The organism is Bacillus sp. TSO22, from assembly GCF_020223595.1.
In the GTDB taxonomy this organism is placed as follows: Bacteria; Bacillota; Bacilli; order Bacillales; family Bacillaceae; genus Bacillus; species Bacillus inaquosorum.
Map to the genome: position 1 here is coordinate 285,931 of NZ_JAHAWO010000012.1, position 43,357 is coordinate 329,287.

43 protein-coding genes, 17 tRNA genes, 2 rRNA genes, 3 pseudogenes and 1 riboswitch (1 of these 66 cut by a window edge) are annotated in these 43,357 nt (G+C 43.1%); of the genes and pseudogenes, 11 read left to right on the forward strand and 54 right to left on the reverse strand.

Translation table 11 applies throughout. The annotated features are described in order from the left end of the window. Positions 1–2,252: the 5' portion of a sortase-dependent nonspecific endonuclease YhcR gene (gene yhcR, locus KHQ79_RS15435; protein WP_483862207.1), read on the reverse strand. 1,333 nt of this gene lie to the left of the window's left edge; 2,252 of the gene's 3,585 nt are visible here — the first part of the coding sequence; its start codon is at positions 2,250–2,252; its stop codon lies off the left edge, out of view. 150 nt (positions 2,253–2,402) lie between these two features. Here yhcR and KHQ79_RS15440 point away from each other — a divergent pair, with 150 nt between their 5' ends. Then, positions 2,403–3,053 carry a spore coat protein gene (locus tag KHQ79_RS15440; RefSeq protein WP_019257883.1) on the forward strand — a complete coding sequence of 217 codons (651 nt, stop codon included), beginning with the start codon at positions 2,403–2,405 and terminating at the stop codon, positions 3,051–3,053. Here KHQ79_RS15440 and KHQ79_RS15445 read toward each other — a convergent pair. Then, the gene (locus tag KHQ79_RS15445; RefSeq protein ID WP_225515921.1) at positions 2,985–3,953 is read right to left on the reverse strand and encodes a gluzincin family metallopeptidase; all 969 of its coding nucleotides are present in this window, start codon (positions 3,951–3,953) and stop codon (positions 2,985–2,987) included. The genes KHQ79_RS15440 and KHQ79_RS15445 overlap by 69 nt on opposite strands. A 119-nt stretch (positions 3,954–4,072) precedes the next feature. Next, a complete protein-coding gene (locus KHQ79_RS15450; RefSeq protein ID WP_003239599.1) occupies positions 4,073–4,657 on the reverse strand; it encodes a YhcN/YlaJ family sporulation lipoprotein in 585 nt (194 codons plus the stop codon). 149 nt (positions 4,658–4,806) lie between these two features. Here KHQ79_RS15450 and KHQ79_RS15455 point away from each other — a divergent pair, with 149 nt between their 5' ends. Further along, positions 4,807–5,247 (forward strand): hypothetical protein, encoded by a 441-nt coding sequence (locus KHQ79_RS15455; protein WP_003239600.1) that lies wholly within the window; start codon positions 4,807–4,809, stop codon positions 5,245–5,247. A 506-nt stretch (positions 5,248–5,753) separates the two neighbouring features. Here the strand turns inward: KHQ79_RS15455 and KHQ79_RS15460 are convergent. Next, complete coding sequence (locus tag KHQ79_RS15460; RefSeq protein WP_225515923.1) at positions 5,754–6,542, reverse strand: helix-turn-helix domain-containing protein; 789 nt, start codon at positions 6,540–6,542, stop codon at positions 5,754–5,756. A gap of 250 nt (positions 6,543–6,792) precedes the next feature. On the opposite strand from KHQ79_RS15460, the pseudogene KHQ79_RS22420 reads away from it, so the two are divergent. Further along, positions 6,793–6,927, forward strand: a pseudogene (locus KHQ79_RS22420) (endopeptidase); the annotation flags it as partial. Positions 6,928–7,113: 186 nt separating this feature from the next. Here the strand turns inward: KHQ79_RS22420 and satA are convergent. Continuing rightward, a complete protein-coding gene (gene satA / locus KHQ79_RS15465; RefSeq protein WP_225515925.1) occupies positions 7,114–7,635 on the reverse strand; it encodes a streptothricin N-acetyltransferase SatA in 522 nt (173 codons plus the stop codon). A gap of 267 nt (positions 7,636–7,902) precedes the next feature. Further along, positions 7,903–9,294 (reverse strand): L-cystine transporter TcyP, encoded by a 1,392-nt coding sequence (tcyP, locus tag KHQ79_RS15470; protein ID WP_148982716.1) that lies wholly within the window; start codon positions 9,292–9,294, stop codon positions 7,903–7,905. Between the two features lie 172 nt (positions 9,295–9,466). Here tcyP and dgcK point away from each other — a divergent pair, with 172 nt between their 5' ends. Beyond that, a complete protein-coding gene (dgcK, locus tag KHQ79_RS15475) occupies positions 9,467–10,546 on the forward strand; it encodes a diguanylate cyclase DgcK (RefSeq protein WP_225515927.1) in 1,080 nt (359 codons plus the stop codon). Between the two features lie 2 nt (positions 10,547–10,548). On the opposite strand, the gene KHQ79_RS15480 is transcribed toward dgcK, so the two are convergent. Further along, on the reverse strand, positions 10,549–11,379 hold the full coding sequence (locus KHQ79_RS15480) for a MetQ/NlpA family ABC transporter substrate-binding protein (RefSeq protein ID WP_225515929.1): 831 nt from the start codon (positions 11,377–11,379) through the stop codon (positions 10,549–10,551). Between the two features lie 437 nt (positions 11,380–11,816). Here KHQ79_RS15480 and cspB point away from each other — a divergent pair, with 437 nt between their 5' ends. Then, the gene (cspB, locus tag KHQ79_RS15485) at positions 11,817–12,020 is read left to right on the forward strand and encodes a cold shock-like protein CspB (protein ID WP_003224086.1); all 204 of its coding nucleotides are present in this window, start codon (positions 11,817–11,819) and stop codon (positions 12,018–12,020) included. A 91-nt stretch (positions 12,021–12,111) separates the two neighbouring features. On the opposite strand, the gene KHQ79_RS15490 is transcribed toward cspB, so the two are convergent. The 18 genes from KHQ79_RS15490 to queG all read right to left on the reverse strand — a co-directional run bounded on the left by KHQ79_RS15490 (position 12,112) and on the right by queG (position 28,353). Continuing rightward, complete coding sequence (locus KHQ79_RS15490; RefSeq protein ID WP_225515931.1) at positions 12,112–13,053, reverse strand: ABC transporter permease; 942 nt, start codon at positions 13,051–13,053, stop codon at positions 12,112–12,114. Beyond that, positions 13,046–13,963, reverse strand: coding sequence for an ABC transporter ATP-binding protein (locus tag KHQ79_RS15495; RefSeq protein WP_119913592.1), 918 nt, complete (start codon positions 13,961–13,963; stop codon positions 13,046–13,048). The genes KHQ79_RS15490 and KHQ79_RS15495 overlap by 8 nt, the downstream gene beginning before the upstream one ends. 12 nt (positions 13,964–13,975) lie before the next feature. Next, positions 13,976–14,674, reverse strand: coding sequence for an ABC transporter ATP-binding protein (locus tag KHQ79_RS15500; RefSeq protein WP_225515933.1), 699 nt, complete (start codon positions 14,672–14,674; stop codon positions 13,976–13,978). Between the two features lies 1 nt (position 14,675). Continuing rightward, positions 14,676–15,041, reverse strand: a complete 366-nt coding sequence (locus KHQ79_RS15505) for a GntR family transcriptional regulator (protein ID WP_225515935.1) — start codon at positions 15,039–15,041, stop codon at positions 14,676–14,678. A gap of 2 nt (positions 15,042–15,043) precedes the next feature. After that, positions 15,044–15,805: a hypothetical protein gene (locus KHQ79_RS15510; RefSeq protein WP_225515937.1), complete on the reverse strand. Its 762-nt coding sequence runs from the start codon at positions 15,803–15,805 to the stop codon at positions 15,044–15,046. A 167-nt stretch (positions 15,806–15,972) separates the two neighbouring features. Continuing rightward, positions 15,973–16,344, reverse strand: coding sequence for a hypothetical protein (locus KHQ79_RS15515; protein WP_225515939.1), 372 nt, complete (start codon positions 16,342–16,344; stop codon positions 15,973–15,975). Positions 16,345–16,356: 12 nt separating this feature from the next. After that, positions 16,357–16,887 (reverse strand): NAD(P)H-dependent oxidoreductase, encoded by a 531-nt coding sequence (locus KHQ79_RS15520; RefSeq protein WP_003239619.1) that lies wholly within the window; start codon positions 16,885–16,887, stop codon positions 16,357–16,359. Positions 16,888–16,909: 22 nt separating this feature from the next. Further along, on the reverse strand, positions 16,910–18,514 hold the full coding sequence (locus KHQ79_RS15525; protein WP_003239620.1) for an MFS transporter: 1,605 nt from the start codon (positions 18,512–18,514) through the stop codon (positions 16,910–16,912). Positions 18,515–18,554: 40 nt separating this feature from the next. Beyond that, positions 18,555–19,220, reverse strand: coding sequence for a biotin/lipoyl-containing protein (locus KHQ79_RS15530; RefSeq protein WP_003239622.1), 666 nt, complete (start codon positions 19,218–19,220; stop codon positions 18,555–18,557). Between the two features lie 35 nt (positions 19,221–19,255). Then, a complete protein-coding gene (locus KHQ79_RS15535) occupies positions 19,256–19,720 on the reverse strand; it encodes a MarR family transcriptional regulator (RefSeq protein ID WP_003239623.1) in 465 nt (154 codons plus the stop codon). A 158-nt stretch (positions 19,721–19,878) separates the two neighbouring features. Further along, positions 19,879–21,057, reverse strand: a complete 1,179-nt coding sequence (yhbH, locus tag KHQ79_RS15540) for a sporulation protein YhbH (RefSeq protein WP_003239625.1) — start codon at positions 21,055–21,057, stop codon at positions 19,879–19,881. Between the two features lie 179 nt (positions 21,058–21,236). Next, on the reverse strand, positions 21,237–23,132 hold the full coding sequence (gene prkA, locus KHQ79_RS15545; RefSeq protein ID WP_003239626.1) for a serine/threonine protein kinase PrkA: 1,896 nt from the start codon (positions 23,130–23,132) through the stop codon (positions 21,237–21,239). 350 nt (positions 23,133–23,482) lie between these two features. After that, positions 23,483–24,190: a polymer-forming cytoskeletal protein gene (locus KHQ79_RS15550; RefSeq protein ID WP_003239628.1), complete on the reverse strand. Its 708-nt coding sequence runs from the start codon at positions 24,188–24,190 to the stop codon at positions 23,483–23,485. Between the two features lie 11 nt (positions 24,191–24,201). Next, positions 24,202–24,915: a bactofilin family protein gene (locus tag KHQ79_RS15555; protein ID WP_003239629.1), complete on the reverse strand. Its 714-nt coding sequence runs from the start codon at positions 24,913–24,915 to the stop codon at positions 24,202–24,204. Then, a complete protein-coding gene (locus KHQ79_RS15560; RefSeq protein WP_225515941.1) occupies positions 24,906–25,547 on the reverse strand; it encodes a YhbD family protein in 642 nt (213 codons plus the stop codon). The genes KHQ79_RS15555 and KHQ79_RS15560 overlap by 10 nt, the downstream gene beginning before the upstream one ends. A gap of 127 nt (positions 25,548–25,674) precedes the next feature. Continuing rightward, a complete protein-coding gene (gene trmL, locus KHQ79_RS15565) occupies positions 25,675–26,157 on the reverse strand; it encodes a tRNA (uridine(34)/cytosine(34)/5-carboxymethylaminomethyluridine(34)-2'-O)-methyltransferase TrmL (RefSeq protein ID WP_072183318.1) in 483 nt (160 codons plus the stop codon). Positions 26,158–26,194: 37 nt separating this feature from the next. Further along, the gene (locus KHQ79_RS15570) at positions 26,195–27,124 is read right to left on the reverse strand and encodes an amidase domain-containing protein (protein ID WP_225515943.1); all 930 of its coding nucleotides are present in this window, start codon (positions 27,122–27,124) and stop codon (positions 26,195–26,197) included. 68 nt (positions 27,125–27,192) lie between these two features. Next, the gene (gene queG / locus KHQ79_RS15575) at positions 27,193–28,353 is read right to left on the reverse strand and encodes a tRNA epoxyqueuosine(34) reductase QueG (protein WP_003239634.1); all 1,161 of its coding nucleotides are present in this window, start codon (positions 28,351–28,353) and stop codon (positions 27,193–27,195) included. A gap of 82 nt (positions 28,354–28,435) precedes the next feature. Here queG and KHQ79_RS15580 point away from each other — a divergent pair, with 82 nt between their 5' ends. Then, positions 28,436–29,059, forward strand: coding sequence for a B3/B4 domain-containing protein (locus KHQ79_RS15580; protein WP_225515945.1), 624 nt, complete (start codon positions 28,436–28,438; stop codon positions 29,057–29,059). Between the two features lie 90 nt (positions 29,060–29,149). On the opposite strand, the gene KHQ79_RS15585 is transcribed toward KHQ79_RS15580, so the two are convergent. Continuing rightward, positions 29,150–29,223: transfer RNA gene (locus tag KHQ79_RS15585), tRNA-Gly, on the reverse strand. Positions 29,224–29,416: 193 nt separating this feature from the next. On the opposite strand from KHQ79_RS15585, the gene KHQ79_RS15590 reads away from it, so the two are divergent. Together KHQ79_RS15590 and KHQ79_RS15595 are read left to right on the forward strand one after the other, a co-directional pair. Further along, complete coding sequence (locus tag KHQ79_RS15590) at positions 29,417–29,617, forward strand: helix-turn-helix transcriptional regulator (protein WP_009966860.1); 201 nt, start codon at positions 29,417–29,419, stop codon at positions 29,615–29,617. Position 29,618: 1 nt separating this feature from the next. Then, complete coding sequence (locus KHQ79_RS15595; protein WP_060398232.1) at positions 29,619–30,092, forward strand: hypothetical protein; 474 nt, start codon at positions 29,619–29,621, stop codon at positions 30,090–30,092. A 17-nt stretch (positions 30,093–30,109) separates the two neighbouring features. Here KHQ79_RS15595 and rpsN read toward each other — a convergent pair whose 3' ends face one another. The 6 genes and pseudogenes from rpsN to KHQ79_RS15625 all read right to left on the reverse strand — a co-directional run bounded on the left by rpsN (position 30,110) and on the right by KHQ79_RS15625 (position 34,637). Beyond that, positions 30,110–30,379 carry a 30S ribosomal protein S14 gene (gene rpsN, locus KHQ79_RS15600; protein ID WP_003239638.1) on the reverse strand — a complete coding sequence of 90 codons (270 nt, stop codon included), beginning with the start codon at positions 30,377–30,379 and terminating at the stop codon, positions 30,110–30,112. A gap of 152 nt (positions 30,380–30,531) precedes the next feature. Beyond that, positions 30,532–30,748, reverse strand: a pseudogene (locus KHQ79_RS15605) (hypothetical protein); the annotation flags it as partial. Positions 30,749–30,867: 119 nt separating this feature from the next. Continuing rightward, positions 30,868–32,004 (reverse strand): FMNH2-dependent alkanesulfonate monooxygenase, encoded by a 1,137-nt coding sequence (gene ssuD / locus KHQ79_RS15610; RefSeq protein ID WP_060398231.1) that lies wholly within the window; start codon positions 32,002–32,004, stop codon positions 30,868–30,870. A gap of 22 nt (positions 32,005–32,026) precedes the next feature. Next, complete coding sequence (locus tag KHQ79_RS15615; RefSeq protein WP_225515947.1) at positions 32,027–32,857, reverse strand: ABC transporter permease; 831 nt, start codon at positions 32,855–32,857, stop codon at positions 32,027–32,029. After that, positions 32,854–33,852 carry an aliphatic sulfonate ABC transporter substrate-binding protein gene (locus KHQ79_RS15620; RefSeq protein ID WP_225515949.1) on the reverse strand — a complete coding sequence of 333 codons (999 nt, stop codon included), beginning with the start codon at positions 33,850–33,852 and terminating at the stop codon, positions 32,854–32,856. The genes KHQ79_RS15615 and KHQ79_RS15620 overlap by 4 nt, the downstream gene beginning before the upstream one ends. A 17-nt stretch (positions 33,853–33,869) precedes the next feature. Continuing rightward, complete coding sequence (locus KHQ79_RS15625; protein ID WP_225515951.1) at positions 33,870–34,637, reverse strand: ABC transporter ATP-binding protein; 768 nt, start codon at positions 34,635–34,637, stop codon at positions 33,870–33,872. A 410-nt stretch (positions 34,638–35,047) separates the two neighbouring features. Between KHQ79_RS15625 and katA the strand changes: the two genes are divergently transcribed. Then, positions 35,048–36,499, forward strand: coding sequence for a catalase KatA (katA, locus tag KHQ79_RS15630; RefSeq protein WP_225515953.1), 1,452 nt, complete (start codon positions 35,048–35,050; stop codon positions 36,497–36,499). Here the strand turns inward: katA and KHQ79_RS15635 are convergent. The 3 genes and pseudogenes from KHQ79_RS15635 to KHQ79_RS15645 form a co-directional block, all read right to left on the reverse strand. Then, positions 36,496–36,721: pseudogene (locus KHQ79_RS15635) on the reverse strand (FbpB family small basic protein). The gene katA and the pseudogene KHQ79_RS15635 sit on opposite strands and share 4 nt — an antisense overlap. Before the next feature lie 132 nt (positions 36,722–36,853). Then, entirely contained in the window at positions 36,854–38,626 is a 1,773-nt protein-coding gene (gene thiC / locus KHQ79_RS15640) for a phosphomethylpyrimidine synthase ThiC (RefSeq protein WP_225515955.1), read from the reverse strand. A 132-nt stretch (positions 38,627–38,758) separates the two neighbouring features. Further along, positions 38,759–38,866, reverse strand: a riboswitch (TPP riboswitch). 68 nt (positions 38,867–38,934) lie between these two features. Further along, on the reverse strand, positions 38,935–39,627 hold the full coding sequence (locus KHQ79_RS15645; protein ID WP_225515957.1) for a Type 1 glutamine amidotransferase-like domain-containing protein: 693 nt from the start codon (positions 39,625–39,627) through the stop codon (positions 38,935–38,937). Between the two features lie 113 nt (positions 39,628–39,740). Between KHQ79_RS15645 and KHQ79_RS15650 the strand changes: the two genes are divergently transcribed. Beyond that, positions 39,741–40,004 (forward strand): spore coat protein, encoded by a 264-nt coding sequence (locus tag KHQ79_RS15650; RefSeq protein WP_003239649.1) that lies wholly within the window; start codon positions 39,741–39,743, stop codon positions 40,002–40,004. A gap of 53 nt (positions 40,005–40,057) precedes the next feature. Here KHQ79_RS15650 and KHQ79_RS15655 read toward each other — a convergent pair whose 3' ends face one another. Continuing rightward, positions 40,058–40,261, reverse strand: coding sequence for a hypothetical protein (locus tag KHQ79_RS15655; RefSeq protein WP_080030861.1), 204 nt, complete (start codon positions 40,259–40,261; stop codon positions 40,058–40,060). A gap of 139 nt (positions 40,262–40,400) precedes the next feature. Here KHQ79_RS15655 and spo0M point away from each other — a divergent pair, with 139 nt between their 5' ends. Next, a complete protein-coding gene (spo0M, locus tag KHQ79_RS15660) occupies positions 40,401–41,177 on the forward strand; it encodes a sporulation control protein Spo0M (RefSeq protein WP_225515959.1) in 777 nt (258 codons plus the stop codon). Positions 41,178–41,267: 90 nt separating this feature from the next. Here spo0M and KHQ79_RS15665 read toward each other — a convergent pair. From KHQ79_RS15665 to KHQ79_RS15750, 18 genes are all read right to left on the reverse strand, one after another. Then, positions 41,268–41,349: transfer RNA gene (locus tag KHQ79_RS15665), tRNA-Leu, on the reverse strand. Between the two features lie 281 nt (positions 41,350–41,630). Further along, a tRNA-Leu gene (locus KHQ79_RS15670) sits at positions 41,631–41,719 on the reverse strand. Between the two features lie 7 nt (positions 41,720–41,726). Further along, positions 41,727–41,797: transfer RNA gene (locus KHQ79_RS15675), tRNA-Cys, on the reverse strand. Positions 41,798–41,802: 5 nt separating this feature from the next. Continuing rightward, positions 41,803–41,877: transfer RNA gene (locus tag KHQ79_RS15680), tRNA-Gly, on the reverse strand. A gap of 47 nt (positions 41,878–41,924) precedes the next feature. Further along, positions 41,925–41,996: transfer RNA gene (locus KHQ79_RS15685), tRNA-Gln, on the reverse strand. 9 nt (positions 41,997–42,005) lie between these two features. Further along, a tRNA-His gene (locus tag KHQ79_RS15690) sits at positions 42,006–42,081 on the reverse strand. A gap of 24 nt (positions 42,082–42,105) precedes the next feature. Continuing rightward, a tRNA-Trp gene (locus KHQ79_RS15695) sits at positions 42,106–42,179 on the reverse strand. Positions 42,180–42,184: 5 nt separating this feature from the next. After that, positions 42,185–42,269: transfer RNA gene (locus KHQ79_RS15700), tRNA-Tyr, on the reverse strand. A gap of 21 nt (positions 42,270–42,290) precedes the next feature. Then, positions 42,291–42,363: transfer RNA gene (locus KHQ79_RS15705), tRNA-Thr, on the reverse strand. A gap of 5 nt (positions 42,364–42,368) precedes the next feature. Beyond that, positions 42,369–42,444 (reverse strand) — tRNA-Phe (locus KHQ79_RS15710). A 12-nt stretch (positions 42,445–42,456) separates the two neighbouring features. Beyond that, positions 42,457–42,533 (reverse strand) — tRNA-Asp (locus KHQ79_RS15715). 14 nt (positions 42,534–42,547) lie between these two features. After that, a tRNA-Met gene (locus KHQ79_RS15720) sits at positions 42,548–42,624 on the reverse strand. 7 nt (positions 42,625–42,631) lie between these two features. Next, positions 42,632–42,707, reverse strand: a tRNA-Val gene (locus tag KHQ79_RS15725). Positions 42,708–42,716: 9 nt separating this feature from the next. Next, a tRNA-Glu gene (locus KHQ79_RS15730) sits at positions 42,717–42,788 on the reverse strand. Positions 42,789–42,822: 34 nt separating this feature from the next. Then, a tRNA-Ser gene (locus tag KHQ79_RS15735) sits at positions 42,823–42,914 on the reverse strand. A 5-nt stretch (positions 42,915–42,919) separates the two neighbouring features. Next, positions 42,920–42,994: transfer RNA gene (locus KHQ79_RS15740), tRNA-Asn, on the reverse strand. A 9-nt stretch (positions 42,995–43,003) separates the two neighbouring features. Beyond that, a 5S ribosomal RNA gene (gene rrf / locus KHQ79_RS15745) occupies positions 43,004–43,119 on the reverse strand. Positions 43,120–43,234: 115 nt separating this feature from the next. Beyond that, positions 43,235–43,357: ribosomal RNA gene (locus KHQ79_RS15750) — 23S ribosomal RNA — on the reverse strand; the annotation flags it as partial.

Below are 43,357 nucleotides of genomic sequence, written 5' to 3' on the forward strand. Positions count from 1 at the left end.
TTTACCGCTGTCACTTCATCTGTAAACTCGATGTTTTTGATTCCGTCAGGCATGACCATGCCCGCTGCCGACTGTGTGACAACCCCGATAAAAGCAACGGGGATGCCCTCCACATTTATGATGTCATATGCCGGCAAAAAGGGCTCTCCGGTAGATTTCATTTTACAATTGGCGCATACAAGGGGAAAGTTCTGTCCATCATATCCGCTTGTGCCTTTCGGGTGATCTCCGCCATTTAAGATCCTCAGCAGTTCATCTGTACCTTCATCGAACTCGTGATTACCGACAGTTCCAACATCAAATCCGATGTCCTCCATCAGTTCTACAGTCGGTTCATCTTGAAGAAGAGATGAAACTGGAGAACTTCCTCCGATCATATCTCCCGCATGCACAATCAGCGTGTTTTTCTTTTCGGCCTTTTTTTCCTTCAAATATGCGGCGGCATAGTCCATGCGTCCAAATGTGCCGTCTGCAGTTCCGTCTCCATCAAGATCAAGCTCATATTGCTGATCGATCTTGCCATGCAAATCATTCATGCTTAGAATTCTTAGCGGCACATTTTCTTTGGGTGCCGTTTGCCTCTTTTGATATCCCGCGTTTTCCGCTTCACTTGCTGAGGCGAAGAAAATTCTGTTTTCCACAGCTATCTGCTTCCAGTCAGCCGGCTGCACATACGTTTTATTTGACGAATCTCCCACATATCTTGTCAGGCCTTTTCCCTGCTCTCTGGCCCTAAACTCAAACGGCATTTCCATGAGGGGATCGGCTTCATTCCAAATGCCTTTTTGCTCTTTTTTCGCAGCGGCTGCAGCAGCCTGAAACTGCTGATAATCCTCTTCATTGTCAACCGGCCAAATAAAATACGTCGGAGCATAGCCATTTTTCACAAGCTCTAAGTTCACGTTTGAACCCGATTCGGTTATGACCTGCCCGAGAAGTCTGCCATAGCTGTCTTTGGCTTCACTTCCGACCTTGACAGTAATCTTATCTCCTGGGGACAGAACCGTTTTTAGATAGTCAGATGCTTTTTTGCCAAATCTTAATTGATTTTCGTCTGCTTCATTTTTTGGTGTGTGATACGTTTCAGGTGTATCTACATTTACGAACCGGATTTTTGTCGTTCCAAGTACCGGAGATTTGAGATGAATGGTATCACCGTCAACAACGCGATCAACAATACCTTCATATTCACCCTCCGAAGACGGAGGTGCGGGCTGTTCTTCAAGCAGCTTCAGGTCAGATGATTTTCGCGGAAGCAGCTGAAAGGATTGGTATCTGCTTAATATACCGGTAAATTCATACCATTTGCCCTCATTAAGTCCGTCTATTATCCCTGTTTCATTCATAACCCGGAGCATCATAGCTTGGTGATCTTCATCAATCACCGTTACATTGTAACCGCCTCCGGCAGGTGAATTTGGAATTGAGGAAACATATGCTTTTAGTGCCACAAGACGGCCTTCAAGCTGATCACCGAGACTGCTGTTAACCAGTTCATTGATTGTTGAATGTTTAGGAACGGGGAGAGATTGATTTGACTGGTTGATTTTGATGCCTGATGAGTTAGGAACAATTTCTGTAAGCCCTTGGTATGTCGTGATTTTCCCTGTCACCTTGATGTCCATGCCTTCTTTTAATTCAGGAAATTGTTCAGGGGCAGACGAATAAATGTTAATGCCTCCGGTTTCATCCTGCATAAAGGTCGACAGCTTCCCGCCTCCGACCGCGCTTTGATCAGCAGTGACGATCCCTTTTATCGTTACTTCTTCATTCAGCCGTCCCCGCGCTTCATTTATCGACACTGGCTGTTCAGCCGGCGGAGTTTTCGTGTCATCAGTTAAGTCCATCGACTGGACGTTCTTAAGCCCTGTTGTGCTAAAGTAATCTTCAAGCTGTCCTTGAACCGTTATCTTTTTTCCAAGAAGAAGCGGATTGGTTTGCAGCCCAAATTGGCTTCTGAAGGTGGAGGGGATTTGCACAGGAAGGATGTGATCGGGCGATGTCTCGTTTTCACTGTCTGCCAGCGCAACATTATAATTATTTGAAAAAGGGCTTACCAGCTTATAATGCTGCGGGGAAACAGCCTGGCCGACAGCGTATCCTTCGACAAGAGCCTGTCCTTCTTTTTGCTGTATCGCTTGATCAACCGATATCGGCTGTTGCTGCTCAGCTGCCTTTACTGCTTCGCAAGTGTACATCACATTCAAGAACACCAATGTCGTGATTAACACAATATGCAGAATACGCCTCATCATTTTTCCTCCCTTAATATACACAATATGACAACGACTTTGTCTGCTTTACATTTCGACAGCCAGCATTTAATTCCTTTCAGGCTTCTGCATAAAACGCGGCAGACTGACACAAAATACAGCTGATCTGAAAAAAAGGAGGAATTGGGTTTGGATCAGTTAAATCAGCAGCAATCCCAAATGAATAAAGGTATCCCTGGCAAGCCGCATAAAAACCACGGCGGACATGAAATGTTTGATATGCACGAGGTGCTTTCCGGAACCCTTACTGTACTTGATCAGTTTATGATGCTGAGACAATTTTGTAAGGATCAGGAATTATTAAACATCCTTGATCGTCAATATCAATTCATTACGTCTCAATATAACTTAACTGCAGAATGCTTTAAAACAGGAAACGAACCTTCACAAAAAACAGCAACTTATATGATGAAGGAAGACAATCAGACTGTTTATGGCATGCAGCCGTCACAGCCTAAAAAACCGGTTCAATCCATGAATGATATCGATGACAGCATCATCAGCCGACAAATGCTTTGCGCGATTAAAGCACAGGCTTCTATGCTGACAATGGCTTCACTGGAAATGACAAACCCAGCCGTAAGACGCGTACTGTCAGCGCAAATTCAGGAGTATGTTGAAATGGCTTTTGAAATTTTCCTATACCAAAACAAACACGGCTATTACCAAGTTCCTCAGCTTGATGCGCAGGATATGGAACAAATGAGAAATTCATTTGCTCCTGCACAAGGACAAATGCCTCCAACGCAAGGCGGAATGGGCCAGCAAGGACTTCATTAATAACAAAGGCATTGGATAGCTACTATCCAATGCCTCACTGTTTTCTTCAAATGTTTTCTTAAATTCTTTTTCAAATTGATTAAGACTTTCCTTTGTTGCCGATTTAAATCCTTTCTTAAAGTCCCCTTTTTTCGCCGTTTCCTTTATCATTTCTGAAATAATGTCTTTGCCGTATTTGTCCGTCAGCTCATTGATCATATAAAAGCTTTGCAAATAGACATCAGTGTCATATTCGGCTCTGGCTTCCTGCCAATCTTGATCTGTCTGCAAACGGTCAAAGGGCACAACAGAAAACGAGATCGGATCTATGAGCAACTCATAGTTCGCGATCCACTCGCTTAACCCTTCATGAAACCATAACGGAAACTTATCGGGGTCAGCCTCAAGCTCCTTCAATTTCTGGTGAAACGCATGGTGCGTGTATTCATGAATCAACAATCTCTGGTACAAATAAACCGCTACCTCGTCACCTTCTAAAAGCTTCTTTTTCTCTTCAGGCAACAATCCGATCAGCTGCTCCTGCTCAGAATAAAAACCGACTACATCCATTAAACCGGAGTAAGCCTCCATCTGTTTTTCATTATGAAAAAAAATAATATCAATAGGCTTTTGATTCGAATATCCAATCATAATCTGATTAATACTGACCGCATATTCAAGCGTTTCTTTCGTCAATGGCAGTAAGGACTTTTCCTTAGATGTGTAATAAATATCGGCCTGTTTGAATGACTCTTTCTTCATGTGCTTCGTCACTTGTTCTTTTGTTATACCAGATGCCTGCCCTGGCAAAGACAGTATATACATCGTGCTTGATACGATGGCTGAACTTACAGCCAGCATCACAAGGACTCCGCACAGGAATAGAGCGGATGCCGCACGCTTTCCTATGCCATCCCGCAAACGTCTCCCTCCCTGAGCCGGTCCGTCTTGTACCTTTTATTTTTACTCTATGCAGCCTGAGTTCGCGGTGTGTCATTAACGCAAAGAAAAAGCCGCACAAATTATGCGGCTTTTTTCATTTATTCAGCTTGCGGGAATATACGCTGTACAGTTTCACTGAATTCATCAAAGAATCCTGCAATTGGATCGCCATTTTGTATCCGCTCGCCATAGCCCTGCATTCGGTCTACAAAGTCCGGATTTGCAGAAACATAAACATTATCCATGTTTTTATCAGTATCTCTCACTTTATCTGAAATCTTCTTTTTGAGGTCTTTTCCAACTTCTTTATTTCCATTTGTTAATACAACTGCAACATATGCTTGATTTCCGGCAACAATTACATTTGCATGTTTTACTTCTTTCATATCAGTGATTTTATCGGCAGCGTCGTCAGCAACATCTAATTTACGGTTGTTATTACCGTTATTATTGTTGTTATCGTTATTGTTGACATTGTCAGTTACATTATTATCGACATTGTCACGATTATTATTGACATCGTTAATATTTCTTGTGCCATTATCGTTCACCGGATTGCGATAGTTAACATTTTCAGGTTCTAAATTATCACGTCTGCCCTCACCCTGGTTGGCCATTCCGCAGCCAGTCATAAGCAAAGGGATAAGAAGCATAGACGCAAGGACTTGTTTTTTTCCAAGCATGTGAATTCCTCCTTTATCACTTTACTTATAGGTTTTTCTAATTGGCTTTAAATATGCATGTAAATCTGAAGGAAATGCTTTCCCGGGAAATAAAACGGTTAATTTGTCTAATGAGGGGGAAAATATGAATACACTAAGAAGGAGGGATCATGTTGTTCAACCAGCGAAAAGGAATCAGCCCCGCAACATTGATTATAGGGTCAACTATGCTTATTGCTGCTTTATCACCTCAGATTCGCCAAAGAGTCGGCGGATTTATTACAGGTCAAATGAACAGACAGAATTCTGAAAATAAGATGTTTGATGCTTCTAATGTAGGTAATATGGTCAAACAAGTTTTTGGCGGCGGCAATAACCAGGAACGTTCGCAAAATCAAAGCCAGCAGCAAAATGGCCGTCAGCATCAGAATGCCGGACAGCAGCAAACACAGCATCAGCATACCCAGACTCAAACTAGGCAAGCTGAGACAGCAACGAAAAAAAGACAGCCGCATTATGCCGAACCCATTCATTTTGAACAAAGCGCAATGAATGTGATGGACGACAACACCATGATGGGAATACTTGAGGACTTAGAACCCGGCCGTTAAAAAAACGTGTAATCTCAGGCGGATTGCATAATGGTTCAAGTAGTTAATTTTATTGGCTTTTCAGGAGTTTTTTGCATTTTTCAGCCTGTTTTGAATTGGTGAGCATTAAAAAATCCTTCTTTCGTTCAATGAAGAACGCTTGAAGGATTTTTTTAATGCGCCACTCTATCCGAAGCAATCTTTATCAATTCATTGTTAGTTCCCACATCAAAAGTTGAAAAGGACAGAACACTAGTTAACACTGCTACTGCGAATATAACCCGAGTGAGTTTCATTAATAATCTAATTTTATTTCTTGCTTCAACGCTAAACATATAATATTCACTCGAGCGTTAGAAATCCTGTCAGCAATATAATAACAAACAAGCCGAAGCCCATTTCAATATGTGTTTTTATGTTTCCACTTCTAGTGATTTAGTTCGTCTAAAAGATATCAGGTGAATGAAAAAAGAACCTTTTTAGGCTCTTTAATCATGATTTCCTTGAATCAAATTGGTTAGTATCTATTATGAGAAATCATCCACTCTTTTTCTTACTTTTTTACTTAGCTTAAAGCCGAACCTATTGATATACTCTTCATTTTTCGCCATTATTTGATAAGCCTCAATTATCGGCAGGGTGCGAATTAAAATGTAGACACCAATAGCGATCAAAACAACACAAACCGGATAGTAGGCATTGAAACCTGAGACTATATGTTTTCTTTCAAGAAAAAAAGGAATTCCGCCTGCTACAATGGAACAAACACCAGCGCCCATGATAGCAGCATACCTTTTTTTCATATCATTATATCTCGCTGTCAGCTCTTTATGATGATTTTGGTCAAAAATCAGAGCCTCTTTCTTGAGCACCTTGTATTTATCTTCTACCGAGATCAATCCTGTCACAATAGCCCCAATGCCGAGTACAGCTATGATCATGATAAGGAGTGTATAGATGGCTGGTTCTTGTTTAAAAACCAAATAAGGGACAGTGGATAAAATAAGCAGGCTCAGTCCGAAAGAAACATATTTGGAAACTTTGCGTTCATGCAATAAAAAGCCGCCTGCCACTTCTCTGCTAACATAATATCCTTCTTTATTGTCACGACGCGGCTCAACAGAATCTTTTAACAAATAATCAATTGATACTTCAAAAATGTTTCCAATCATTAAAAGCTTTTCGGTTTCAGGAAACCCTTGCCCATTTTCCCATTTGCTAATCGCCTGCCTTGTCGTGTTTACTTTTTCAGCTAAAGTTTCTTGAGACAGTCCTTTTTCTTTTCGCAACTTAAAAAGTTTTTCACCAAATGTCATAGTTAAGAACTCCTTTGCTTTGATGACTATATTGTATGAAAACAACGATCCTTGTTCTATCTTTCAGCAAATGCACTTTGTCAACTTACGGTTGCAACGATGTTATACAGTGTGTGTTTGCCTGTTCAGACCATGTCTAGAATAAAGAGGAGTAAATGTTTTCAAAAATAAACATCTAATTCCTGTACCTTCTTTAGTATAGATAAACAATTCATTCTTTTCCACTTTTTATCAGTTCCCTTTAACTTGTTATGTAACGGTCGTGAAAGAAGCATTGAAGTAATGAAGGGCAACCGTATGCATGAGGAGATTCAAATCCGAAAACTAGATTTTGATTGTTCAGTGGTCTTTTGAGAAAGCTGGAATTACTCTTCCCAGAACAGCATGAGGCAACAAAGAAACAGGTGGAGCAGTTGCTTATTTCAGCGTGCAAAAAAATCACAGTAGAATTCTTGAGGACATTATAAAAAGACCACCGTTGATGGTCCTTCATTTACTAACACACCCATTATTTCAACAAGACGGAAACATTAAATTACCATCTCTGAGATTGTTGAGATGCTATTGTAAATTAAAATTTACAGTACCAAAAAATCGCAATTTCATTTGCTGTTGGAAAGTTGGAATAAAGCATAGTATCAACTGCACCTATTACAAAGTGGTTTTTGGCATAAAAATGACAAGCTGAAACATTAATATCTTGTGTTTCAAGCATAAGACCACTAAAGTTATTCTCCTTTGCCCATTCAATGGCTTTATTTAATAATGCTGTTCCAACACCATTTTTTCTATACTTTTTTGAAACAGCAATGTCCTCTATTAGTGCATATCCATTCCAATTAGAACGAATCTTAATCCGACCAATGCAATTGTTTTCAACATAATAAAAGAAAACAACTTTCCCCTCTTCTTCAATATAACTAACATCAATTTCATCATCTTCATATTTCTTGAAATAAGGCTCAGAAAATAGTTCTTCTGTATATTTCCAAACATTGTTTTCAAATGTAGGTATAATTCTACCTGAAACAACGAAAGGTTCGTTTGGTTTATTGAAATCTTTCATATTAAATTGATTCATTTTAATTATCATATCAATCTCCTTCCAAACGAAAACTTGTATTAAGAACTCTCAACTTCCATTATATGTTATTTGATAAATAAATCAATAACCGCTCTTAAAACAACAAACTTTGTGAAAACAGCACTTAAAACGTCCATCAACCTTTGTTTCCAATAACTTTTAGTAAGTGGAGTAAAAGCAAATCATAAAAAAAAGAACCCATGAAACCTTTATATTACAGGGTTCATGGGTTCTTTTATTGAAATGAACTATCAATCCTAGGCGGATTATACGTTGTTACGCTTCTTCTGCTTCAACCACTCTGGATTGATCATTGAATACCCCTGGATCAATTTCCTTCGTTACCTTACTCGTAATGAGACCAGATGTCATACTTCCGCTGACATTCAGAGCAGTGCGCCCCATGTCAATTAACGGTTCGATTGAGATTAGTAAACCGGCGAGCGCCACAGGCATATTTAATGATGATAAAACTAGAAGCGCCGCGAATGTCGCTCCGCCGCCAACTCCGGCAACACCGAAGGAGCTGATGGCAACGACTGCGATAACTGTGATGATAAACACCGGGTCAAACGGATTTTGGCCGATAGTTGGGGCAATCATCATCGCCAGCATCGCAGGGTAAATGCCCGCGCATCCATTTTGGCCGATCGAAAGACCGAACGAACCGGCAAAGTTTGCGATTCCTTCCGGCACACCCATGCTTCTCTGTGTTTTAATATTCAGCGGTAAAGCACCCGCGCTTGACCGTGATGTAAATGCAAATACAAGTACAGGCACGGCTTTTTTCAAATAAACAATCGGATTCAAGCCACTGAGCGTCAGCAGCAGCAAATGAATAATAAACATTGTAATTAACGCGGCATACGAAGCAATTACAAACATACCCAGTTTTAGAATGCTGTCAATATCACTCGTCGCGATCGTTTTTGTCATAATGGCCAGCACCCCGTAAGGCGTCAGTCTCAAAATGAGGGTGACAACGCGCATGACAATGGCATAAACGGCATCAACCAGCTTTTTAAAGGTTTCTGCCTGTTCCGGCTGTTTACGTTTCACGCCGAGGAACGCCATTCCAAGGAAAGCGGCAAAAATAACGACAGCTATCGTTGAAGTCGGTCTAGCTCCTGTAAAATCTAAAAACGGGTTTCCCGGCAGCAGTTCAACAATCTGCTGCGGCAACGTTGTCGCTGTCATATCCTCTGATTTCTGCTGAAGCTCCTGTCCACGTGAAAGCTCTGTATCCCCTTGGTCAACCTGAATCGCCTGCAGGTCAAAAGAAAGCGCGGACGCAATACCAACAGCTGCCGCTACAGCTGTTGTCGCAACTAAAATCCCGATAATCAAACCGCTGATTTTCCCGAGATTTTTTGTCAGCTTCAGCTTTGTAAATGCGCCGAGAATTGAAATAAAGACGAGCGGCATGACAACCATTTGAAGCAATTTGACATATCCGCCCCCAGCGATATTAAACCAGTCAGCTGTTTGAATGACTATATTTGAAGTCGGGCCGTAAATCAGCTGAAGCGCAAATCCGAATACAATCCCCAGCCCCAGCGCAGTAAATACACGTTTAGAGAAGGAAACATGTTTTTTCTGCATCACAAAAAGCCCTAAGATAAGTAAAAATAAAATAAATACATGTAATACGACTAGTAAAGTCTCCAAAGCAGGTAAACTCTCCCTTCGAATTTTCTCATATACTATATTACACTAATTCCGATGGGTCAAGTGCGAATTATTAAAACAATAAAATCCAAGTAAAAAAAACTTATATAATCCCTTATTTGTCCTTTTCTTTCCCTTCCATCTTTAGTACCTTATATTAGGGTGATAATATTTGCTGAAAGAGCTGTTTGTAAACTTGACCATTTTAATCACATTTAATTATCTCTTCACCCACCTGTTTAAAGATAGGCTGGTACATAAAAAAGACAGCATATCCTTCCAAGCTGTTAAAGGACTGGCCTGCGGTTTCCTCGGGGTTATTCTGATGGTTTTTGGATTTACCTATCAGCATTCAATCATTGATTTTCGAAATATCCCTATTATGATCGCTGCTCTTTACGGAGGCTGGGTTTCAACGGCAACGGCCTTGGTTATGATCGGTGCAGGCCGCATGCTGATCACGATGAACACATCTGCACTATACTCGGTTATTATCATTTGTATTGCTGCCATCCCGTCACTCATTGTTTCTAGAAGAAAAAAAGTACAATTAAAACATGCTTTCTACCTTTTAATGATCACAAATAGCATGATCTCATTTTCCTTTTATTTTCTTATAGATTTACATTCATATGAGCTTCACTTTTATTTTTGGATCATCTCAATAGCGGGCGGCATGCTCAGTTTATATATTATTGATCATGAAACAAATGCACATCTACTTTTTAAACAATATAAGTTTCAGGCCCACTTTGACTTTTTAACAGGCATTTATAACCGAAGAAAGTTTGAAGAAATCACACAAGCTCTGTTTCAACAGGCGGCCAATACCCCGCATTTTCAATTCGCTCTGATTTATATGGATATCGACCATTTTAAAACCATTAATGACCAATACGGCCATCATGAAGGCGATCAAGTGCTGAAAGAGCTGGCTTCACGTCTGAAGCATAGCATCCGAAATACTGATCCTGCCGCACGGATTGGCGGTGAAGAATTTGCCGTGCTCCTGCCGAACTGTACGCTTAATAAAGCAGTCCAAATCGCGGAACGAATCAGGCGCGCTGTCAGTGACGAACCAGTTAGATTAACAAACGGAGAAGAGCTGTCAGTGACGATATCACTGGGGGCCGCTCATTATCCCAATAATTCGGAACATCCAGAATCCTTGCCGATTCTTGCCGATCAAATGCTCTACAAAGCGAAAGAAACGGGACGGAATAAAGTATGTTTTTCAGAAAAAAAAGAATGAATTCAATGTTCGAATTCATTCTTCCAATCTGAAAGACGTTTTAAAGGCAGAAAAGCCGGAACAAGATCCCCTTGATATTCCTTTTCTATAAATGCCGCTGTATCATCAGCTTGATAAAGTTCAAGAATGGTTTGCAGTGCTTCCCGATCTTGATCCTCCGCTCTGACAACAATCAAATTCATCTCTTCCTCTGACATTAGTCCGCCGCTCTTTATGGTGTGTTTTTTCGGGTTCAGTCCCGCTTTTTTTGCGTCAGATGGTTTCATGACAAATACATCGGCGCCGCTCACTGCATCCTGTTGCCGGACCGTTTTCAATTTCAGGTGCCTCGGATTATCTTTAATCATATCGACTGAACCTGTTCCGTTAAATCCGTTTTTCAACGTTAGCAAGCCCGCCTCCTGAAGCACCGTCAGCGCCCTGCCAAAATCGATAACTTTATCCGGAACCGAAACAACAGCTCCGCGCGGTATATCTTGGATTCGGTCATATCGTTTTGAATAAATGCCCATAGGCGTTATGTATGTCGTACCGAGCGGTGCCAGCTTATGTTTGTATTTTTGGGTGAACGACTGAAAATATGAAATGGTTTGAAAAGCGTTAGCATCAATTTCTTTGTTCGCAAGCGCGATATCAGACTCTGCATAATCCGAAAAAGGAATCAGTTGAATATCCAGCCCTGCCTCTTCCGCCTTTTCAGCAATATAGTTCCATATTGCCCTGTCAGACTCAGCAATTCCTATTTTGATCGTTTCATGTTCTGCTGACGGTGAGCATGCAGTGAATGAAACGAGCAGAACAAAAACAAAACTGCATATAAGCCACTTTTTCATTGTGACCATACTCCTATCTATGTATTAGAGCATGCAAGCAATATCAGACATAAAAAACATACGCTCTCTTTAGTTGATAAACGTTGTCATTTGTAATATTGGTTAACTTTTACCTTACTCATATACAATAAGGTTGTCAATTCCTATTGCATTCTCTCCAGAAAAGCAGGAATATCTAAGGCAAACGTATGATCACGTATCGAGAAAGCAGATGAATTTCCGTGAATAAATATCAAATCGAAAAATAAATATGGTATTTTCCGAAAAAAGTTTCATTTAGCAGTTGTTTTTTCTGAAGATTACTGGTAGAGTAAAGGTAATTATTTTTGTTCGAACTATCTTTAAGAAGAAAGTTTTGTAAGAGTTTTCGTCTTGGAAGTTTGTTAAGAGCAAGAATAGTGAATTTAAGCGTTATGATCGCTTTAGGAGGAAATTTCATGTTAGAAGGTAAAGTAAAATGGTTCAACTCTGAAAAAGGTTTCGGATTCATCGAAGTAGAAGGTCAAGACGATGTATTCGTTCATTTCTCTGCTATTCAAGGCGAAGGCTTCAAAACTTTAGAAGAAGGCCAAGCTGTTTCTTTCGAAATCGTTGAAGGTAACCGCGGACCACAAGCTGCTAACGTAACTAAAGAAGCGTAAGCATAAATTGATATGCAAAACTGCAGGTGCAAACCTGCAGTTTTTATTTCGATAAAAAAGCTGTTTTGCATATGCAAAACAGCTTTTTTCATTAGTTCGCAATATCCCGCTTCATGAAGATTCCGAAAGCGAGCAGAAGGAAGACAACAAAGTAAACTGCCAGCATGACAACAGAGAAAGTCATGGTCATCCCTTCCACTAACGGTGTCCCCTCTACATATTGCAGCAAATTAACATTGGCAAATAAAATATACTTCGCCCAGTCAAATTTCGCTGCAATGAATGCAGTGGCTGTAGTACCGGCAACCAACAAAAAGATGGAAAATCCTACTGCAAGAGAGCTGTTTCTGAATACAGCGGACAGCATAAATGCCATCGTTGCGATCATTAAAGCCGCAACAGATTCTGAGAGATACGTTTTGGCCAAATATCCCATCATGTTTTGCTCAAAGACATGGCCGTCCTTGTAGATTAAATGAACATTCGCAGCAGTGTCGCCGCCTGTCCCGAAGAAGATCAGGCCTAATAAAGTAGAACCCATAAATAAAATAAACAGCAATAAGAACCCAAACAGGAGAACTGTAATATACTTGGACAACAAAATCTGAAAACGGTTGAGCGGGCGGATCATTAACAGCTTAATGGTTCCCCAATTAAATTCGTTCGCGACAATTCCGGCTGCGATAATAATGGTAAACAGTCCGGTAAGGATTGTAAAACCTGCTGAATCCGTTACATAAGACCATACAGTATAGCCTGTATCATTAGGGATGTTATGTTCAATACGATAATTGTTGAGTGTGATTGTTTCTTCATAGCCATCTTTCAGTGAAGGATTTTCTTTCATTTCCTTCTTCAATGTGGCATTTTCCGCTTGAAGTTCTTGTTTCCAATGGGGATTTGATTCACCAGCAGAAAAATGATTCGCCAGAAATGCGTATCCAACCATTGTTAATCCCAGAAGCCCGATCATCACCCATGTTCCGGCACGGCTGAAGATTTTGATCCATTCATTGTAAATCAAATTAAGCATGTTGAACCTCCTCTTTTGCTTCACCTGTCATTTCTAAGAAACGGTCCTCTAATGATTTTGTCACTGCTTTGACTTCATAAATGCGGATTTGCTGCATCACCAGCAATTCAATGGCCGCCGGGACTTCGTCTTTAGACAGTTTGACTTCCACACCGTTTGTCTTGCTCACCAAATCATACTCCTTTAGAACAGAAGCGGCTTCATTCGGCTGTTCAACATGGAAGAAATATGTATCTTTTTCATCAGTGATTTCATCTTTTACATTTTGAATATCGATAAGCTTTCCTTTTTGCAGAATCGCAATTCGGTCACACATCAGTTCCATTTCCGACAGCAGGTGGCTTGAAACGATGACGGCCATTCCTCTTTCTCGCGTCAGCTTCTTTAAATGATCCCTGATTTCCCTGATCCCCGCCGGATCAAGGCCGTTTGTCGGTTCATCCAAGATCAGCACTTTTGGATCATGCAGAAGACATTGTGCCAAGCCAAGACGCTGTCTCATCCCAAGAGAATACGTTTTCACCTTGTCATGGATTCTGTCTGTTAAACCGACCAGCTCAACGACTTCATCAATTTTTTCCTTCGTGACGCCCTTGACCATCCTTGCGTATTGCTGCAGATTTTTATATCCGCTCAAGAATTTATACAGCTCTGGATTCTCTACGATCGCTCCAATATGCTTAATCGCCTTAGCATAATCCTTCGTAATGGATTGGCCGCAAATGAGCACATCACCTTTTGACAGCTTCATTAACCCCACCATCATCCGGATGGTTGTTGTTTTTCCTGCTCCGTTCGGACCCAAAAACCCGAATACTTCGCCTTCACGAATCGAAAAACTCAGATGATCAATGATCGTTCGGCCTCTGATGTTCTTTGTTACATCTTTCAATTCCAATACTGTTTTCATCGAATTCCTCCTCTAGCAAACTTCCATTTTTGATTTAAACCATTGCAACACGGACATGCCTTCCTGCTCACGAATGTCTTCCACATCACGCTGCTCAACTTTTTCTCCATTTGCAAGTATGATTACTTCATCTAGCAAAGTTTCAATTTCATCAATTTCATGCGTCGCGATCACGACAATTTGCTGCTCAAAATCAATGTATGACACCAGGCTGTTTACAATGGAATCCCTGACCATCGGATCAAGCCCGGAAAAAGGTTCATCCAGCAAGATGACGGATGCCCGTCTTGCTAAAGCAAGAACGATTTTCAGCCTTCCCCGATTTCCTTTTGATAGCTTTTTGATCTTTTTTTTCGGATCAAGCTGCATTTCATTCAACAGCTTATAAGCTTGTTCTGTTTGAAAATCAGGAAATTGTGACTGGTAAAAGTTCACCATATCTTTAACAGTAAAATGCGGATAAAACATATCAAGCTCAGTGAGATAAGCCGTTTGACGGACCATATCTCTCGTAACTGGCTTTTCATCCGCTTTAACCAACCCTGAAGTCGGAAGCAGGAGGCCGGCCATCATTTTTAAGGTCGTTGATTTGCCGCTGCCGTTCGGTCCGATCAGACCATAAATCCGTCCGGATGATAAGGTGATCGACACATCATTGACGGCGGTTTGGCGGCCGTATTTTTTTGATACATGTTCTAAAGTGATTTCCATTTTAGCCTCCCTCAGTGAATTTTTTTATCCCTATCACCATTTCTTCTTTCGTTAGCCCCAGCTCTGTCATTTGCTTCACAAAGCCTTCCAGCACTTCTCGTGTCAGCCTGTCTTTCAGCTCATCTACGATTTCTGCTTTTTCTGCAATAAACGTCCCTTGACCTCTTCTTGTCTCCACAATACCCAGCCTTTCCATCTCACTGTATGTCCTTTGAATTGTATTGGGATTTACCTTGGTTTGTATCGCCATTTCTCTTACAGAAGGAAGCTTGTCTCCTGGGAGCAGTTCCTTTCTGACCAGCCGATAAAAGATCTGGTCAGCGATCTGCAGATAAATCGGTTTCGAGGATTGGAAATGATTGTCCATATTCACACCTCTACTTTACGATCAAGCAGTTTTGAAGCCGCGATGAGCAGCAAGATCGTGATGACAATAGCAATAGGAAACCCAAGCACGGACAGGTGTATCGGTTTTAATTCCAATCTCCAAACGTTGCGGAAGTGGAAATCAAAATTACAATAGACTGTTACAGGCCAGAAATGCTTTTGCGATTCAATTAAAGGACTTATGATGTATTCATCAAAGAAAAACCACACTGTGACCAACAGCCCCATCGCAGCCCATCGCATTCCGCGCCAGTTCTTAAGTGAGTGGAAAACAGTCCAAAACACAACTACAGTCACTGACATATATAACGAGGAAATAAGACCGTACATATTCAGCAATACCGTTGTACTTGTTATATCAACTTGATGCTCCAGCAGATTTTTCACAGAGAGCATATGATAAATCCAAATACCATAAGCGGTTAATGCCAATTGAATCAGAAATTGATAGAGCAAAGATGCTGCCAATTTAGAAGAAAGCAGCCAGAAACCGCCATTTGGATTGTACAGCCAAAGCTGTGATTTCCCCTCTTTGTGAAGGTGATAAAACACAAAAACAGGGGATAAGAAAAGCAGAAAAAAAGCAACTGCAACAAAGAAACCAAAAATGACAAGAGGTTCTTGCGTACGAGAAGCTATGATATGACCTGTCATAAATAAGAAAATGATTCCGCATATCCAGGCTAGCAGCCATATTCTTGAAATTTTTATATCTTTCTTTAACAGACCTAAAAAAGAATCCATGTCTTTACCTCCCGGAAGCCTCTTTAGTGTATGAGTAACATAGTACACTAGATCAAATCGCAATACAACATATTCCATGGATTTATTTGATAAAAAATCATAATGCATACATGAAAACAACAAAAAAAAAGCAAATCCGCCATGAGTAAACGGATTTGCCTTTTTCATTACTTCTTCTTATTTTTCATGGAGAGCAGCGCATCACGATAGCTGCTGTCCTGCATTTTGTCACGTTTCTCAGTGACCTCTTGCTCTGCCTGATGTTCATCAGAATGCTTAAACTTTTGCAGCGCCTGCCTGTAAATATCATCACCCATTGTGTCTCGTTTCTCTTTTGGAGAATCATTTTTCACAACAGGCGTATGCTCAGCAGCCCTTGCTTCAGCTGGGTATTGCGCTTCGTTTTTTTCCTCTTCTGGAGGGGTGATTCTTTCGGTTGCTTCTTGCTTCTCGGGTCCAGGAGAGGCGTTGCGGACATTGAATGTAATAAGAGCCGCAATGACAATGACAGCAGCAATAATTGCTATAATAATGGCCATTTCAACCTCTCCTTACTGTCCTGCTGTTAGGTTTCCTGTAACTTGGGTGACGCGTCTTCCCAGAGCGCGTCCCAACTGAATACCTTCCTCAGACATTAACTCATCACTGTCAACCGGACAAGTGACGCCTGCTCCGTAATAAGAGCCGTACAGTGCGTTTTCAGGCACATTGCCAGGCAGGCCGACAACGATCATGCCTTGATGGAACATCGGCGTGATCAAGTTGTGCATTGTCATTTCCAAGCCGCCGTGAGTTGTTGCCGTTGTGCAGAAAACAGCGCCGACTTTGTTGATCAACTCACCTTCAGCCCATAAGTAGCCAAGTCTGTCGATCCAAGCTTTAAGACCGGAGCTGATTGTTCCGAAATGCCCCGGGCATCCCCAAATAATCGCATCCATATCTTTCAGCTTGCGGATATCTGCTTGATCGACATGGTCGATCAATACCTCAGCCGCCTCGTTTTCTCTCGCGCCTTCAGCAATCGCTTCTGCAAGAACTTTTGTATGTTCACCTTCACTGTCATACACTACATAAATTTTCATTCAGGAAACCTCCTTGTACAGATTAAGATTCCTTCACTTCTTTAGGAGCCGGAAGCAATGAAAGCTCTTCTTTTTTCTTTTTCTCCGCACGTGCTTTATCTCTTCTCACGTCACGCAAGAAAAGACTTAGAATCAAACCGAACACACAGAATATTGTTGCCCACATAAAGGCATCATTAATCCCCATAACGTTTGAATCAAGTGACGCATGTTTGTAAAGATGAGAGTAAACATACGTTTTCGCTGTGTCATAAGACATGTTCATATTCACCATTAAATTAGAAACTGCATTTTGGAATGCATGGAGGAAGTTCGGGTCCGCCGTGCTTGTTTTATCTGCAATTTGTGAATAATGGAACGTCGTACGGTTTGTATAAATCGTCGTAATTAAGCTTGTACCAATTGATCCGCTGATTTGGCGAAGCGTGTTGCTCATCGCCGTACCGTGGCTGTTCAGACGGGCAGGAAGCTGGTTCATACCCGCTGTCATAACCGGCATCATTAAGAGTGACATACCGAATGCACGGATTGAGTAGATCAGCATGATGTGTGTATATGGTGTATCAATCGTTAATTGCGTATATTGATATGTTGTCACCACTGTAACGAGAAGCCCGATAATCGCAAGCGGTCTCGGACCGAATTTATCAAACAAAATACCTGAGATCGGTGACATGATCAGCATGACGATCGCACCCGGAAGCAGAAGCAGACCGGATTGAAGCGCCGTAAAGCCGACCAGATTTTGGAGATAAATCGGTAACAGGAACATACCAGTGTACAATGCTACTGTAATAATGATATTAATGACACTTGAAAGTGAGAAAATGTCGTATTTAAACACTCTGAAATCAAGCATCGGATCATCATGACGCAATTGCTGAATAACAAAAGCAACAATTGCAATCACACCTATTACAACTGTAGACAGGACAACCGGGTCAGTCCAGCCGTCAGAACCCGCTTCACTGACTCCGTATAATAAGGAGGCGAATCCGACAATTGAGAGGATCGCTCCAAGTGTATCGAGTTTGATTTTTTGCGGCTCCACCAAATTCTTAAAAATGAAGAAAGCCACGATGATAACAATTGCGCCGACCGGCACAAGTCCGTAAAACATGATGCGCCATGTGTAATGCTCAATAATCCATCCGGAAAGAGTCGGACCGACCGCCGGAGCGAACATCATCGCAAGTCCGAAGATCCCCATTCCTTTCCCCCTGCTTTCAGGCGGGAAGATTAACAGAATGGTTGTCATAACGAGCGGCTGCAAGATACCTCCGCCCACGGCCTGAATCAAACGGCCGATCAGCATGGTAGAGAAGTTAGGTGCGATACCGCAGACTAACGTACCGAGCGTAAAACAGAACATGGCGACGAGAAAGAGACTCCGTTGGCCAAAACGTGTAATCAGGAAGGCAGATAACGGAATCAATACGCCGTTAACAAGCATGTAACCTGTTGTCAGCCACTGAATCGTCGTTGCACTTACGCCAAATTCAGTCATTAAGTGCGGCATTGCGACGTTAAGCAATGTTTGGTTTAATATTGCCAAAAATAAACCCGCCATTAGCACAATCAGCAATGTCATAGGGCTTTTTGTATTTTTTTCTTTGCCTGTAGCCATCTAAGACAACCTCCTTTCATGGTTTGATGACTGATCTGTTTTACTCAGAAATCTTAACAGATGCATTCATACCAGGAAGCACCTTATCAGATGGGTTTTTGATTGAAATTTTCACAGGAACTTTTTGTGTTACTTTTGTGTAGTTTCCGCTTGAATTTGTAGATGGAAGCATATCAAAAGTTGAGTTAGTCGCATAGCCAATTTCTTCTACAGTACCGTCAAATGTTGTATCAGGATCTCCGTCAACTACTACGTCTACACTATTTCCAACTTCAACATCCGCAATATCTGTTTCTTTAATATTTGCTGTGATGTACAGGTTGTCCATGTCAATTGTTTGCGCAATTGTTGTACCAGCCTGTACGGTTTGTCCGTTTTTCACTTCGTTTTTCACAATTGTTCCATCCATGATGGATTTTACATCAACAGTTTGTTCACCTTTGATTTTTGCAACTGTGTCGCCTTTTTTCACTGTTTTTCCTTCTTCAAGATCCCAGTCGGATACTTTACCTGCTGCTGGAGCTGAGATAGCTGCCATATCGCCGGCTACTTTTGCTTCATCTGTTTTTACGTAGTTTGTGCTTTGATAATAGTAGTAAGCACCTCCGCCTATAATTGCAAGAACAACAATCAAACCGATAATGTTGGTCAGAATTAAACGTCCTCTGTTCATTTTGTTTTCTCCTTTCGTTTCATCCTCTATCATTTTGTGGAAAGCTGGTGAAAATATGTGAGAAGTTTTTAATTACCGCTTTTTTCTGAACAGCCTTTAGCAAGCTTTGTTAAGCTTCCGGCAAGCTTGCGCAAATACTGCAGCTGGGATGTGTCGAGCTTCTGATACAGGCTCGCACCCATTTTTGCATATTCAACAGCGGCTTTTTCTATCAGTTCTTCCCCCTCTTCGGTTAACTGAATCATGACGATACGGCGGTCATCCGGACTGTCATATCGATTCATCAATTGGCGCTTATACAGAATATCTGTCATCCGCGTCACAGAAGCGGGCTTAAGGTCAAGCGACATCGCCAGCTTGCTTAGCGGGGTGCTTCCGCTTTGATGAATTTTAAACATCAGCAAATATTGAAGGACTGTAATATCAAAAGGCTCAAGCACAATCTCCAATATCTTCTTCTGTTTTTTATAGATCGACCGAGACGTATCGAAGAGCTGTTCAAAAGTGAGCAAAGCACGTTCTGATTCAGTCAACTCCTTTTCACCTCATTCCTCAATAATAGTTCACAAGATAAAATATTAATAAATGAAAGAAGATTTGTCAAAGGAAAAATTTCTTTTTCTCCCGTATTTTTTTCGCAACCGTTTTCTTACTTTTATTAAATAAAAAAAAGCCCTGAAACGGGCTTTTTTTACGAAAATTGATGGCTGACGCCAGACTCCTCATTTCTGAAAAAGTTCTTCAGCGCCTGAAAAACATCTGACTTTTGTTTTAAAATATAGTACTTAAATTTCTCGTCTTTCACATTTTTGTATGCAGACATTAGTGTTGAATGCCTGTTGTATTGATTGACCTCGCCGTAGCAGAAAAGATTGGCCTTCTTCATAATATCATTAACCAGTTTCACACACCGCGCGTTATCCGATGTCAGGTTGTCACCGTCAGAAAAATGAAACGGGTAAATATTATAGCGGGCGGGATTGTACTTTTCATCAATCAGCTCAAGCGACTTCCGGTATACGGATGAACAGATGGTTCCGCCGCTTTCTCCCTTTGAGAAGAAGTCCTCTTCCGACACGACTCTTGCTTCCGTATGGTGGGCAATAAATTCAATTTCTACAGTCTCATATTTCGTCCGCAAAAAACGGGTCATCCAGAAAAAGAAGCTTCTGGCCATGTATTTTTCCCAAACACCCATACTGCCGCTTGTATCCATCATTGCTAAGACGACGGCTTTTGACTCGGGCTTTGTTATGTCATTCCATGTCTTATACTTCAAGTCCTCCGGGTAAATCGGATAGAACGACGGCTTCCCTGTCATCGCATTTCGTTTAAAAGCTGACATCATCGTTCTTTTCTTATCAATATTACCGGTTAACCCTGTTTTACGGATATCATTAAACTCTATATCTGTATGAATGATATTGTCTCGCTCTTTTTGCTGGAGGTTCGGAAGCTCTAATTCCTTAAAAAGCGCTTCTTCTAAATCCATTAATGAAACTTCTGCTTCATAATAATCTTCGCCTGCCTGGTCACCGGCGCCCTGCCCTTTTCCGGGTCCCTGTTTTTTGTCTGATCCATCCCGGGCCACAACATCTCCAACCTGGCTGTCGCCGTCTCCTTGCCCTACGTGTTTATTTTTATCATAGTTATAACGAATTTTATACTCATCCAGTGAACGGATTGGGATCTTCACTACATCTTTTCCATTAGACATAATAATGCTTTCCTCAGTCACGAGGTCCGGAAGATTGTTTTTGATCGCTTCCTGCACTTTTTTCTGGTGGCGCTGCTGGTCATCGAAGCCTTTGCGATGGAGGGACCAGTTTTCCTCAGAAATCAAAAAATGGCCGCTGTCATTTTGGGACATGAATTCCCCTCCTTAACCATTTGTGGTCGTGATACATACGTATTCCGGCTTGTGCCAGATTATGAAACAAGTCTTTTGAAAAGATTTATATTCATCATATGCACAAACGTACGGTTAATTGACAAACTATTTAGAAAATGGGACAAAATAACCCGCCCTATTCGGACGGGTCACGTTGCTTATCGGTTCAGCAGGCTGCCGACATATTTCAGCAGCTCATTGGCGCTCGTCGAGTTGTAGCCGTGCTCATCAATTAAACGGGCCACGACTTCATTTACCTTTTTCAGCTGCTGCTCATCCGGTGTTTTTGTTGAAGTCGTAATTTTAACGACATCCTTCAGATCAGCAAACAACTTTTTCTGAATGGCTTCACGCAGTCTTTCATGAGAATTGTAATCAAACCGCTTACCTTTTCTCGCATACGCCGAGATGCGGATTAAGATTTCTTCGCGGAACGCTTTTTTAGCGTTTTCCGAAATGCCGATCTGCTCTTCAATGGATCTCATCAGCTTTTCGTCCGGATTCATTTCTTCTCCTGTCAAAGGATCCCGAAGCTTGTTTTTGTTGCAATAGGCCTCTACGTTGTCGAGGTAATTGTCCATAAGTGTTTTTGCTGATTCTTCATATGAATACACAAACGCTTTTTGAACTTCCTTTTTCGCAATATCGTCATATTCCTTGCGGGCGGCAGAAATAAAATTCAAATACCGCTCCCTGTCCTCGCTTGAAATCGAAGGATGCTGATCAAGACCTTCTTTTAAGGAACGAAGAACATCAAGAGAATTAATCGATTCCATATTTTTTCTGATAATCGTTGAAGAAATCCTGTTGATCACGTACCGCGGATCAATTCCGCTCATGCCTTCATCATTATATTCTTTTTTCATATCCTCAACGTCGACAGAGTTATATCCTTCCACACTTTCCCCATCATACAGTCTCATTTTCTTGACCAGATCAATATCCGACCGCTTTGGTTCTTTTAACCGGGTAAGAATCGAGAACATCGCAGCGACCTTCAACGTATGCGGGGCAATATGAACATCCGCTACATCGCTTTCTGCGATCATTTTTTCATAAATTCTCTCTTCTTCAGACACTTTTAAATTATAAGGAACGGGCATTACAATGATTCTCGAGTGCAGGGCTTCATTCTTCTTATTAGAAATAAATGAGCGATACTCCGTTTCATTCGTGTGAGCCACGATCAGCTCATCAGCAGAAATTAACGCAAATCGCCCCGCTTTAAAATTCCCTTCCTGTGTCAATGAAAGCAAATGCCAGAGGAATTTCTCATCACATTTCAGCATCTCCTGAAACTCCATCATCCCGCGATTCGCTTTATTCAGTTCTCCGTCAAACCGGTAAGCACGCGGATCTGATTCTGAACCATACTCAGCAATGGTTGAGAAATCAATACTTCCCGTCAAATCGGCAATATCCTGAGATTTCGGATCAGATGGGCTGAATGTTCCGATTCCCGTACGCTTATCTTCTGAAAAGAAAATGCGCTCAACCTTCACATCCTCAATTCTTCCTCCGTACTCTTCCTCCAGCCTCATCACATTTAAAGGAGAAAGACTTCCTTCTATTCTTATGCCGTACTCTCTGTAAAAGTCATCTCGCAAATGATGGGGGATTAAATGTAGAGGGTCCTCGTGCATCGGGCAGCCTTTAATCGCATATACGGCACCATTATCCGTCAGCGTATACGCTTCGAGACCTTTTTTAAGCATCGTGACCAGCGTGGATTTACCGCCGCTCACAGGTCCCATCAGCAATAAAATCCGTTTTCTGACATCAAGCCGTTTCGCGGCCGGATGAAAATACTCTTCAACAAGACGCTCCAAAGATTCCTCAAGCCCAAACAGCTCGCGGTCAAAAAAGCTGTACTTCTTCCGTCCGTCAATCTCCTCTATCCCGCTGTCTTTTATCATATTAAAAACACGAGAATGAGCAGATTGCGCGACCATTGGATTTTCTTTAATAATCTCCAAATAATCGGCGAATGTTCCTTCCCATTTCAGCCGCTGCTCTTCCTCTCTGTACTGTTCAATTTTCTTTAATATATCCATAAGGACCTCCTCCATCATGTTTGATGCGCTATGCAAATAAGGTACTTTGATACAATCTATGCCGCCATCTCGTGATACATGCTTTGGTTTCTTAAAAATAAAGATACTTATACGGCGTTGACAAGGCAGACCGCGACCGTTCATAATAAAGAAAAATACAGAATCATCCAGACTCGGGCAGCACGGAAAAATTGAAGAGGGGGAGAGACGGTGAAAACAATCATCATGATGGGTGTCATTGTCACTTTTTTAGTATCAATTTTTACTGCAGGGTACGAAAGCAAGCCGGGAAAAGAATAAAAAAGGGTGCTCCTCATAAGAGCACCCTTTTTGTATAACAGAACAGTGTTTTACAGTTTTATTTTTTCTTTAACCTTTGAATGATGATCGCATTCGTATTTGTTTTTGTACTCAATTGTTCCGATGCTGCAGCCCGGCCCGATGATCACTTCTTTTCCCCTGACAACTGCCGCCTCGGTATTCTCCAAATAAACCTGATCTCCTTCTATGACATCGGCAATCAGTTTTGTATTCTTCCGTTTAAAAAAGCTCGCGCGTCTTTTCACTGTTATTGTTGTTCCGCCCATTTCCCGCACATAGCTTACATCATGGCTCAATCCAAGCTTAATGTCACCCGCATTCAATAATCCTGACACATCAACGCAGCCTGTGACATGGAACATTTCTGTTTCACAATCGCCTTTGACGCTAAGCTTCCCTTTCATATCGCACGATTCTCCAGTCATATTCCCGCCAATTTCAGTCAGGCCTTTCAGATTGAACCGATCAAATTGAAGTGAACCGCTCACTTTCATTGTGCCGTATACATTGATTCTGCCGGCTGTCAGATCGCCTTTAAACTCACTTTCTCCATACACACGCAGCCGATCAGTCTCTACTTTCCCGAGAAAACATCCTGTTCCGAATATGCGGCAGCCCGCGGCAGACAGCCCTTCACCGACCACACCTTCTCCTTTGATGCTGACATGGTGATATGCGCCTCCTGCAGCGTGACCGGCGCCATATAATTTTAAATTTCCCAGTTTTGTTGTCTCCATTACGATCCTCCTCACATCTTCGTGCATGTTTCTACCGATGCGCTCGGATCACAAGTATAGTCCCCGCTGTATTCCACGGTTTCAATCTGGCAATTCGGTCCGATTTTCACTTTATTTCCGCGCACGGTTTTCGCCTTTGTATTTGTCAGTTCAATCACGTCACCTTCGATCAGTTCAGCCGTTAAAACAGGCTGCGGCATCAGTCTGAGCATTGTCAGCATCCCTTTTCTTCCTGTCACTTGAAGATGGCGGCAGCCGATCTCACGTACATAACTTTCACCGGCAGAAAGCTTAATGATTACCTGGTCAGCGTTTAAAAGCCCGCTGACTTTGCATTTCCCTTCCGATTGAAAGGTTTCCGTTTCACAATCCGCTTCCATGACTGCTTTTCCGCTAATGACAATGTCATCAGCCTTGACTGTACTGCCAAATGTTGATGATCCAGCAATCTTCAATTGTTTTGCAGATACCTCTCCCTCAATTAAACCTGTTCCGTTAATTCGAATAGATTCTGCTTCAACGTCTCCATGTATCTTACCTGAACCGCTGATGGTTACCGCTTTCGCTTTGACGCTGCCGTCAGCTTTCCCGGTTCCATTAAAAGAAAAAGTATCACACTCCACGTCCCCGGCGACTGTTCCGCTGCCGTTAATTTCAACTGATTGAAATGTTCCTCCCTTTGAACTTCCTGATCCGTTTATCACCAGCTTTTCCATTACATCCATTGATGGCCCTCCTGCATATATGTTGTTTTTAATTCCTCTGACGCCTTAGCTAAATCTACCCGTTCCACGACCTTAACGGACGATTCAAACAGAATGCTGTCCGCTGCAGCTGCTATAAAACAGGTTGTGACACCGAGCTTCCGCAGCACAATCAGCTCCATCTGTTTCTTGATCTCTTCAGTATCATGCTGCTTTAACACCCCTGCAGCCATTTTCGCTTCTGCCAAGCTGACATTTCCGGACTGCAGCAGCCCTTCAAGCACATACAGCGAAAGCAGATCGCGGGAAGAAAAAACCGAATTCTCGCCGCCCTCTGAAAAGACATCAAGAGCAGTCCTTGAAATCAAACCTTTATGAATCAAATCATCAGCGGTCATGCTGACATCCTTCATTTTCGGCGACAGCATTTCCCTCATTTCATCCAGTGACAAATTTTCCTTCATCTTTTGAATCATTGAAATGCGTTTTAAAATATCCTCTCTCGGAAAAAACGTCTCTTGCCCTGTAAATGTGGACTTTCGAATAAACCATTCCTCAGGAATTAAGTTTTTCCGCTTCCACCGATACAGCTGACCGTAAGAAATCGATGTTTTTTCAAGTAATTCTTTTTTAGAGATTAATTGTTCTTCCATAAGTCCAGCTCCTTCGATGGATTCATTGTAACATAACACTGTTACGTTGTTAAGCCCAAATACAAAACAAAGCATCTCTAATAACATAAAAAAAAACCGCCCATCATTGATGAGCGGGTTTTTTTCACTATTTTAAATCACGGTAATTTTGCTGGCGCAGCGCTTCATAAACGAGAATCGCCGCGGTGTTGGACAGGTTTAACGATCTAACGTGCTCAGTCATCGGAAGACGCAGGCAGCGGTCCATGTTATTTTGAATTAAATCCTTTGGCAAACCGCTTGTTTCTCTTCCGAACACGAAGAAATAATCCTCGTCAAGATCAGTGTAATCAAACGATGTATGAGGCTGCTGGCCGAATTTCGTGATAAAGAAAAACTGGCCTTTTTGATATTCCTCAAACAATTCTTCTAACGAATCATGATACACAACGTTCACAAACTCCCAATAATCGAGTCCGGCACGCTTCAGCATTTTATCATCCGTTGAAAAGCCGAGCGGACGAATCAGGTGGAGCGTTGTATTGGTTGCTGCACAAGTACGTGCAATATTCCCTGTATTAGCGGGAATTTCTGGTTGATATAAAACGACATGTAATGCCACAATGTTCACCTCTGTTTTTCTTATCCGCCCATCATTATATCATTAATTACTCTTTTGTCGTATCATCAAGAATATGAAAAAAGGCATATCGTATTGACGGCGTGTATGCCGTAGAATCCTCGTATGACCAATATCTCATCCGGCTGTCATAGGACTGGGCATTGACAAGCGGCATATTGCCTTTGTCCTTTGCCACGACAATCGTTGTGTGATTAAACCGGCCGTCACCTTCAAAGTCATAGCAAATCACATCGCCAGGCATCAGCTCTTGCGCTGATTTAACCCGCACTGCACGAAGGCCAGCCTTTGAATTCGCAAAATACATTTTCATAGAGTGAGCCACCGTCCAGCTGTAGCTCCAGGAACTTTGCTTCATCCACCAGCCTGATCCTCTGTTCGGATGGCCGCGCATCGGTGCGCCTCCAGCATGGAGACACTGAGAAATAAAATTCGTGCAGTTATCGCTGAAATTTTTATAAGCCGGGTTGCGCTTGTTCCAAAATTTCTCGGCATATTGCACAGCGCCGAGGCGATCGTATTGAAAGGCTCTGCCAAACGCTTCCCTCTCCTCTTGAGAATAGTCAATAATACTGGTGCCTTCATGAAATCCAGCCGGTGTTTTCGCAATTTCCTGATCACTAATCAAAATGTGATCATAAAGAAAAGCGATCCGCTCCTCTATCTGCTCTTCCATATACAAGCTGTCGTCCTGCTCCTTATACACGTATTCGTAATGAATGGTATACGTAATGCAGGTCGTTCCGTCATCCTCAACCCGTACATGATCAATGACGGCCTTCGCTTTCGCTTTTATAATGTCAACTTTACGTTTTTCCAGAAGCTTCTTCTTTCGCTCCATGACTTCAAGGTCTCCGACTTCAGACTCCTGTCTCATAGCATGCCCGTTAACCAGATAGCTCAGCCGCTCCTCCGCTAATTGTTCTAAAATGTGCTTCAAGCTCACCCCACCCGCCATACTTTTTTATAGAGAAAAAACACTTGGATGCATCTCAAGTGTTTTTTTCCTTCTTCTCTATACGTATGTCAAGACAGGCCTTGTTTAGTCATGCCTGAAGCTTTTAGCAAATCAATTCCTTTTTCAATTTCCAGCTTTGCCTCTTCATCCTTCTCTTTTTCCAGCGCTTTTTCAAGCTCTTCCGCGTATGCGGGGTCTCCGATTTTCCCGATTGCCCATGCAGCTGTTCCCCTGATGACAGGACGCGGGTCCTTATGCATCAGTTCTGCCAATTCAGGCAGTGCGGAAGCATCCTTAAAGTGGGCAAGGGCGAGAATGGCGTTTCGCTGAATCGGTTTCTTCCCGCGCCAAGAACCTGAGACATGCCCGAATTTCTCCTTAAATTCACGGTTGCTGATGGTCAAGAGCGGCTTCAATAACGGTTTGGCTATCTCAGGGTCAGGCTCCATTTCCGGATGAAGATGAAAATCCTTCCCTTTATTAAGAGGACACACCGTTTGGCACGTATCGCATCCGTACAGGCGGTTTCCGATCTTTGTCCGGAATTCATCAGGCAAAAATCCTTTCGTCTGGGTCAGAAAAGAGATGCAGCGCTGCGCATTAAGCTGTCCCGGATTTACAAGCGCTCCCGTCGGGCAGGCGTCCAGACATTTCGTGCAAGAGCCGCACATATCTTCAATCGGCACATCAGGCTCAAAAGGTATATTCGTAATCATTTCTGCCAAATACACATAAGAGCCGTACTCAGGCGTTGTAATCATACAGTTTTTCGCACTGAATCCGATGCCGGCCCGTTCTGCAACCGCCCGATCAGACAATTCACCTGTATCAACCATTGACTTTGTTCTGATATCCTCATGCTTGCTTCTCAGAAATTCCTCCAGCAGATCGAGCTTTTCCCTCAGCACATCGTGATAGTCTTTGCCCCAGGAGGCTCTGCAAAAAATGCCCCTGCGCTCCGTTCTCGTGCTTCTCGGCGCATCCTTCATTCTGGAAGGATATGCGAGTGCAATCGCGACGATTGATTTCGCTTTCGGCAAAAGCAGCGTCGGCGTCACCCTTTTCTCAATATCGGGCTCTTCAAAGCCGGAAAGATAGCCGAGTGATTCTTGTAGAATCAAACGGTCTTTTAAACTGTCAAAAGTATCAGCGGTCGTAAAACCAATCTTGTCCACACCAATGCTTTTCGCGTATTCAATTAATTCTTCTTTGAGCTGATAAACGTTCATGTTTTGCACAGCCTCCTTTCTTTGTGATAAAACAATACAGGGTTTATAATAGGTTGATATCCCGTAACTGGAGTGAATGCTTGTGAATATCAAACTTGATTCTGTTATTACTGAACGTGCGGCCGGCTTACAAGCGGCGGCTGTGATTTATAAGAATATCGAAGTCAGTTCCTCTCCGCAAATGCTGAAAGGCAGGCTTCGCCTATTTCAAGAATCCCTGTTTTTCGACTATGCGGACGGCGGAATATCCGATGAATCCTTCGTCAAGGAATGGCAGGAACTTTTTAAACAGCTTAACCCTTCATTTGAGGGAGAAACAACCCCAATGGAGGACATGCTGATCCCGATATCCAAAGAACAGTTCATGGAAAGCAAGGATTCAGCCCATGACACCATCGATTTTTTTTCATTAAAATATTCTCTGCCCATTATGATTTATGATGCCGGCAAGCTTCATGAGCCAGTCCGCATCTCATTGGGTGAAAAAGAAAACATACTGCTTTACTCTGATCAAAACGGCATATTTGGCGATTTTAAAAAAAGCGTCAATCGCTGTCCCGTTATAGATGAGACCAAGAGCATGCTGCAAATCATCTTTTTCCCGCCATCGATTGAAAAAAACAGTGCTGTTAAACTCTTATCATCATTAACGAAAATGTTCGAACAAATTCACGGCGGCTCCCATACAGTACATTGGCTTACGTAAAAGAACACGAATGACGTGTTCTTTTTTACATAAAAAAACGCAATACTTCGTTTATCTGAGAAACGAAACACTGCGTTAATAACGTATGTATGGAGCGGGTGATGAGAATCGAACTCACGACATCAGCTTGGAAGGCTGAGGTTTTACCACTAAACTACACCCGCATTTGTGGTTGTCAGCAACAGTACCGCTCTGACTTTTCTTATGTTACACGTTTATTGATTTTTCGTCAAGGGAATATGAAAATTTTGTCGAAAAAAAGTTTTATTTTTGTAAAGATGTTAAGTTTCATTTACATAATGTTAAGCATACTATACAATATATTCAATCGAGAATGTGAAGGGGACAGACGTCATGATGAAAAATAAAGTAAAAGAGCTGAGGGCACGTTTCGGCTATTCTCAAGAAAAACTTGGGGAAACGGTCGGCGTCACAAGACAGACTGTGGCAGCTATCGAAAAAGGCGATTATGTTCCCTCACTGCTATTAGCACTGAAAATCTGCAAAGCCTTCTCCATGAAAATGGAGGATGTCTTTTGGTTAGAGGAGGAAAACTAAGATGAGCATGAAAACAAAAGCAGCTTTTCAACTTGTTCTATTTGGCCTTGCATGCTGGACGCTGATTTCGTACTTTGAAGCTTCAGAAGGCATTGCATCCTTTTTCCGCACAAAGAGCGGCGAGATGGTGTTTGAATTAAACCTCACCCCCTTTATTCTGTTTGTTGCGGTGTCTGCGGTTTATTTGTACTTACAAAAGAAAAGCCGCCCTGCTGCAAAAAAGCTTCTTCTGCCTGATGAATTTGAAGAGCAGGACGAAAGAGAGAAGATGATGACGGCAAAAGCATGCCGCGCGTCATATATCGCCGTCTACTTCTCGCTTCCTGCCGCAGCGGTTCTTCTCATTTTTTATCCGCTTTTTCAATCGCGCATTCCGTTTTTCCCTATTATTATAGTGTTTATCATCATGATCATACAGCATCTATCCTACGTCATTTCTTTCAAGAAAAACGAAAAAAACTCCGGCGCGCTGTAATCGGCCGGAGTTTTTTCTTACCAGCTTGCTTTTTTCACACCGGGAATCTGGCCTTTATGGGCCAGCTCCCTGAAAGCGATTCTGGACAATTTAAACTTCCTCATATATCCTCTCGGGCGCCCCGTTACCATGCAGCGATTGTGGAGTCTTCCCGGTGCTGAATCTCTCGGCAGCTTGCTGAGTGCCTCGTAATCTCCTTTTTCTTTTAGCTCGCGTCTAATTGCAGCGTATTGTTCAACAAGCTGCTGGCGTTTTAACTCTTTTGCCACTTTTGATTTTTTAGCCAAGATATAGCCTCCTTTTCAAATCGAAACAATTACGATTTAAAATGTATCACGCACTATAAAAAAAAGCAAGCATACCGCTTTGTAAAACAGACGGCTGAAAGCCGCCCGTTTCTAGTGATGCAATTCCACATCATATAGTAACGCATCTTGATGCTTTCAAAATAAACAAATTGTAATGTATCGGATTTTTCCTCAGAATAATCTGCACTTACCGGACCAATCCTCTCAACTAGCTACCCCTTTTGATAATGTTCGATGTACATGTCGGCTGAAGAAATACCTTCACTGATATTGACGGCTACGGCAATGAATGACTGTGAAGCTGCAGCATCCATTCAAGCTCTGAGATGTCCGCCGCTTTGACTCCATCTGCTTTGAATGTCCGCATGCTCACAGCATAGCTAACAGGTAAATGCCTGATGCGCTTATCAATGTGTTCAGAAAAACAGCCCCCTTTTTGAATACCATGTTCGGGGGCTGTATTTTACTTAAACTGACGCATTTTTCTCTTTGACAAAATAAGTGTTCCCGACCGCTTCTCCCCTTTTGTTCTGAAGCTTTCTCGTCCGCTCATTTTCAAATGGCAAAAGCGGAAACACAAGCTCTGCAAAATAATACGCTTCTTCTAAATGAGGATAGCCTGAGAAAATAAACGATTCTATGCCGAGTGCCTGGTACTCTGTTATCCGATCGGCAATAGTCTGCGGATCACCGACAAGAGCTGTCCCTGCCCCGCCTCTGACCAGGCCGATACCCGCCCACAGATTCGGGCTGATTTCAAGTTTCGTCCGATCGCCTTGGTGAAGGACGGCCATCCGCCGCTGGCCTGAAGAATCGTATCGGCTTAAAGCTGCCTGCGCTTTGGCGATGGTGTCATCATCTAAGTGGCTGATTAAGCGTTCAGCAGCTTCCCACGCCTCTTGTTCGGTTTCACGGGCAATGACATGCAGCCTGATGCCAAATCGAACGGATCTCCCCTCTTTTTCAGCTTGCTTTTTGACTCTCTCAATCTTTTCTTTTACTAGTTCAGGCGGCTCGCCCCACGTTAAATACACGTCTGTATGCTTTGCAGCTGCCTCAATCCCCGCCTGTGATGAGCCTCCGAAATAGATAGGCGGATGCGGCGCTTGCTGCGGCGGGAAGAGCAGATTGCTGTTTTCCACTTTTATATGCTTACCTTCATAGGAAACCGTTTCTCCCTGCAAAAGTCTCCGCCAAACGGTTAAAAATTCGTCTGTCGCTTCATAGCGTTCATCATGGCTGATAAACAGGCCATCTCCAGCCAGCTCGTACGGATCGCCTCCTGCCACAACATTGATCAGCAGCCGGCCTTCCGAAATGCGGTCTAAGGTGGATGTCATTCTGGCTGCTAGAGAAGGCTGCATTAAACCGGGTCTTACCGCGACTAAAAACTTTAAGTCCTTTGTTTCTCCTGCCAGCGCCGATGCTGTAAGCCACGGGTCCTCGCACGATCTTCCCGTCGGCAGAAGAACACCCGTATACCCCAGCCTGTCAGCCGCCTGCGCGACTTGTTTAAAGTAAAGATGATCCGCAGTCCGTCCATCGCTTTCAGATCCTAAATATCTCGCGTCTCCATGAGTCGGTATAAACCAAAGAATTTCCATATCCATCTCCCCTTCACGTATATTACCCTTCGTAACTGTTTCTCCATTTTAATAGTTTTCGTTCAAGCAGCCTGACAAAGGAATCCGTCAGCTTTCCAACCACCGCAAAGATGATAATCCCGGCAAAGACTTTGTTTGTTTGTGAAAACTGTCTAGCATCCATGATCATGTAGCCGACTCCTGAGCTGGAGCCCATCAGCTCTGCTACAACAAGTCCGAGCCATGCAATGCCGAGCGATAAGCGAATGCCGAGCAATATATTCGGCAGAGATGCAGGCAATATCACTTTGGAAATCTGCTGATGCCATTTAAATTCAAGCACCCGGGCGACTTCAAACAGCTTCGCGTCAACGCCGCGGATGCCGTTAAATGTATTAATATAGACAGGAAAGAAGGCGCCAAGCGCAATCAGCAATATTTTAGATACTTCATCAAAACCGAACCATAAAATAAACAGCGGCGTAACCGCCAGATGCGGAACGGTTCTAAGCATTTGCAATGACGGATCAAGATACAGCTCCGTCCGTTTGGAGAATCCGGCCAAAATCCCGATGATCAAGCCAAGCCCTGCGCCAAGCAAAAAACCAAGCACCGCCCGATAGATACTGATTTGCAGATGGCCGAACAGCTCACCGGAAAAAACAAGCTCTTTAAACGTCAGGACGATCGTAACGGGCGTAGGCAGCACTGTAGCGGACACAACACCAAGGCCGCCGATGATCTGCCAGATGGCAATGATGACAACGGGCAGCAAAAGCCCCTTCATCCAGCCGTATTTCATCCTTCGGGGCTTTTTTTGCACCGCCTCCGCATTCGTTTTGGGCAGCGAGCCTGCAGTCTCTGCTTTCATCATTGATCACCTCCGGAGGAATTTTCCTTTAACGCTTTTTTAATAAATGTGTTATCCACAACCTCTTTCACGTCTATCTTCTTGTCTATCGCCTTTGTTTGATATTGAAAATCTGCTGTCTCCTGCTGCGCTTTCACAATGTCGTCACTGATAACCTCATTCAGAGGCTCAGTATTTTTCAGTACATTTTTGACGACCTTTTTATCGAGATCTTTAATGTTTGCATACAAGTCCGCGGCTTCATCCGGATGTTCCTTTTGCCACACAACAGCCTTATTAAACACCTTCAGAAAACGGACCACTTCGTCTGGATGCTCCTCTGAAAACTTTGTTCTTACTAGAGTAAATCCGGGTGAATATAAATCTGTGCTTTCCCCGTTCACAAGGATTTTTGCCCCATGCTTGATTGTTTCTAAAGACAAGTACGGCTCCCAGATGGACCAGGCATCAACAGATCCGTTTTCAAATGCGGAGGCGGCTTCATCGGGCTGAAGCTGAATGACCGTCACATCATTAGCTGACAAACCCACTTGATCAAGCGCTTTATACAGAAAATCAAAACCGCTGCTGCCTTTGGCGACTGCAATTTTCTTTCCCTTTAAGTCCTTGACGTCCTGAATGCCGCTGTTTTGATTCACAAGGATGCCATTCGCCTTCAACCCATCCTGGGATAAACCGATTTCTTTAAAATCAATGCCTGCCGCCTGTCCTGAGATCACAGGCGAATTGCCGACCTGAGAAAAATCAAGTTTGTCTGCCGCAAGGCCTTCAAATTGGGGCGGACCGCTTTGAAACTCCACCCACTTCACTTTGATGCCTTCTTTTTCAAATGCATCCTCAAACCAGCCTTTCTCCTTCGCAATCAAAAGCGGGCTTAAGCTTTGCTGAATACCAATTCGAATTTCTTTCAATGGTTTGTGATCACCGCTGGCTCCATTTGCTTCACAGCCTGCCAGCAGAAAAAAAACGGTAACCAATACAATGAGTCCTTTTTTCATTTCTGCTTCCGCCCTTTCTATATCCCTGATCCCTCAGCGTACTCTAGATCTTCTGTTTTCTCGAATTCCGACAGCACTTTCTGTCTGATCGCTTGGAAATCCGGTGTCGTCCGGTTTCGCGGATACGCCAGATGAATGGGCATCAGCTTATGGATGTTCCCCGGTTTGGCTTTAAGGATCGCAATCTCATTTCCTAAATAAACAGATTCATCTATATCATGAGTGACGAGAATCATCGTTGTTTTTTTCCTCCGCCATATATCCAGCAGCACGTCCTGCAGGTGTTTTCTTGTAAAAGCGTCCAGCGCACCAAATGGTTCATCTAAAAGCAGCACCTCAGGCTCCCGCAGAAGAGCCCGTGCGATGGCCACTCTTTGTGACATACCGCCTGACAGCTCACGAGGATATGCTTTCTCCGATCCTTTCAATCTGACAATCTCGATCAGTTCATCCACCTTCTGTTTGACTTTTGGATCTTTCAAGTTCAAATCAGCGGCAATATTCTGCTCAACCGTCAGCCATGGAAAGAGGCGGTGCTCCTGAAAAATAAATCCTTGCTGAATACCCGGAGCTGTTACGCTGCGTCCGTTAATTTCAACACTCCCGTCATAATCAGAATCAAGTCCTGCAATAATCTTTAACAGAGTGCTTTTTCCGCACCCGCTCGGTCCGATGACCGTTAGAAATTCACCTGGTGCGATTGATAATTGAATGTTCTCCAAGACCGTTGTTTTGCGGCCCTCTTGAACAAATGCCTTTTCTTTGATGCTGATGGTCACAGCCACTTTTATCCCTCTCTTTCTGCCAACCCCGCCTTCTAAAAAAACAAAAAGGCCCCCATCTCTGTTCTTTATAGAGATGAGAGCCTTCGGCGGTCCGATCAGCTGCCCAATTGTTTTTTTGTTTGAGTATCATGTTAATTCAAATTATTCCGATATGTCAACTCTTTTTTAAACGAGATTTTTGTCAGCCTTGTTTATCACTTACTCTGCTTGTTTCGCAAATAGAGAGGAAAAAAATCATTTCTTCAAAAATCTTTTCTCTCTCCTATAAGCTGTTATTACAAGGGTTTATCAACATTTTTAATACTAGATATCCCTTAATAGAGATAATTATTTTATAATAATTATAAAATAATATTGACTTTTTACTTAGAGATGATATTATGTTTTTATAAATTCCAAGAGGTGATCACATGAGTTCAAATAAACTGACAACTAGCTGGGGCGCCCCGGTTGGAGATAATCAAAATTCGATGACAGCCGGTTCTCGCGGACCAACTTTAATCCAAGATGTACATTTACTCGAAAAATTGGCCCATTTCAACAGAGAACGTGTTCCCGAACGTGTCGTTCACGCCAAAGGAGCAGGCGCACATGGATATTTTGAAGTGACAAACGATGTAACAAAATACACGAAAGCCGCTTTCCTTTCTGAAGTCGGCAAACGCACACCTTTGTTCATCCGTTTCTCAACAGTTGCCGGTGAACTTGGCTCGGCTGATACAGTTCGCGACCCACGCGGATTTGCTGTTAAATTTTATACTGAAGAAGGAAACTACGACATCGTCGGTAACAATACACCGGTATTCTTCATCCGCGATGCCATTAAGTTCCCTGATTTCATCCATACACAAAAAAGAGATCCAAAAACACACTTGAAAAACCCTACAGCTGTATGGGATTTCTGGTCACTTTCACCAGAGTCATTACACCAAGTAACAATCTTGATGTCTGACCGCGGAATCCCTGCAACACTTCGCCACATGCACGGCTTCGGGAGCCATACATTCAAATGGACAAATGCCGAAGGTGAAGGCGTATGGATTAAATATCACTTTAAAACAGAACAAGGCGTGAAAAACCTTGATGTCAATACGGCGGCTAAAATTGCCGGTGAAAACCCTGATTACCATACAGAAGATCTATTCAACGCGATCGAAAATGGTGATTTCCCTGCATGGAAACTATATGTGCAAATCATGCCTTTAGAAGATGCAAATACGTATCGCTTCGATCCGTTTGATGTTACAAAAGTTTGGTCTCAAAAAGACTATCCGTTAATCGAGGTCGGACGCATGGTTCTAGACAGAAATCCGGAAAACTACTTTGCAGAAGTGGAACAAGCGACATTCTCACCTGGAACACTCGTGCCTGGTATTGATGTTTCTCCGGATAAAATGCTTCAAGGCCGACTGTTTGCTTATCATGACGCACACCGCTACCGTGTCGGTGCAAACCATCAAGCGCTGCCAATCAACCGCGCACGCAACGAAGTGAACAATTATCAGCGTGACGGACAAATGCGCTTTGACAATAACGGCGGCGGATCTGTTTATTATGAGCCTAACAGCTTCGGCGGTCCGAAAGAGTCACCTGAGGATAAACAATCTGCATATCCGGTACAAGGAATCGCTGACAGCGTAAGCTACGATCACAATGACCACTACACACAAGCCGGTGATCTCTATCGTTTAATGAGCGAGGATGAGCGTGCCCGCCTTGTTAAAAATATTGTTAACGCCATGAAGCCGGTAGAAAAAGAAGAAATCAAACTTCGCCAAATCGAGCATTTCTACAAAGCGGATCCTGAATACGGAAAACGCGTGGCAGAAGGCCTTGGATTGCCAATTAAAAAAGATGCTTAATATAAATGCAAAAACCCGCTGTAAATAGCGGGTTTTTTATATTTAGTGACGCACTGCCGTATGCTTCTCATCAATCTTCATATAAATTTCCTCCATCAGCTCCGCACTGTTCATAATCTCTCGTTTGTTTTTTTCAATCAGGAGCTCCAGCGGTAAAATCTGATTTCCATATGTTTTTCGCTTCTTGAATCGCTTTCTCCCCTTCTCTTTTTTGATTCCCATCACTGTTCCCTCCTTTTTTCATACAAAAAAGGCCCTTATCTAAAAGATAAGAGCCTTCGGTGTTCCGATCAGCAAATGCTGGAAATGTATATTAGCTATATTAAAACGTATTCCATTTCGCCTGTCAATCTATTATTTATACAGCTGGCTGCCTTGATTCACAAATTCTTCGGCTTTTTCTTTCATCCCCTCTTGAATCGCATCCCATTCACTAATCTCTTTATCCCTCGCATAATCCCGAATATCCTGAGAAATTCTCATGCTGCAAAACTTCGGTCCGCACATTGAACAGAAATGAGCGGTTTTTGCTCCTTCAGCCGGCAGGGTTTCATCATGATATTCAAGCGCTCTTTCCGGATCAAGAGATAGATTAAACTGGTCTCGCCAGCGGAATTCAAAGCGGGCTTTCGATAACGCATCATCCCGTATTTGCGCTCCGGGATGCCCTTTTGCAAGGTCTGCCGCGTGCGCAGCAATTTTATATGTAATGACTCCTTCACGAACATCATCACGATTTGGCAGCCCCAAATGCTCCTTCGGCGTTACATAACAAAGCATTGCTGTCCCATACCAGCCGATCATCGCCGCTCCGATCGCTGAAGTAATATGGTCATAGCCCGGTGCAATATCTGTCGTCAGAGGCCCCAATGTGTAAAAAGGCGCTTCTTTGCAAATGTCCATTTGTTTATCGACGTTCTCTTTGATTTTATGCATCGGCACATGCCCCGGTCCCTCAATCATCACCTGAACATCATGCTTCCAGGCAATTTGCGTCAGCTCTCCAAGCGTCTCTAATTCAGCAAACTGCGCTTCGTCATTAGCATCAGCGATTGATCCGGGACGCAGACCATCCCCAAGAGAAAAAGCAATATCATACGTTTTCATGATTTCACAGATTTCTTCAAAATGAGTATACAGAAAGCTTTCCTGATGATGAGCCAGACACCACTGCGCCATAATCGCTCCCCCGCGTGACACGATTCCAGTTGTCCGTTTGGCAGTCAGCGGCACATACCGAAGCAAAACACCAGCGTGTATCGTAAAATAATCCACTCCCTGCTCTGCCTGCTCGATCAGCGTATCACGATAAATCTCCCACGTTAAATCCTCCGCTACACCGTTTACTTTTTCAAGCGCCTGATAAATCGGAACAGTTCCAACAGGCACAGGGCAATTGCGGATAATCCATTCACGCGTTGTATGAATGTCTTTTCCGGTGGAAAGATCCATCATCGTATCCGCTCCCCAGCGAATGGCCCAGGTCATTTTTTCCACTTCTTCTTCAATTGATGACGTAACCGCTGAATTCCCGATATTCGCATTAATCTTCACATGAAAATTCCGGCCGATAATCATCGGTTCGCTTTCAGGGTGATTAATATTTGAAGGGATGATCGCCCGGCCGCTGGCTACCTCATCTCTGACAAATTCGGGAGACACATGCTCGCGTATTGCGATAAACTCCATCTCTGGTGTAATGATCCCTTTTTTGGCATAATGCATTTGTGTGACATTTTGACCCGCTTTCGCCCGCAGCGGGTTCCGCTTTAGTCCTGGGTAGCTTACGTTTGGATTCGCTTTTTTATAACCGTTATCTTCTGGTTTTATAGCTCGTCCTTCATATTGTTCAACATCGCTGCGCTCCGTGATCCATTTTTGGCGGAGCGGCTTTAACCCTTCTTGAATATTAATGGTCACATCAGGGTCGGTATACGGTCCGCTTGTATCATAGACACGCACAGGCGCGTTTTCCTCTTCGCCGAACGACCCTGTCGTCGGGCTCAATGCGATTTCCCTCATCGGCACTTGGATGTCCGAAGAAGAACCCTCCACATACACTTTCTTGCTCCCCGAAAAACTCGACATAATGGAAATGTTGGCTTGCTGCACTGAATTGTTTTGCATTACTTATCCTTCCCCTCTCTTCGTTTGAAAGGACAAAATCAAGCCCATAACCAGCACAAAAAACCGGATTCAAATGAATGAACCCGGTTACAGTCAGAAAGAAACATATTATTGCCCAGCACGACAATAATAAAAACAATTCCTCTACTTCCCCACGCTGGTACGAACCAGATCAGGTCCAAAGGGTTAAGAAGCTTACCTTCTCTCTCAGCCCGAAAGCGGGCACCCCCAGTAACTATTTATTTCGGACTCATCTTAACATAAAACCAATCGAAAAAAAAGAGGAATATAGAAAATATTCAGCTTATTCATCCCAAATAGTTGACCGGCAGAGGCGTTTCAGATATTTCATGATCACCCATCATCACCCGATATGCCTTTGCACCCGGTCTTGAACTCACTGTCTGAAACAGCTGATCATTTTTGAAATGAAGAGCCGCTCCATCGTCCGCCGCATAGCCATCGCACAAGAATTCGTTAGATATCAGCTGGTGGTATATCGGTCTCCGATCCTTTTCACCGTCATAATGAGGACAAAAGCTCCCTTGCAAAAAACCTAAACTTTTCATGCTTGTCAGCGGTCCGGCTGAATCTGTCACCCCTTCTTCAAACCAGCAGATCGCACCTGCACTTAAACCAGCTAAAATCACACCGTTCTTCCATGCTTCTCTGAGAATAAGATCCAGCCCCCACTCTTTCCACAGCACAAGCATATTCCTCGTATTTCCTCCGCCGACATAAATTATGTCCTTTTCCATAACAAAAGAAATTAAATCTGTTGACGGCGGCTTAAATAAGGATAAATGAGACGGCACACAATCCAGTGTTTGAAATGCATCATAAAACCGCTGAACATAGTTTTGGGAATCACCACTCGCCGTCGGCAAAAAACAAACGCGAGGCGACTTCGGGTCTGATTGATTGATGATATATTGATCGAGGGACAAATTTTCCGGCTCCATCGAAAAACCCCCGCCGCCCAGCGCAATAATCTGTTTCATCATCTCACCCCTGACAAAATTTGTTATTCATTATAGCATTTTGTATAAAAGCAAGATACAAAACCAAATACTTTCTTATCAGGGGAACTAGAAAATAAGGAAGTGGATTGCCATTGAACAATGTCTCTAACCCGATAAACGCCAAAGACATACCTGCATTTGTACTTAATTTCTTAATAACAATAAAAACAAGCATTAACAATTACACTGTCGCGATGACAGAAACCTCGAACCCTCACCTCCGAAGAGCATTGCGTGATCAATTAGATGTAGCTGTTTATCTGCATGGAGAACTTTCTGAACTCCTGATGGAAAAAGGCTTGATCCTGGATAAACAATTGCAAATCGATTCGCTTTTATCTTGCAGAGAACTGTAACAAAGTCATATAAAAAAGACGGTCTCTCATTTACGAGAGACCGTCTCTTCCTTTTATTGCTCCACTCTTCTTAAAGCCTCGTTTACCGTTTCTTTTATAAACGTATCTTCTCCGCTCAAGCGGTCTAAACTGAGATCGCCGTTTCTCAGCCGTTCAGATATATTGTTTATATCCTCTTCTACCGTGATTTGCAGTTCACCAGCCAAAAACATTCTGTGTAATTCATCAGCAACCATACTTTCTTTATTCATTTCAATCCGCTCCTTTGCTTTCAATATTATTCTTAGTCTGTCCCTAGGCCGGACGAATAATAGGAAAAAAGTATGAATCAAATGAATCTTTTTTCCTCCTTCTTACGTATACCTGTTGAGAAAAAGAAAAAGGGGAAGATTTAACATGTCATTTTTTAAGAAGCTTGCGGCAAGTGCCGGAATCGGTGCTGCAAAAGTAGATACGATTTTAGAGAAAGACGCATATTATCCTGGAGAGGAAGTGCGGGGTACTGTACATGTCAATGGCGGAAAAATCGCTCAGGACATCCGCTATATTGACTTACAGCTTAATACACGGTACGTCATTGTAAAAGACGATGAAGAGCACCGGAAATACGCTACAATTCATTCTTTCCGGGTCACTGGTTCATTTACCATTCAGCCTGGAGAACAGCATCAATTTCCGTTCTCATTCATTCTCCCACTTGATACACCAATCACTGTAGGGAAAGTAGAGGTCGCCGTGGTGACAGACCTTGACATTCAAGGCGGTATTGACAAATCAGATCACGATCGAATTTTCGTTGAAGCGCACCCTTGGATCGAAAGTGTGCTGGAAGCAATCGAAAACCTGGGCTTCCGCCTTAACGAAGCAGACTGCGAACAAGCGCCTTACTTCCAGCGCCGCCTTCCGTTCGTTCAAGAATTTGAGTTCATTCCGACATCAGGCTACTATCGTCAGATGCTTGATGAATTAGAGCTTATTTTCCTTTTAGACGAAGACGGTTTAGACATTATTTTCGAAGTCGACCGCAGAGCAAGAGGACTGCGAGGATGGCTGGAAGAGATGTATAATGACGGAGAACAGCTCGTACGCGTCCGCTTCAGCCAATCAGAGCTTGAGGATGCAGAAGGGCTTGAAGAGGTGTTAGAAGAGATTTTAGACCAATACGCTGAGTAAATATAAAAAGGAGCCTAGCTGAGCTCCTTTTCTTTGATTTCTTTGATAAAAAATAAAAACCCGTTTCTCATAAGAAACGGGTTTTCAGTATACCGGTGGTCGGGGTCGAACCGACACTCCAGAAGGAACACGATTTTGAGTCGTGCGCGTCTGCCAATTCCGCCACACCGGCAAGTTTTACGTCGTATCTAACCGACGAATATAAATATATCATGGATCTCTTAAAGTGTCAACGTATTTCAAAAAAGTTTTTTTGGAAATATAATAATAAAAAAGTGTTAAGAGACTTAGCTAAACATAATGGCTCAAGCAGCTTTATGATCATGTATCGGAACTTAACAGCTTATGATAAATCAAAGCAATAAAAAAATGATCTACTTGAGTAGATCATTAATATGATTAGTTATAGTTTAAACACGCAAACACCAATTCAACTTACCAAGTAAGTAAAATTGGTGCCGAGGGCCGGACTTGAACCGGCACGGTAGTCACCTACCGCAGGATTTTAAGTCCTGTGTGTCTGCCAATTCCACCACCCCGGCAAAAGAAAGGCGACACCCGGATTCGAACCGGGGATAAAGGTTTTGCAGACCTCTGCCTTACCACTTGGCTATGCCGCCGTAATTGGAGCGGAAGACGGGATTCGAACCCGCGACCCCCACCTTGGCAAGGTGGTGTTCTACCACTGAACTACTTCCGCATCTTAAGGGACTTAATACATCATATGCAGTTGATATAAAAGTGAGACTGGGCTAGCTGGATTCGAACCAACGCATGACGGAGTCAAAGTCCGTTGCCTTACCGCTTGGCTATAGCCCAATGATAATATGGGGCGATTGATGGGAATCGAACCCACGAGTGCCAGAGCCACAATCTGGTGCGTTAACCACTTCGCCACAACCGCCATAATCTCAAGATGTCATAAATTTGGCAGGGGCAGTAGGAATCGAACCCACACCGGAGGTTTTGGAGACCTCTGTTCTACCGTTAAACTATGCCCCTATAAATGGTGGAGGGGGGCAGATTCGAACTGCCGAACCCTGAGGGAGCGGATTTACAGTCCGCCGCGTTTAGCCACTTCGCTACCCCTCCACATTAAGTTTTGAAAAACAGTGCCGGCAAGAGGACTTGAACCCCCAACCTACTGATTACAAGTCAGTTGCTCTACCAATTGAGCTACACCGGCATAGGTGGTGGCTCGGGACGGAATCGAACCGCCGACACACGGATTTTCAGTCCGTTGCTCTACCAACTGAGCTACCGAGCCTTATTATTTAAATGGCGGTCCGGACGGGACTCGAACCCGCGACCTCCTGCGTGACAGGCAGGCATTCTAACCAACTGAACTACCGGACCGTATTGAATTATTTTGGTTGCGGGGGCAGGATTTGAACCTGCGACCTTCGGGTTATGAGCCCGACGAGCTACCGAACTGCTCCACCCCGCGATGATAATGGTGGAGGATGACGGGCTCGAACCGCCGACCCTCTGCTTGTAAGGCAGATGCTCTCCCAGCTGAGCTAATCCTCCATCATATAATGACCCGTACGGGATTCGAACCCGTGTTACCGCCGTGAAAGGGCGGTGTCTTAACCGCTTGACCAACGGGCCCAGACTTTCAATTGTAATTATGTATAAGTATCAGTGGCGGAGAGCAAGGGATTCGAACCCTTGAGACGGAGTTGACCGCCTACACGATTTCCAATCGTGCTCCTTCGACCACTCGGACAGCTCTCCAATAATGGCTCCGCAGGTAGGATTCGAACCTACGACCGATCGGTTAACAGCCGATAGCTCTACCACTGAGCTACTGCGGAATGAAGTCTGCCTGGCGATGTCCTACTCTCACAGGGGGAACCCCCCGACTACCATCGGCGCTGAAGAGCTTAACTTCCGTGTTCGGTATGGGAACGGGTGTGACCTCTTCGCCATCATCACCAGACAATTTCAGTGACATTTAACATTATACTATGTATTCTTGAGAAAATCAAGTGTTTTTTTGAAAAAAACTTATTCTCTCAAAACTAGATAACAGGTGTGACATCATGATTAGAAATGTGGTTAAGTCCTCGATCGATTAGTATCTGTCAGCTCCATGTGTCGCCACACTTCCACCTCAGACCTATCAACCTGATCATCTTTCAGGGATCTTACTTCCTTGCGGAATGGGAAATCTCATC

Excerpts from the sequence above, each read along its gene's own strand:
- KHQ79_RS15450 (WP_003239599.1), bottom strand. The coding sequence starts at position 4,657 with ATGCTTGGAAAAAAACAAGTCCTTGCGTCTATGCTTCTTATCCCTTTG.
- KHQ79_RS15455 (WP_003239600.1), top strand. The coding sequence starts at position 4,807 with ATGTTGTTCAACCAGCGAAAAGGAATCAGCCCCGCAACATTGATTATA.
- KHQ79_RS15460 (WP_225515923.1), bottom strand. The coding sequence starts at position 6,542 with ATGACATTTGGTGAAAAACTTTTTAAGTTGCGAAAAGAAAAAGGACTG.
- satA (WP_225515925.1), bottom strand. The coding sequence starts at position 7,635 with ATGATAATTAAAATGAATCAATTTAATATGAAAGATTTCAATAAACCA.
- KHQ79_RS15480 (WP_225515929.1), bottom strand. The coding sequence starts at position 11,379 with ATGAAAAAGTGGCTTATATGCAGTTTTGTTTTTGTTCTGCTCGTTTCA.
- cspB (WP_003224086.1), top strand. The coding sequence starts at position 11,817 with ATGTTAGAAGGTAAAGTAAAATGGTTCAACTCTGAAAAAGGTTTCGGA.
- KHQ79_RS15490 (WP_225515931.1), bottom strand. The coding sequence starts at position 13,053 with ATGCTTAATTTGATTTACAATGAATGGATCAAAATCTTCAGCCGTGCC.
- KHQ79_RS15495 (WP_119913592.1), bottom strand. The coding sequence starts at position 13,963 with ATGAAAACAGTATTGGAATTGAAAGATGTAACAAAGAACATCAGAGGC.
- KHQ79_RS15500 (WP_225515933.1), bottom strand. The coding sequence starts at position 14,674 with ATGGAAATCACTTTAGAACATGTATCAAAAAAATACGGCCGCCAAACC.
- KHQ79_RS15505 (WP_225515935.1), bottom strand. The coding sequence starts at position 15,041 with ATGGACAATCATTTCCAATCCTCGAAACCGATTTATCTGCAGATCGCT.
- KHQ79_RS15510 (WP_225515937.1), bottom strand. The coding sequence starts at position 15,805 with ATGGATTCTTTTTTAGGTCTGTTAAAGAAAGATATAAAAATTTCAAGA.
- KHQ79_RS15515 (WP_225515939.1), bottom strand. The coding sequence starts at position 16,344 with ATGGCCATTATTATAGCAATTATTGCTGCTGTCATTGTCATTGCGGCT.
- KHQ79_RS15520 (WP_003239619.1), bottom strand. The coding sequence starts at position 16,887 with ATGAAAATTTATGTAGTGTATGACAGTGAAGGTGAACATACAAAAGTT.
- KHQ79_RS15525 (WP_003239620.1), bottom strand. The coding sequence starts at position 18,514 with ATGGCTACAGGCAAAGAAAAAAATACAAAAAGCCCTATGACATTGCTG.
- KHQ79_RS15530 (WP_003239622.1), bottom strand. The coding sequence starts at position 19,220 with ATGATAGAGGATGAAACGAAAGGAGAAAACAAAATGAACAGAGGACGT.
- yhbH (WP_003239625.1), bottom strand. The coding sequence starts at position 21,057 with ATGTCCCAAAATGACAGCGGCCATTTTTTGATTTCTGAGGAAAACTGG.
- prkA (WP_003239626.1), bottom strand. The coding sequence starts at position 23,132 with ATGGATATATTAAAGAAAATTGAACAGTACAGAGAGGAAGAGCAGCGG.
- KHQ79_RS15550 (WP_003239628.1), bottom strand. The coding sequence starts at position 24,190 with ATGGAGACAACAAAACTGGGAAATTTAAAATTATATGGCGCCGGTCAC.
- KHQ79_RS15555 (WP_003239629.1), bottom strand. The coding sequence starts at position 24,915 with ATGGATGTAATGGAAAAGCTGGTGATAAACGGATCAGGAAGTTCAAAG.
- KHQ79_RS15560 (WP_225515941.1), bottom strand. The coding sequence starts at position 25,547 with ATGGAAGAACAATTAATCTCTAAAAAAGAATTACTTGAAAAAACATCG.
- KHQ79_RS15570 (WP_225515943.1), bottom strand. The coding sequence starts at position 27,124 with ATGGCGGGTGGGGTGAGCTTGAAGCACATTTTAGAACAATTAGCGGAG.
- queG (WP_003239634.1), bottom strand. The coding sequence starts at position 28,353 with ATGAACGTTTATCAGCTCAAAGAAGAATTAATTGAATACGCGAAAAGC.
- KHQ79_RS15590 (WP_009966860.1), top strand. The coding sequence starts at position 29,417 with ATGAAAAATAAAGTAAAAGAGCTGAGGGCACGTTTCGGCTATTCTCAA.
- KHQ79_RS15595 (WP_060398232.1), top strand. The coding sequence starts at position 29,619 with ATGAGCATGAAAACAAAAGCAGCTTTTCAACTTGTTCTATTTGGCCTT.
- ssuD (WP_060398231.1), bottom strand. The coding sequence starts at position 32,004 with ATGGAAATTCTTTGGTTTATACCGACTCATGGAGACGCGAGATATTTA.
- KHQ79_RS15615 (WP_225515947.1), bottom strand. The coding sequence starts at position 32,857 with ATGATGAAAGCAGAGACTGCAGGCTCGCTGCCCAAAACGAATGCGGAG.
- KHQ79_RS15620 (WP_225515949.1), bottom strand. The coding sequence starts at position 33,852 with ATGAAAAAAGGACTCATTGTATTGGTTACCGTTTTTTTTCTGCTGGCA.
- katA (WP_225515953.1), top strand. The coding sequence starts at position 35,048 with ATGAGTTCAAATAAACTGACAACTAGCTGGGGCGCCCCGGTTGGAGAT.
- thiC (WP_225515955.1), bottom strand. The coding sequence starts at position 38,626 with ATGCAAAACAATTCAGTGCAGCAAGCCAACATTTCCATTATGTCGAGT.
- KHQ79_RS15645 (WP_225515957.1), bottom strand. The coding sequence starts at position 39,627 with ATGAAACAGATTATTGCGCTGGGCGGCGGGGGTTTTTCGATGGAGCCG.
- spo0M (WP_225515959.1), top strand. The coding sequence starts at position 40,401 with ATGTCATTTTTTAAGAAGCTTGCGGCAAGTGCCGGAATCGGTGCTGCA.